General features: G+C 56.4%; 51 protein-coding genes and 1 pseudogene (1 of these 52 running past the window's edge). 25 read left to right on the top strand and 27 right to left on the bottom strand.

Annotation, left to right across the window (positions count from 1 at the left end; all coding sequences use genetic code 11):
* Both KR51_RS02060 and KR51_RS17165 read left to right on the top strand, forming a co-directional pair.
* A protein-coding gene (locus KR51_RS02060; RefSeq protein WP_022604317.1) for an STAS domain-containing protein crosses the window boundary here: on the top strand, nt 1–2,139 show its 3' portion. It extends 12 nt beyond the left edge of the window; 2,139 of the gene's 2,151 nt are visible here — the last part of the coding sequence; the start codon falls outside the window, past its left edge; its stop codon occupies nt 2,137–2,139.
* A gap of 262 nt (nt 2,140–2,401) precedes the next feature.
* Nucleotides 2,402–3,037 carry a TMEM175 family protein gene (locus KR51_RS17165; RefSeq protein WP_022604315.1) on the top strand — a complete coding sequence of 212 codons (636 nt, stop codon included), beginning with the start codon at nt 2,402–2,404 and terminating at the stop codon, nt 3,035–3,037.
* Between the two features lie 344 nt (nt 3,038–3,381).
* On the opposite strand, the gene KR51_RS02050 is transcribed toward KR51_RS17165, so the two are convergent.
* From KR51_RS02050 to KR51_RS02040, 3 genes are all read right to left on the bottom strand, one after another.
* Entirely contained in the window at nt 3,382–3,999 is a 618-nt protein-coding gene (locus KR51_RS02050; RefSeq protein WP_022604311.1) for an exopolysaccharide biosynthesis protein, read from the bottom strand.
* Between the two features lie 175 nt (nt 4,000–4,174).
* Nucleotides 4,175–5,452: an adenosylhomocysteinase gene (gene ahcY, locus KR51_RS02045; protein WP_022604310.1), complete on the bottom strand. Its 1,278-nt coding sequence runs from the start codon at nt 5,450–5,452 to the stop codon at nt 4,175–4,177.
* A 112-nt stretch (nt 5,453–5,564) separates the two neighbouring features.
* Nucleotides 5,565–7,088 (bottom strand): CPBP family intramembrane glutamic endopeptidase, encoded by a 1,524-nt coding sequence (locus KR51_RS02040; RefSeq protein ID WP_022604308.1) that lies wholly within the window; start codon nt 7,086–7,088, stop codon nt 5,565–5,567.
* A gap of 320 nt (nt 7,089–7,408) precedes the next feature.
* On the opposite strand from KR51_RS02040, the gene KR51_RS17160 reads away from it, so the two are divergent.
* A complete protein-coding gene (locus tag KR51_RS17160) occupies nt 7,409–8,791 on the top strand; it encodes a BamA/TamA family outer membrane protein (RefSeq protein ID WP_022604307.1) in 1,383 nt (460 codons plus the stop codon).
* Nucleotides 8,792–8,852: 61 nt separating this feature from the next.
* Here KR51_RS17160 and KR51_RS02030 read toward each other — a convergent pair whose 3' ends face one another.
* The 11 genes from KR51_RS02030 to KR51_RS01980 all read right to left on the bottom strand — a co-directional run bounded on the left by KR51_RS02030 (nt 8,853) and on the right by KR51_RS01980 (nt 19,413).
* Nucleotides 8,853–9,515 carry a Na(+)/H(+) antiporter subunit B gene (locus tag KR51_RS02030; RefSeq protein WP_022604305.1) on the bottom strand — a complete coding sequence of 221 codons (663 nt, stop codon included), beginning with the start codon at nt 9,513–9,515 and terminating at the stop codon, nt 8,853–8,855.
* Nucleotides 9,516–9,597: 82 nt separating this feature from the next.
* Nucleotides 9,598–10,203: a DUF4040 domain-containing protein gene (locus tag KR51_RS02025; protein ID WP_022604303.1), complete on the bottom strand. Its 606-nt coding sequence runs from the start codon at nt 10,201–10,203 to the stop codon at nt 9,598–9,600.
* Nucleotides 10,196–10,474 (bottom strand): monovalent cation/H(+) antiporter subunit G, encoded by a 279-nt coding sequence (locus tag KR51_RS02020; RefSeq protein ID WP_022604301.1) that lies wholly within the window; start codon nt 10,472–10,474, stop codon nt 10,196–10,198. The genes KR51_RS02025 and KR51_RS02020 overlap by 8 nt, the downstream gene beginning before the upstream one ends.
* Entirely contained in the window at nt 10,471–10,710 is a 240-nt protein-coding gene (locus KR51_RS02015) for a hypothetical protein (protein WP_022604300.1), read from the bottom strand. The genes KR51_RS02020 and KR51_RS02015 overlap by 4 nt, the downstream gene beginning before the upstream one ends.
* A gap of 8 nt (nt 10,711–10,718) precedes the next feature.
* Complete coding sequence (locus KR51_RS02010; protein ID WP_022604298.1) at nt 10,719–11,108, bottom strand: Na+/H+ antiporter subunit E; 390 nt, start codon at nt 11,106–11,108, stop codon at nt 10,719–10,721.
* Nucleotides 11,105–12,574 (bottom strand): cation:proton antiporter, encoded by a 1,470-nt coding sequence (locus KR51_RS02005; RefSeq protein WP_022604296.1) that lies wholly within the window; start codon nt 12,572–12,574, stop codon nt 11,105–11,107. Before KR51_RS02005 ends, KR51_RS02010 begins: the two co-directional genes overlap by 4 nt.
* On the bottom strand, nt 12,574–12,912 hold the full coding sequence (locus KR51_RS02000) for a cation:proton antiporter subunit C (RefSeq protein ID WP_022604294.1): 339 nt from the start codon (nt 12,910–12,912) through the stop codon (nt 12,574–12,576). Before KR51_RS02000 ends, KR51_RS02005 begins: the two co-directional genes overlap by 1 nt.
* A gap of 136 nt (nt 12,913–13,048) precedes the next feature.
* Nucleotides 13,049–13,309 (bottom strand): hypothetical protein, encoded by a 261-nt coding sequence (locus KR51_RS01995; RefSeq protein ID WP_022604292.1) that lies wholly within the window; start codon nt 13,307–13,309, stop codon nt 13,049–13,051.
* A 322-nt stretch (nt 13,310–13,631) separates the two neighbouring features.
* On the bottom strand, nt 13,632–15,320 hold the full coding sequence (gene bicA, locus KR51_RS01990) for a bicarbonate transporter BicA (protein WP_022604290.1): 1,689 nt from the start codon (nt 15,318–15,320) through the stop codon (nt 13,632–13,634).
* A gap of 520 nt (nt 15,321–15,840) precedes the next feature.
* Nucleotides 15,841–17,475, bottom strand: a complete 1,635-nt coding sequence (locus tag KR51_RS01985) for a YcjF family protein (RefSeq protein ID WP_040654787.1) — start codon at nt 17,473–17,475, stop codon at nt 15,841–15,843.
* 102 nt (nt 17,476–17,577) lie between these two features.
* Nucleotides 17,578–19,413: a cyclic nucleotide-binding domain-containing protein gene (locus tag KR51_RS01980; protein WP_022604285.1), complete on the bottom strand. Its 1,836-nt coding sequence runs from the start codon at nt 19,411–19,413 to the stop codon at nt 17,578–17,580.
* A 1,061-nt stretch (nt 19,414–20,474) separates the two neighbouring features.
* Here KR51_RS01980 and KR51_RS01975 point away from each other — a divergent pair.
* Nucleotides 20,475–21,008 carry a class I SAM-dependent methyltransferase gene (locus tag KR51_RS01975; RefSeq protein WP_156914918.1) on the top strand — a complete coding sequence of 178 codons (534 nt, stop codon included), beginning with the start codon at nt 20,475–20,477 and terminating at the stop codon, nt 21,006–21,008.
* Between the two features lie 76 nt (nt 21,009–21,084).
* Here KR51_RS01975 and KR51_RS01970 read toward each other — a convergent pair whose 3' ends face one another.
* Together KR51_RS01970 and cobS are read right to left on the bottom strand one after the other, a co-directional pair.
* Nucleotides 21,085–21,951: a TIGR03943 family putative permease subunit gene (locus tag KR51_RS01970; protein WP_022604281.1), complete on the bottom strand. Its 867-nt coding sequence runs from the start codon at nt 21,949–21,951 to the stop codon at nt 21,085–21,087.
* Nucleotides 21,952–22,588: 637 nt separating this feature from the next.
* Entirely contained in the window at nt 22,589–23,359 is a 771-nt protein-coding gene (gene cobS / locus KR51_RS01965; protein ID WP_022604279.1) for an adenosylcobinamide-GDP ribazoletransferase, read from the bottom strand.
* Between the two features lie 283 nt (nt 23,360–23,642).
* Between cobS and KR51_RS01960 the strand changes: the two genes are divergently transcribed.
* Together KR51_RS01960 and tgt are read left to right on the top strand one after the other, a co-directional pair.
* Complete coding sequence (locus KR51_RS01960; protein WP_022604278.1) at nt 23,643–24,095, top strand: hypothetical protein; 453 nt, start codon at nt 23,643–23,645, stop codon at nt 24,093–24,095.
* Nucleotides 24,096–24,251: 156 nt separating this feature from the next.
* Complete coding sequence (gene tgt / locus KR51_RS01955) at nt 24,252–25,370, top strand: tRNA guanosine(34) transglycosylase Tgt (RefSeq protein ID WP_022604277.1); 1,119 nt, start codon at nt 24,252–24,254, stop codon at nt 25,368–25,370.
* A gap of 109 nt (nt 25,371–25,479) precedes the next feature.
* Here the strand turns inward: tgt and KR51_RS20480 are convergent, their stop codons facing one another.
* From KR51_RS20480 to KR51_RS01940, 3 genes are all read right to left on the bottom strand, one after another.
* On the bottom strand, nt 25,480–25,890 hold the full coding sequence (locus KR51_RS20480; RefSeq protein WP_232214502.1) for a RuBisCO accumulation factor 1: 411 nt from the start codon (nt 25,888–25,890) through the stop codon (nt 25,480–25,482).
* A gap of 26 nt (nt 25,891–25,916) precedes the next feature.
* Nucleotides 25,917–26,558: a RuBisCO accumulation factor 1 gene (raf1, locus tag KR51_RS20475; protein WP_408638077.1), complete on the bottom strand. Its 642-nt coding sequence runs from the start codon at nt 26,556–26,558 to the stop codon at nt 25,917–25,919.
* Between the two features lie 287 nt (nt 26,559–26,845).
* Nucleotides 26,846–27,163 (bottom strand): TMEM14 family protein, encoded by a 318-nt coding sequence (locus tag KR51_RS01940; protein WP_022604276.1) that lies wholly within the window; start codon nt 27,161–27,163, stop codon nt 26,846–26,848.
* Between the two features lie 300 nt (nt 27,164–27,463).
* Here KR51_RS01940 and KR51_RS01935 point away from each other — a divergent pair, with 300 nt between their 5' ends.
* The 9 genes from KR51_RS01935 to ispF all read left to right on the top strand — a co-directional run bounded on the left by KR51_RS01935 (nt 27,464) and on the right by ispF (nt 38,096).
* Nucleotides 27,464–28,045 (top strand): DUF4129 domain-containing protein, encoded by a 582-nt coding sequence (locus KR51_RS01935; protein ID WP_022604275.1) that lies wholly within the window; start codon nt 27,464–27,466, stop codon nt 28,043–28,045.
* Nucleotides 28,042–29,175 (top strand): DUF4350 domain-containing protein, encoded by a 1,134-nt coding sequence (locus KR51_RS01930; RefSeq protein WP_022604274.1) that lies wholly within the window; start codon nt 28,042–28,044, stop codon nt 29,173–29,175. The genes KR51_RS01935 and KR51_RS01930 overlap by 4 nt, the downstream gene beginning before the upstream one ends.
* 74 nt (nt 29,176–29,249) lie before the next feature.
* Nucleotides 29,250–30,212 carry an AAA family ATPase gene (locus KR51_RS01925; protein WP_022604273.1) on the top strand — a complete coding sequence of 321 codons (963 nt, stop codon included), beginning with the start codon at nt 29,250–29,252 and terminating at the stop codon, nt 30,210–30,212.
* A 34-nt stretch (nt 30,213–30,246) separates the two neighbouring features.
* Nucleotides 30,247–31,623, top strand: coding sequence for a DUF58 domain-containing protein (locus KR51_RS01920; protein ID WP_022604271.1), 1,377 nt, complete (start codon nt 30,247–30,249; stop codon nt 31,621–31,623).
* 622 nt (nt 31,624–32,245) lie between these two features.
* Nucleotides 32,246–33,631, top strand: coding sequence for a nicotinate phosphoribosyltransferase (locus KR51_RS01915; protein WP_022604270.1), 1,386 nt, complete (start codon nt 32,246–32,248; stop codon nt 33,629–33,631).
* A 641-nt stretch (nt 33,632–34,272) separates the two neighbouring features.
* Nucleotides 34,273–34,857, top strand: coding sequence for a nicotinate-nucleotide adenylyltransferase (locus KR51_RS20470; RefSeq protein WP_022604268.1), 585 nt, complete (start codon nt 34,273–34,275; stop codon nt 34,855–34,857).
* Entirely contained in the window at nt 34,854–35,585 is a 732-nt protein-coding gene (locus tag KR51_RS01905) for an NUDIX hydrolase (RefSeq protein ID WP_022604266.1), read from the top strand. The genes KR51_RS20470 and KR51_RS01905 overlap by 4 nt, the downstream gene beginning before the upstream one ends.
* A gap of 150 nt (nt 35,586–35,735) precedes the next feature.
* The gene (locus KR51_RS01900) at nt 35,736–37,511 is read left to right on the top strand and encodes an NAD+ synthase (RefSeq protein ID WP_022604265.1); all 1,776 of its coding nucleotides are present in this window, start codon (nt 35,736–35,738) and stop codon (nt 37,509–37,511) included.
* Nucleotides 37,512–37,607: 96 nt separating this feature from the next.
* Nucleotides 37,608–38,096: a 2-C-methyl-D-erythritol 2,4-cyclodiphosphate synthase gene (gene ispF / locus KR51_RS01895; protein WP_022604264.1), complete on the top strand. Its 489-nt coding sequence runs from the start codon at nt 37,608–37,610 to the stop codon at nt 38,094–38,096.
* 124 nt (nt 38,097–38,220) lie between these two features.
* On the opposite strand, the gene miaE is transcribed toward ispF, so the two are convergent.
* The 3 genes from miaE to KR51_RS19085 form a co-directional block, all read right to left on the bottom strand.
* Nucleotides 38,221–38,811: a tRNA-(ms[2]io[6]A)-hydroxylase gene (miaE, locus tag KR51_RS01890; RefSeq protein WP_022604263.1), complete on the bottom strand. Its 591-nt coding sequence runs from the start codon at nt 38,809–38,811 to the stop codon at nt 38,221–38,223.
* A 236-nt stretch (nt 38,812–39,047) separates the two neighbouring features.
* A complete protein-coding gene (gene leuS, locus KR51_RS01885) occupies nt 39,048–41,618 on the bottom strand; it encodes a leucine--tRNA ligase (protein ID WP_040654799.1) in 2,571 nt (856 codons plus the stop codon).
* A 35-nt stretch (nt 41,619–41,653) separates the two neighbouring features.
* Complete coding sequence (locus KR51_RS19085) at nt 41,654–41,797, bottom strand: hypothetical protein (RefSeq protein ID WP_156914917.1); 144 nt, start codon at nt 41,795–41,797, stop codon at nt 41,654–41,656.
* A gap of 36 nt (nt 41,798–41,833) precedes the next feature.
* Between KR51_RS19085 and moaB the strand changes: the two genes are divergently transcribed.
* Nucleotides 41,834–42,364, top strand: coding sequence for a molybdenum cofactor biosynthesis protein B (moaB, locus tag KR51_RS01880; protein WP_022604261.1), 531 nt, complete (start codon nt 41,834–41,836; stop codon nt 42,362–42,364).
* A 57-nt stretch (nt 42,365–42,421) separates the two neighbouring features.
* Here moaB and rpaB read toward each other — a convergent pair whose 3' ends face one another.
* Nucleotides 42,422–43,156 (bottom strand): response regulator transcription factor RpaB, encoded by a 735-nt coding sequence (gene rpaB / locus KR51_RS01875; RefSeq protein ID WP_022604260.1) that lies wholly within the window; start codon nt 43,154–43,156, stop codon nt 42,422–42,424.
* Between the two features lie 587 nt (nt 43,157–43,743).
* Here rpaB and KR51_RS17920 point away from each other — a divergent pair.
* Both KR51_RS17920 and truB read left to right on the top strand, forming a co-directional pair.
* Nucleotides 43,744–44,025, top strand: a complete 282-nt coding sequence (locus KR51_RS17920; RefSeq protein WP_022604259.1) for a ribbon-helix-helix protein, CopG family — start codon at nt 43,744–43,746, stop codon at nt 44,023–44,025.
* A gap of 130 nt (nt 44,026–44,155) precedes the next feature.
* Nucleotides 44,156–45,058: a tRNA pseudouridine(55) synthase TruB gene (truB, locus tag KR51_RS01865; RefSeq protein WP_022604258.1), complete on the top strand. Its 903-nt coding sequence runs from the start codon at nt 44,156–44,158 to the stop codon at nt 45,056–45,058.
* 445 nt (nt 45,059–45,503) lie between these two features.
* Here the strand turns inward: truB and KR51_RS01860 are convergent, their stop codons facing one another.
* Nucleotides 45,504–46,370: a dienelactone hydrolase family protein gene (locus tag KR51_RS01860; RefSeq protein ID WP_051358024.1), complete on the bottom strand. Its 867-nt coding sequence runs from the start codon at nt 46,368–46,370 to the stop codon at nt 45,504–45,506.
* Nucleotides 46,371–46,715: 345 nt separating this feature from the next.
* Here KR51_RS01860 and KR51_RS20465 point away from each other — a divergent pair, with 345 nt between their 5' ends.
* Entirely contained in the window at nt 46,716–46,862 is a 147-nt protein-coding gene (locus KR51_RS20465) for a hypothetical protein (protein ID WP_232214500.1), read from the top strand.
* Between the two features lie 192 nt (nt 46,863–47,054).
* Entirely contained in the window at nt 47,055–47,321 is a 267-nt protein-coding gene (locus KR51_RS18600) for a hypothetical protein (protein WP_156914916.1), read from the top strand.
* A 208-nt stretch (nt 47,322–47,529) separates the two neighbouring features.
* On the opposite strand, the gene KR51_RS01845 is transcribed toward KR51_RS18600, so the two are convergent.
* Entirely contained in the window at nt 47,530–48,483 is a 954-nt protein-coding gene (locus KR51_RS01845) for a phosphoribulokinase (RefSeq protein WP_022604256.1), read from the bottom strand.
* A gap of 500 nt (nt 48,484–48,983) precedes the next feature.
* The gene (gene ctpC / locus KR51_RS01840) at nt 48,984–50,267 is read right to left on the bottom strand and encodes a carboxyl-terminal processing protease CtpC (protein ID WP_022604252.1); all 1,284 of its coding nucleotides are present in this window, start codon (nt 50,265–50,267) and stop codon (nt 48,984–48,986) included.
* Nucleotides 50,268–50,559: 292 nt separating this feature from the next.
* Here ctpC and KR51_RS01835 point away from each other — a divergent pair, with 292 nt between their 5' ends.
* The 4 genes and pseudogenes from KR51_RS01835 to thiD all read left to right on the top strand — a co-directional run bounded on the left by KR51_RS01835 (nt 50,560) and on the right by thiD (nt 54,675).
* Entirely contained in the window at nt 50,560–51,387 is an 828-nt protein-coding gene (locus tag KR51_RS01835) for a cell division protein FtsQ/DivIB (protein ID WP_022604250.1), read from the top strand.
* Nucleotides 51,388–51,848: 461 nt separating this feature from the next.
* Complete coding sequence (locus KR51_RS21405) at nt 51,849–52,250, top strand: hypothetical protein (RefSeq protein ID WP_232214499.1); 402 nt, start codon at nt 51,849–51,851, stop codon at nt 52,248–52,250.
* Nucleotides 52,251–52,740: 490 nt separating this feature from the next.
* Nucleotides 52,741–53,856, top strand: a pseudogene (gene ftsZ, locus KR51_RS01825) (cell division protein FtsZ); the annotation flags it as partial.
* Nucleotides 53,857–53,865: 9 nt separating this feature from the next.
* Nucleotides 53,866–54,675: a bifunctional hydroxymethylpyrimidine kinase/phosphomethylpyrimidine kinase gene (gene thiD / locus KR51_RS01820; RefSeq protein ID WP_022604247.1), complete on the top strand. Its 810-nt coding sequence runs from the start codon at nt 53,866–53,868 to the stop codon at nt 54,673–54,675.
* 12 nt (nt 54,676–54,687) lie between these two features.
* On the opposite strand, the gene KR51_RS01815 is transcribed toward thiD, so the two are convergent.
* Nucleotides 54,688–55,116, bottom strand: a complete 429-nt coding sequence (locus tag KR51_RS01815; protein WP_022604246.1) for a hypothetical protein — start codon at nt 55,114–55,116, stop codon at nt 54,688–54,690.
* 193 nt (nt 55,117–55,309) lie between these two features.
* Between KR51_RS01815 and KR51_RS01810 the strand changes: the two genes are divergently transcribed.
* Nucleotides 55,310–57,409, top strand: a complete 2,100-nt coding sequence (locus KR51_RS01810) for a cation:proton antiporter (RefSeq protein WP_022604244.1) — start codon at nt 55,310–55,312, stop codon at nt 57,407–57,409.
* Nucleotides 57,410–57,671 lie beyond the last annotated feature (262 nt).

Raw genomic sequence — 57,671 nt, 5'->3', positions numbered from 1 at the left:
AACTTCACCTTTTCCGATCTCATTGCCGGTTACATCACCAAAGTCGATTTCCCCGAGGAGTTTGACTGCCAAGGGATGATGACGCTGCAGACCTCCGATGAGCGCAAATACGAGGTCAAGGTTACCGAAGCCTGCTACGCCGAAATGGTGCGTAACCTGGGGGAGCCGTTTTTGATGGCACCCAGCATGCAAGATATTTTAGTTGAAGGTCGCTTTATCCATGCCTACGGTATTTTTTACCCTGAGGCGAGTGGCGTCAAGTTTGAGGCTAAACATCTAGTCCTGTTCGGACGGGATGCAACCACTCTGCGCTTTGAGAGCCAAAACTGGTGGGTCCGGCAAATTCAGCAACTCTTGAACTTTTATTTAGAGAGTCAATTCGGTCTGAGCAAAGGCAACGCCATCGATTTTCGCAACTTTCGCACCGATCTCAGCGCCGAGGGCACCAAGTTAGACAATCTCCAAAACTTGGATACTATCTCCCGGCTGATCTACGGATTCGCTACCGCTTACATGATGACCGGGGACGAGCGGGGCTTGGAAGCCGCCGTCAAGGGCTGTCATTATATGCAGGAGCACTTTAGTTTTCGCAACACCAGCGAGAGAACCTGTTTCTGGTATAGCGAAATTGCCCTCCAACCCGATGGCTCCGTGCGCAAGTATCTGGCTTCCACTGCCGGGGGCAATGAAGGCGGCAACGCCATCCCCTGTTACGAGCAAATCTACGCCCTAGCGGGTCTGACCCAAACCTACCGTCTCACTGGCGATCGCGATATTCTACGGGACATTGAAGCAACGATCGCGTTTTTGCACCGCTACTTTAAGGATCGCGGTCCCCAGGGCGGGTACTATTCGCACATCGATCCGGTGACCCTCTCGCCCCACGCCGAGTCCCTGGGCATCAACAAGGAGCGCAAAAACTGGAATTCCATCGGCGACCACGCCCCGGCTTACTTGATTAACCTCTGGCTCGCTACGGGCAAACCGGAATATGCCGACTTTTTAGAATACTGCTTCGATCTGATCTGTCAGTACTTCCCCGACTACGACTACAGCCCCTTCATGAACGAAAAATTCCATGGGGACTGGAGCCACGACCTGAACTGGGGCATCCACAAGGCCCGCTGCGTCGTCGGTCACAACCTCAAAGTCGCCTGGAATCTGACCCGGATGCAAAGTCTCAAGGCAAAAGACTCCTACCGAGACTTCGCCCATAAAATCGCCGACATCATCCCCGGTGTCGGTTGCGATCGCCTGAGGGGCGGTTGGTACGACATGATGGAGCGGACCCTCAAGAACGGCGAAGAGTTCTACCGACTGGTCTGGCACGATCGCAAAGCCTGGTGGCAGCAGGAGCAAGGGATTCTGGCTTACTACATCCTGGCTGGGGTCTACGGTGACAAACCCGAATATTTGCGCTATGCCCGGGAGGGAGCAGCCTTCTACAACGCCTGGTTTCTGGACTATGAAGAGGGGGGCATTTACTTCAACGTCCTCGCCAACGGTCAACCCTACGCCCTAGGTACGGAGCGTGACAAGGGGAGTCACTCCATGGCTGGTTACCACTCCTTCGAGCTTTGTTTCCTAGCAGCAACCTACACCAATCTGCTCAACAACCAGGAGCCCCTAGATCTGTATTTCAGTCCCCAACCCGGAGCGTTTGAGGACAACCTGTTGCGCGTGGCTCCGGATATCCTTCCAGCAGGCAGCGTCCAGCTGACAGAAGTCTGGATCGACGGGCAACTTTACGACAATTTCGATCGCGACGGGCTGACTGTTACCCTGCCTATCGACCGGGAAATGCGTGAGGTCCGCTGTCGTATTACCCCTGCCGGCAGCGATTTTGATGCCGATGTGTTGGCCTTCGAGGACGGCATCGCGACCCTCGCCTTAGCGGGCAATTTGGACAAACCCGGCTTACAGTCCCTCCGCGAGCAGATCGAAAAACTCCACGGCGTTAAGGGACTCGTGCTCGATTTAAGCAATTTACAGGCGATCGCCGTAGTGGGCTTGACCTATCTAACTGTAACCAAACAGCGCTACGGTTCGGACTTTGCCATTACCCTAACTAATCTCCAGCCCGCCGTGTTAGATGCTGTTACCAATAGCGGTCTGGCCGAGGAATTTACCCTTGCCTAATTCATGACTAGTTGCGAATAACGTTGCGAATAACTTATTAACCAAGGCTCTCTGCCAAGCAGTAAGAGGGTCTTGGTTGCAACAACATTGATGTAGTACTAATTCCAGGAGACTGGGTTAGCATGTTCACCAGAAAACTCGAGTAAAACCTGCTAGCAAGCATTCATATTAGAGTTCTTAAGGAAGTCCTATAAAAGCACTGACATTTGGAGTTGCTGATATTGGCGTCCTTTTCAGAAAGAATCGATCGTCTAGAAAAACCATGAACCGAGAGCGACTGGGTGCCCTAATCGATGCTGTTTACGCAATTGCCATGACTATTTTGGTTTTGGAATTGCCTTTGCCCGACACGGAAAAGCAGATTTACCAGGACGCCAAACAGATCGTTGCAACTATTATTGACTATGGACTGACGTTTCTTGTATTGTTCGGTTTCTGGTATAACCAACGTCGTATCAGTGCTCTGGTCGAGGTCCACAGCCGACTAACACTTTGGCTCAATGGTTTGGCGTTAATGGTTGTATGCTTGCTCCCGTTTTCAGCCCGTTTGCTCTTCAAAAGCGGCTATCAGGAGACCTCTCTACTGTCTCTGAATTACAGTACCGGCATCGATATCATCTTTATTGTCGTTTGTTTGTTAACCGATCTACTACTTCATCTCACTTTAATAGCATATAGAGAGCACCAGATTGTTTTGCCAAAGGATCGATGGGGTCTCCGGAAATTGAAGCGATCTCGTCGGATTGCAACCGTCATTACTGCTTCGGTAATGGTCGTCGTGGTCCTTGTTCCAGGACCAGATCGGCGAATGTTGGTGCTGATCCCTTTGCTGTTAATGTTTGAAGATGAGGTGATTCGTCTCGTTGAAAAAGGTTTGAATAACGTGCGCAAGTCTTAGAGGCTGTTTGAAAAGGGTCCAGCTGAGTATCAGACTACCTTGAGCTACCCGTAGAAAGGACTTGAAAGTTCTGTTCCCTCGTCGTGAGGCATGTGCCTATTCTCGCGAAACTCTACTTTTCAAATAACCTCTTAGTTCGGACATGACGAAGCTATACCCCTGGAAAAAACTTGAAAGCCTTATTTGTCGCGACACAAAGAAATTCAAAAAACCTCATAAAGGAGGTTTCGATGACTTCTCAAGCCTTCTCAAGAGTGATTATTCAAGAGGTCTACTCAGTGGATCGATGCGAACCCAATTTAATTGCCACAAACAAGCTCTCGGTTCGGGAATGACTCGATAGCCTAGCCTGCACCAAGCAGTAGCTTGATGCCCTGACGCACCGCTTCCGCCCCGAACAGCAGAACTGCCGTCGTCAGCATCGCCCCCAGCGCGCAGATAATCAGACCCCCCAGCGCGATCGCTCCGTCGTCTTCGACCAAACCGACGCCCGTGATAAAAATACCCATTGCCGGAACCGTATTCGTCAGCGGCACCGGAATCATCATCGAGACCGACATCAACGCGATCGCGCATCCCATCAATGCTTGACCGGCTCGGTTCGTACAAAGAAATGTCAGACGCGGTCGCGCGATCGCTTCAAAGCGCTTCAGCCAGGGCGTCCCGCTTTTAGCGAACTTGCGGGCAGTTTCGAGCGCGATCGCGCCCTTGGCGAGCCGCGGCGGCAGCCACGGCTTCTCCCGCCCGATCGCCAGCTGCATTGCCAACAGCAACAGCGCGATGCCAAATGGAACTGAATAGCCTGGTGCTGGCACCGGGAGTGCCGACGGCAAGGAAATTAATGCAAACAAAACGCCAAACGCTCGCTCTTGCGCCAGCTCTAGCAACTCGGCAAAGGTCACCCGCGACTGACGCGGCTCCTCAAATAAAAAGCGCTCTAACTCTACAGACAATCGAGCCATCATCGTTCTCCTTCCCAGAGATCGTGTCCGCGATCGCGCCACGAATACAAGAATTCGAATCCCGAAGCTACTGTGCCTCGGGATTCGAATGGTAATTGTTTCGGTCACCAACCCTAGCTAGCCGTTCGTTACCGCTCGCTCGCTACAACTAACTGATGGTTGGCAATCGTTTTCCCTAGGTGCCCTCTTTCCAGGAGCTCATGTAGTGCAACTGGTCTTCGGTTAGCGTATCGATGTCGATGCCCATGGCATTTAGCTTCAGGCGCGCGATCTCCGTGTCCACTTCGCGGGGAATCGAGTGCAGACCCGGCTCCAATTTGCCCTTATTGAGCGCCAGATACTCGCTAGCCATTGCTTGGTTGGCGAAGCTCATATCCATGACCGCGCTCGGGTGACCTTCGGCAGCAGCCAGGTTGACCAAGCGACCTTCACCCAGCACCACCACGGACTTACCGGTCGGCAGTACGTACTGCTCGACGAACGGGCGCACGTCCTTCACTTCCCTTGCCATCTCGCGCAAGGACTTCAAGTCAAGCTCGATGTCGAAGTGACCGGCGTTGGAGACGATCGCGCCGTCCTTCATGACCTCGAAGTGCTCCTTGCGGACCACGTGCTTGTTACCCGTCAGGGTCACGAAGATATCGCCGATCTGCGCTGCTTCCGACATCGGCATCACGCGGAAGCCGTCCATAGCAGCTTCCAGGGCGCGAATCGGATCGACCTCGGTGACAACCACATTGGCACCCAAGCCCGCCGCACGCATGGCCACGCCCTTCGAGCACCAGCCGTAGCCGGCGACCACGCAAACCTTACCGGCAATCAGGACGTTGGTCGCCCGCAGGATGCCGTCGAAGGTGGACTGACCGGTGCCGTAACGGTTGTCGAAGAAATGCTTGGTGTCGGCATCGTTGACATTCATCGCCGGGAAAGAAAGCACGCCATCGGCGAACATCGCGCGCAAGCGGGTGATGCCGGTGGTGGTTTCTTCCGTGGTGCCGATGATGTCGCTCATCTGGTCTTGTCGCTCTTGGATGAGCGTCGCCGTAACGTCGCTGCCGTCGTCAATGATGATGTGCGGACGGTGGTCGAGGGCGATACGGACGTGGCGGTTGTAGGTATCGTTGTCTTCACCTTTGATGGCGTAGACCGAGATTCCCTCATTCACAACCAAGCTTGCAGCCACGTCGTCCTGAGTGGACAGCGGGTTGCTTGCGATCAGCACGGCATCGGCACCCCCAGCTTTCAAGGCGATCGCCAGATTAGCCGTTTCGGTGGTGACGTGACAGCAGGCAACCAGACGAATGCCCTTCAGGGGCAGCTCGCGTGCGAAGCGCTCGCGAATCTGCCGTAATACGGGCATCTCGCGCCCAGCCCACTCGATGCGCTGCTTGCCGAGTTGTGCCAACGACAAGTCTTTGACCTCGTGCTTGACCGGTGCTTGAGTTGCAGTCATGGATGTTCTGTGGTTTACGTTTCGTTAAGCGCTTCTAGGTTACTCCAATTTCTCGGGTAATCAAAGGTTCGGTGTCGGTCCCTACAGATTTCCCATGCGCGATCGCATCCGATTAGTCAATGCCGCTGCCCAGCAAGTAGAGACCGAGCAGCGTGCCGCCGTTCCACAGACCGTGCAGCACCATCGGTGCGAGTAGGTTGCGCGATCGCGTGTAGACCACTCCCAGTACGAGGCCGAGTGTAGCCAGCGGCAGCATCTCCGCCAAGCTGAGATGGGCGATCGAGAAGATCGCGGCGCTGAGCGCGATCGCCGACCAGACGGACATGTAGCGCGTGAGCGAGGGGAGCAGGAAGCCCCGGAAGATCAGTTCTTCGAACAGCGGCGCGGCCGCGGAAGCCGTCAGTAGGTAAATTGCGAGTGCCAGTCGATCCTGCGTTTCGACGATCGCGAACAACAGTGGATTGCTGCCCCCCTGCCCTTGCCAGATCTGCTGGTTGATCAGCGACACGAACGTCACGAGCGGGATAGCGACCAAATAGCCGCCGATGCCCCATGCCAACCAGTTGCCGCCGCGCCAGACAAACCACTCTTCTGGCAGCGGTAGATATGCCCGTATCGATACCCAAAGGATGCCTAAACCGCCTGCGGCTAGAACTGCATAGGTTCCGAACGAGAACAGAGCGGTAGCGCGCGCGCTCCAGCCAACAATATTGATGCCGAGCAACTGAATCGCCAGCGGCAGCACGAGCAACCCGAACGTGAAGAACCCGCCGACGAGGACCTGCCAGGTGATTTCCCAATCCCAAGGCGTCTTCCAGACAACATCGCCTTTGGTTGCCAAAAGCGACTCTCTGCCGCGAACCAGGCGCTGTCCCAGCACGAAGAGCAGCAAGCCAAGCCCGAGCAAGCCGCCGAGTCCGGGCAGGGCGCTAATGGCAACAAGTCTCGCGGCAGCAGCGCGCGCAAGCGCGCGTTCGCGGGCTTGCAGGGTTTTAACGTCATCGACGCGCTCCTGGATCAGATACAGCCGCTGCAGGGCCCGGTAGCGAAACCAGCCGTCCAAAACGTCAGTCAGGGCCGTTTCGGCTGCAATCTCAACGTGCGGTGGTTCCTGCCAAAGTTGGGTGAGGGTCGCACCAGCAAAAGCTTGTGCTTCGCTGCTCCCATTGCTGCTGCCGATCGCCGCCCAGGCAAGGAGGGCATCGTCAGTTTTGCCTTGCTGTGCTCGGATCAACCCGAGGTTGAGGTCGATGCTGGCGATGAAGCGCTGAAGGTCGGCGATCGCCAGATCGAGCGGGGCAAGTGCCTCAGATTCCACGCCCAATTCGATCAGCTCCTGCCGGCGCGATCGCTTGCTGTCAAGGGTTTTGACGGTAACCGCACGCGCGGATTGATACTTCTCCAGCGCGGTTACGTAGGGTGCGTCTCCGACGAGCGACTCCCGTAGGGTAACGAGATCGGCCGTATCGCTACCGTCGTCGGCGCGGAGAGCTGCAACGTGCAAGGCTAGGTCGACTTGGTACAGTTCCAAGCGCGATTGAATCTGAGGTTGACCGAGGCTGCTGCCTAAGGAAAGAAAGACTCTGAGGACCGCAAAAGCAGTGAGTAAACTCAGGATCAGGCGTTTGTAGGTCATGCGTAATGAGTAGTCATGCGGCTCGGGGGAGCGGGGTGTTGCTCAAATCTTAAACTGCGAAACTGCGCGATCGCGTTAACTTCTCTCCAGGGAGGGCTCTTGCTTCGCGGAGCTGCAACGTGCGCTACGGGCCGGCCGGTTAAGCACGCAAAATAGGGCTGCCATTCTCGACCTGCAGGCGCGATCGCAGTTGTGGGCCATAAGATTTGTGGGCGATAAAGAGTGTGAGTCTGCTTAAAAGAATCGTCCGTGTAAGCGATCTTGATTTTCGCGCAATCTTGATTTCAGAGTCAGTGCTGTCAGTCCCTCGAGGTGCTGTAATGCGATTTCATCTTGTATGTCTCTCGACGTGCTTGTTGGTGCCCGCGGCGATCGCTCCCGCCGAAACCGCACGTGCGGAAGTAGTGACGGCTAGAGACGTGCCAATTGTTAGGAGTAGTCAACGCGCCAGCGACCTGCTGGCTCAGACCGACGCAGAGCCCGAAGTAACCCCTGACGACTCGGAAACCGCCGATTCATCAGCCGCCCATTCGGAAACAGATGCAGCCGGCGAACCGGGCCGCGATCGTCTCAGTCTGGGGATCCAGCGTGGGGGCTTTACGCTGGGATTGGGGTCGCGCTTGCGGGAGCCGACCGTACTCAACGGTCCGTCGCGGATAGAGGTGGTTGATGCTGCTTCAGTACGCGTGTCGATTGCCTCTATAACCGGGCATTTGAGCCAGCAGCTCTCCAGCAATGACTACTTACTTCTAGAAGGGCGTGGCGACCCAGCCCTCGTCGGCCTCGACTTAAGCTATGTCAACGAACTCGGGAGCAGCTCTGGCGAAATAGCTATCAACCTATTCAACCAACGTTCGCAGATTCCGGCGTTTCAGGCAGGCGATCGGGATGTGGACTTGGCAGGTAGCGATACCCCGTTTGTCCATCGATTAGGTGGCGGCGTCGAGTATTTCCACGCGTTCTCCCCGAAACTGGGCGTGGCGGTGGGTGCCCTCTATGAAGTGGTGTCAACGCGGCCCGATCTCTTTACCAGTGATATTGCCACCGAGGACGAGTTGGGCAATCCGCTAGCGTTTAGCGACGACGGACTCGACCAGCTACTCGCGCTGAAAGCAGCAATGTTCTTCGACAGCGTTGATGACTCGAGCTTTCCCACACGGGGGACGGCAATCCGGGCAGGTCTCGAACAGTCCATTCCAGTCGGCGATAGTGCTGTTGAATCGACTCGAATCAGCGGCAGCGTCACTCAGTTTGTCCCGCTGAAATTGTTTGGGTTTTCTCAGGGCCCGCGCGTACTAGTGGCAAATTTACAAGCAGGCACGATCTTCGGTGATGTCGCACCTTACAATGCGTTTACGCTAGGGGGTACCAGAACCGTGCGTGGTTACGAGATCGGCGAACTGGGAACCGGTTCGAGCTTTATTCAAGCAACCATTGAGTACCGCTTTCCTATTGCAAATCTGAAGCTATTCTCGAGAGACACCAACCTCGGAGGAACGCTCTTTTTTGACTATGGAAGCGACCTCGGCACTGACAACAAGGTACTTGGTAATCCAGCAGCAGCACGTGAGAAAGAAGGTAGCGGGTTTGGATATGGAATTGGGGTGTTTGCTCGCTTTGGATTCGGGCGCGTGCGGATCGAGTTCGGCTTTAATGGCGACGGCGGCTCGACCGTGCACTTTGCATTCGGCGATCGCTTCTGAGTAGCTTCAGGAGCTTGCGAACCGCCCGCGATACCGGTTGATAACAACCGGAAGACGGCGTTTAAAGCAACCCTCGGTAACGAATGAAGATCGAGATGATTGCCCACGAGCCCAACGCCACCTTGATAGCCACCAGAATATTGAGCACGGGAATCCACCCGCCGCCGATGAGTGCCCCCAGTTCCCCATGAGGTAGGGTGTACCCAACCAAAGAAAATACCGAGATTAGCACAAAGACCAAGACTGCTGCTTTCTCTAAAGTTGCCGCTCGCCAGCGCTGGTATATTGACTCCATCCAAACCGGCGATGAGGTGATCGCAATCAGGCCGATTGCCGTTCCCCCAGCAACACCCGCGGCAAATCCTCCACCGGGGCTCAGATGACCGCGAATTGCCAACTCGATGCTGATGAGGGCAGCGATCGTCGCTCCCAAACGAGCCAGGACTACTGACGGTGGATCGTCAAATTGGCGAACTGTGGCGTGCGGCTGCTCGTCAACGAGCAGGAACTTAGCTCCTAAGACAGCAAGGGTAAAGACAACGACCTCAAAAATCGTGTCGTAGAGTCGGTTGCGGAAAATAATCCCCGAAACAGCATTGGGAACGCCACTCTCTTCCACCACGATCTGAACAACTGCGAGATCGGCAGTTTCAGCTGCCATCCCAGGGGAAAAAAGCATTTTAAGGTACAGTGCAGCTCCGGCTACAACGTAAATCCATTTCACAAGTGGTTTCTCCTCGGAAGCAGATGCGTATAATTCGACAGGCCAATATCGAGCTAGCGGAAGAAAGGGAAACGGGTACACCTCAGATACAACTGAGACTAGCCAAGTGTTGCGGGACTTCAGGCTGAATCAAGTTGTAGAGTCGTGGCACTCGGGTTTTCACATGGTATTGCGGTTGGCACGCTTCGGATTTAGCAGGTGCCGGAAGGGCAGTTGCCAAGTTCGACATACAGGTCGAATGAATCTCTTTTGAGAGGAGAGCAGATTCCAGAGCACGAGCTGTTGGGTAGGGAACTAATTCGACGCGCATGTGGTGGCGGCTCAGCGCTTTACGCAGGATCCCGAGCAACTCGTCAAACGAACCAACAGATTCGATCGCAGTCTCAGTTACGGAAGTTGGAGAGTGATGGGTAGAAAGGCCGAGTTCGTCAGTTTCCAGCACGCCCAAGCGCATGCATAAAGACGACCGTACGGCGATCGCGTACAGGGTAATCGATAGCATCGTACCGACAAGCGCTTCCGTTAAAGCAACATCTGCTGCCCCTAAAAGGGCGTAGAACAGTGCGGCAATAGCTCCCAGAATACCGCGAATAACGAGGGCATGATAAGGGTTTTTCTGCGAGAGCAGCATGCATGCTGTCAAGGGCAAGAACAAGGCGATCGCGATAACGAAGTTGTCTTCAAGCATTGCCTTTCTCGCTACTCGAACAATACGCAAGGACGTAGCCAAGAACCGTATTCCAAATTGCTAGCGAGATGAGGGCCAGCAACAGTAAAGGCCACTCGCGGGGAATTTTCAAAAGCAACCCGACAATAATGCTCATGGAACCCAAGGTGTCCGAAACCGAGAGGCTGTGGAGCTTGAATAAGATGGAACGGTTTCCCACCAGAGGAAGAGTTCCCCAGATCCAAAACACGGCTCCAATTCCAAGCAGACAGTAGCTAACAATATCGATCATAGTTCATCGAGTCTCCGAATAACATGAGCTAACAGCATTAGGGCAGCATTGCCTACGCTGAGAATCAAGACTCCAACCAACCCAATCGTCCAATCATCTCGTACGACAGAGAAAACCAATATTACGACCGAGGTTTTAGTCGCAATGCTGGCAAAAGCGATCGTTTTCTCCCAAATGTCGCTAGATTGACCGGCCTTGAGAATCGGAATGGATAGAGCCAACATCATTACCGTCATCAGCCAGTTCAACGTCTCTTAGTCCTCCGTACGCGATGAACCTCATACCAACCGTCTTGGTGGTACTTCAAAACAATAGTTTTGGGTGTGAACGTGATTGAGAATATATCCAAAAAAATCAATCCTGGCGTCCGATTTGGTTTAACTTGTTCTAAGGCAATCTCTTCCCGTGTGTGCGGGCGAAAAATCATTTCCAAGGCCTCCCAGTAAGCAATAGGGATAGCCACAATGATTTCCCACAGCGTTCGCAGCCACTCTTTCAAGACGGGTGGCGGTGCAAACCTCGGAGGGAGAAGCAGGGCGACGCAAAATCCAATAGTAATATTGGCAAGACTGAAGTCAGCTGTAAGCAGAAACCAAATTGCGAGTCGTAAGAGAAGGCTTAGATAGGCAATCATACCGTCACCATCCCAAATAATAGAAGCATCATCACACTCACGATCCCGATCAAATGGTCGAGCCGCTCGAATGGTCCGAACATGCAGAAAACAAGTTTACGAAAATAAACCCAGTGTGCCAACCAGCCTATAGCAACGATCGCGAGCGATTTCAATACATTTGATGGCGTGTACGCTCCGAGATAAAATAAATTCGCCATCAACAGGCTTGCCAGCAGCAAACCAATGCTCGCCCAAAAACTGGGTTTGGTGATGGGTTCTTTTGACGCACTAGGATCTACCGTAACGGGCAGAAAAATCAGCTTCGAGAACGCGATCGCAGTGCCGACAGCAGCCACATTCATCGCTATTTTCTGCCAGGGGTACAGCAAACTGAGAGACTGCGTCTTAGATGCGAAACCTGCCAACAACGGAAACCCAGAAATTGAAAGGCTTGCAATGACTAAAACAACCCAAAACGACACGTGAATCGGTGTCTGGCGAAGCTCTTTAAAGTTACGACTGGGAAGGTTTCCAGCTGTTAGAAACAGAGAAGATTTTGCCAAGCCGTGAGTTAAGGCATAATACCCAGCAGCGCTGGGCGCAGCCAATACAAAGCCCATCTGGGAGATCGTGCTTGAGGCTAATAACCGTTTGGAGTCCTGCTCGAGGATCGCGTAGTACACGCCCAGTAAAGCAGTTGCAATGCTGAAGACGCCAAGTATTAACTGAATATCATCTACCAAGAGCGAGCAGCGCACGAGTGGAAATACACCTGTCTTAACCACTATTCCAGAAAGTAGCGCCGAGACCGGCGTTTCCGATTCGGAATGGGTCAAGGGTAACCACAGCCCCGAAACAAAGACACCCCCCTTAGTCAAAAGTCCGAGAATAATACAAACAGTTGCTGCTTGTGGTGCTCCCTTCAAACCTTCATAAGCAAAGGAATGATGAGTTTGATAAACCAGAACGGCACCTAGCAGATAGACAAGCATGGCTGTGTTGCTAACAAAAAGATAGCGCAAGCCAATCCAAATCGCGCGTTTAGCTCGGGAATGTGCGATCAGCAAGAATGCCGCAATACTAACTGCTTCAAGGGCTACGTAAGAACTAATGAAGTCCGCGCTAATCAGAACGGCGTTGATGCTGCCGTGTAAGAAGATTATCGATGCATAAAAGAAGGCATCTTTGCCTCGGTCTTGGCAGTAAAGAATGACCGCAGCAGTTACGATCGCGTTGGTTAAAACCAAGAAGCCACTTTGGGAGTCAAGAATCAACGTAACCCCAAAACTATCCATCAACTTTAGAGTTAATGAGGTCGGTCTAAATATTTGCAGGAAACTGTAGACTAATGAAGTCGAGCAAACTCCAAAGGCTAAAAGCCGATCCGATTTGGGCAGCAGAAAGCTGCCGAAACCCGCGATAAAGGGAAATGCAATCCAAAGAATTACGCTTGTTGTGGTGTTGAGAAGAGCAGTTTCGTTCATTATGCGTCGTCTTTCTCGATTTCGTTAATCTCCAAGGAGGGAGTATCTCGTGCCAGCTTCATTGCACCAACTAGCATAAGTGCCTGAACTGACAAGCCAATGACAATTGCAGTCAAAATCACGGCTTGGGGAACTGGGTCGGCGTAAGCCCCTCGGACCGAGTCTGAAGCAATCGGTGCGAAGACTCCATTGCGTGCTGCAACGAGAACGTAAAACGCGATCGCGCCAGTGCTCATGACATCCATCGAGACGATCTTCATCAGGAGGTTTTCCTTGAAGATAATGCCGAGGAAACCACAGAATACCGTTGCTAGGACACAGGCTTGTAGAACGTGCATTTGCGTAACTCGAAACTAATTCAGGTCTTTGCCAGCTCGGGGTTGTGAAAGCCAAAGACCCATGTGATTTCTCGGGGAGGGGATTTGAGGTTGGCTGCCGCGGCTCATTCTGCTCGAAAGCTTTGCCAGAACCGTTCTAGAACCGAGCAAAAGCGTCTTCTTCCGGCTTAGAGACTGTTTCCACCTCACTACCCTGCAAAGCTGTCAGCACATCAAGTACTGCAACCCCTCTTTTTAGCTTGATGGCAAGTAAGACTGTATTCACAACGAAGAAGATTTCAGCGAGAACAGTTAAGTTCTGATGCATGTATGGGGTTCGAGCAAGAAGCCAGTTTGCTGCAACCCAAGTCGGATCGATCTCTGAAAAGGAAAGATCGAAGTAATCGAGTATTAACATTGTGTACTCCTCCTTTTCAGGTGTTGCTGCACAATTATCGAAAGGTTTCCTCGCTCATCAATCCAGGATAAATGAGGTTAGGCGAATCTATCGCAGACACGAGCGGACAACAGAGTGCATCTGACGAACAGAGCGATTGCTTCCATAGAGAGTTGGCGGGAGATAGAGGCAGCGATAAATCCCCAGAGCGCACTCAAGCTTCCACATCAGTATCTCGCCATAGCATAAACACTATCCGTCAACTTCAAATCCATTTCCAGACTTACCAGTAGCAAAGCAATACCGAGACAGTTCGCCGAAACATGTCTGCTCTCACTTTGGGTTAACTCGTTGCCAGCGTTGAAGAATGAAGTTGCTCTTGCATTGACGGCAAGAGTATTTGAAATGCAGTCTCAAGCGCTTCTGCGCGGTTATCGAAAACTCGATCCAAAGGCACTGAGTTGAAGACATCGAGTTTCTCAAGACGGCGCTTAGTTTGCCCTGAGGTTACGGTGATGAAGACTTGGCGATCCTTCTCGACAGCTTCTTTAATTGCATTCTCCAGGGCTAAAGATGCTGTTACACCTAGATGAGGAACGTCGCTGAGGTCAAAAACGATCGCATCGCAACCGGCAAGAGCATTGTGTTCGCGAGAGATTGCCTTAGCCACTCCGAAAATCATCGGACCGCTCAACTGAAACAGCAAGATCCGTCCGTTAGCTCGCTCGAGCCATTTCTTTTCTTCGGTATCGAGCAGGATCGCGTCGTCAGAGTCGGTGATTGCCTTGACGGACTCGGATTGGAGCGCGCTCATCCGGTCGATCGTGAGGATGTTCGCAACGAAGACACCGACGCCAACCGCAGCAATCAGGTCTACGAAAACTGTCAAGAGAATCACCCCGTACATGATTGCAGCTCCTTTAAACGAGATATGATGTGCTCGCTTCAGGAAGCCCCAGTCAATGATGTCGATTCCAACCTTGAGTGCAATTCCAGCCAGAACGGCTAGAGGAATCATTGCTGCCAAGTTTGCCGCCCCCAAAATAACAACTAGCAAGATCCCAGCTCGAGTCAATCCCGATAAAGCAGTGCGTCCTCCAGACTGGATGTTGACAACCGTGCCCATCGTGGCCCCAGCGCCGGCAATACCGCCGAATAAACCAGAGATGAGGTTACCAAGCCCTTGTCCGATCAACTCTTTATTGGAGTCGTGCTCCGTGCGGGTCAAACTATCGGCAATCACTGACGTCAGCAGTGCATCAATGCAGCCCAGCATGCCCAAGACAGCCGCATCGACAAACATGAGCTGCAGCTGGTCGAAGGTGAAAGTGGGCATCTGAATAGCGGGGAAGCCAGCCGCAATTTCACCAATTCGCCGGATCTCAGCACCCTGGAACAGTACCAGTGAAAGCGCAGTGCCGACGACAAGCGCGACTAATTGAGGGGGCACAATCCGCTTGAGTTTCGAGGGCATGAACCAAATGATGGCAATAGCTAAAGCTGCCAGCACGGTTTCTGCAGGTTGAACGTTTGAAAGTAACTCTGGAATTGCTCGCACGGTGCCAATGACTCCTCCAGGAGGGTTGGCCTGTCCGAGAAAGGGTGCAATTTGTAGAACGATTAAGATTACGCCGATGCCGGACATGAAGCCCGATATTACCGTGTAGGGCATCATCGTGACGTACTTGCCCAACCGCAGTGCACCGAAGATCATCTGGAAAACTCCGGCCATCATGACGACGGTGAAAGCCATTGCCAAGCCATTTTCGGGGTTGGCAGCAGTCAGATTCGCGATGACAGCGGTCATCACCACCGTCATCGGACCGGTCGGTTCCGAGATCAACGTGGGTGTACCGCCAAACAGGGCAGCAAAAAACCCAACAAGAACCGCTCCCCATAAGCCGGCAGCGGCCCCGGCTCCGGAAGCAACACCGAAGGCAAGTGCCATCGGCAGGGCGACGATCGCGGCGGTTGCTCCGCCAAAGAGATCGCCGCGCAGGTTGCGAAAGTGGATATTGTTTGTAAGCCTCACGCTCGAACTACCTCATCAAAATTAAGAGCCAAAAGTTATCTACTGGTGCGTTGATGACACGAACTGGGACATCAATACCTCCGGTATCCGGCACCTCTGCGACCCCATCGCCTGAGAACCCTAGCGATCTTGCTGGTAACATGCGCTCGATTTGCGCGACTGTCCAGATCGCGTTCCAGAGCCAACAAATCCGGTTCATTGACTTAAGGTTATACAAGGGCTGATGTCCATTGGTAAATATCTAATCACAGATTTGCCTAGCCCGTCGGCCGGTCTCCACGATCGTTTGTAATAGGTTGGAAAAGGGAATCTTATCGATGAACGGCTGGCACGAGTTTGCGGTTGCGTGGCGCAACGGGCCGACTCGCCATAATTCCGCTTCCAATCTGCAGCGCGCTGGCAATAGTCCCGGCTTCGAAGCGATCGCGAACGGTTAAGACCGCACGCGGCGTCGATGTCCTGGCCTGTTTGGGTGCCCTGGAAAGTTATTAAGAGTTCGAACCGGGGGAGATCGATTTACTTACCAGTCGCGGTCGGACTGCGGCGATCGCTCCCAGTCATCATGGACTAGAAGCTCACTAATCAGTTCGGGACTAGGCGCGTCATTTTCGGCCGGCGACATTAGTTCCTCAGCGTCCTCAGGCGATCGCTTTGCAACGGTCAGAGGTTTGACAACGCGATCGATCGCCTCGCTCACGAAGGCTTTGACAAACTCGTCGCGCCGCTCCAAGCGAAACTGACGCTGTACGACTTCGCCCATCCCACCATCGCCCCAGTCTTGGTTTTGACGGAAGTACTCGATGAAGCTCTTCCCGGCAATGCGCGTCAGATAGGCTACCGTAACGCCTTGAATTGCTTTGCCTACAAGATAGCCGGCAACAGACAATTGCAGTGCCGTTGCAAGCAATTGCAGCGCACCTTTAACCACGCCCAAGCTGACCAGCATTTTGCCCAAAGACAGCGCCAGTTCGCGCCCGCGATCGAGATTGAGTTCGCATCCATAAATGCGTCCGAGTTCGACCACCATCTGAGCATTCACCGCAGCTGCTCCCAACATATCTGCCACCGGCAGAGGCGTTACGGCAAGGACCCCGGCGCTAATCCATTGATAGCGTTCGACGATTTGTTCGGCCTGCTGGCGGCGCTGACGATCGAGCGACTCGCGCACGTCTTGCCCGAGTCGCTGTGCCTGCAACAGAATATTATCGGCAACCAGTTCTTCTCCTTCCGATCGCAACACCTCGGCGAGGCGGCGGATCGTTGCCTCAATATCGGCATCCGGCTGCACGAACTGACCGTTGGCTAACTGCATCGGTTGCGGCGCGGCTGCGGCATCCACCACGTCTTGCGGGGCGATAAACCCGCGGACGCGCGCGCGCAAACTTGCCAACACGGCTTCTCGGTCTGGCTGGGCGTACAGATCCGTTTTATTGAGGACCAACAGCGAGCGCTTGCCGATTGCAGCCAGCACCTGGAGCGGCTCGAATTCTGACTGGCGCAGGTCGTTATCGACGACGAACACGAGTAAATCGGCTTCGGTCGCAAGTTGCTTGGCCAAACGTTCGCGCTCGGTACCGGCGACACCGGCTTCCAGGATACCCGGCGTGTCGGTGATGAAGATCTGGCGACGGAGGCGAGGTAATGGTAAAGCATAGGTCGCCCCCGCTTGGGTCGTCCCCATCGGAGCGCCGACCGTCCCGACGACGCGCCCGATCAAGGCATTGATCAGCGAGGTTTTGCCAGCCGAACCCGTTCCGAACACCACCACGTGCAGATCCTGCCGCTGCAGGTTGGCTTCGATCGCGCGCGATCGCTCCCACAAAGCCTGACGCGCCACTTCGTCCTGGATTTGCCCGACCTGTTGCCGTACTGCTTTCAACGTGACCCCCGCTGCTTCGGCTTTCTTCTCCGGCGCGCGTACTACAGGCCGGCGCGATCGCTGCGAAGGCTTAAAAATTTGATTGAAGTAGTAAACGAATGCCGCGACGAGCAGCCCCAGCAAGACCAGCACCACTAACAGCAGCAGATTTGCCAGCAGTAGGGAGCTGAACGATACCTCGACGTAAAGCTGGTAAATAGCGCCGATCAGCCAAATTGCCAGCCCGAGCACAAAGCAAAGACCGACGATGAAGGCGATCGCGCGAGGAGAAGACATCATGCGGGCAGTCCGGACGCGAGCGAGACCTGCTCTCTCAGCCTACACCGCTTGTTTCGGAGCCGCGATCGCACTGCTGCCAGCGTTTGGGCTGGCGGCGATTTAGTGGGGGGCTAAATGGACGATCGAGATAACGATCAAAAAACCCATCACTGTAGAGAGCCCGACTACCGAACCTCCCATCGCATAAGCCTCTGGCAACATTGTTTCCGAAATGACTGTCAGCATGGCACCAGCAGCGATCGACCCCAACAGCGAGACGAGCGCGTCTGGAACGTCAGTAAACACGACGGCGCCGACAGCAGCCAAAATGCCTGTTATTAACATAATTGACGACCACATCAAGAAGATTCGGAAAAGCGAGAATCCCTGCTGTCTCATTCCCCGGGAGCTGGAAAACGCTTCGGGATAGTTGGCAATAAATAACCCTGCAAGCAGGGATGAACTCAGCGGAGATGTCACCAGGTGCGCGCCAATGGTCAGGGCTTCGGGAATAGCATCGATTAACAAGCCCAACCAGATCGCCATGGGGGCATTTTTATGTTCCTCAACAGCATTTGTCATTGCGGCTACCGATGGAATGAGGTGACCGGCATTCATGGTTGCCATGGCACTCTGGATCCATTCCCCAGCTTTTGCCGGCTCGAAATTTTGTCTGGTTTGCAAGTAATTCTTAAGCTTTGTTTGTCCCAAAAACTCTCTGACATTGTCTTCCAATATTCGGGACTGAAGCAGTATCTCGTCGAAAAACTGTTTTCTCAGCACCCAAACGCTGACATCAGTTTTAGCAATCGCCGTTACCGTATGCGTCGCGCTCGTAACAAAGGACAGTTCTCCGAACACATCACCTGCAATTAGGACCTTGGGTGGTTTTTGGTAGTGCGTGGGGTAGACAATTTCCACTTCCCCCATATGGATGATGTAGAGGCGATCGGATGCCTCTTGGGGCTGGAAGAAAATATGACCGTCATCTCGCTGTAAGTAGATGAGGCGATCGGCAATTTTTTGTAAGTCTTCCGCGGGAAGATGCTTGAAAATCGGCAGCCGGCGCACTCGGTGAGCCATGTCAATAAACTCATCGGGTTTGTGAGTGACTTCCACTGCTGGGGGGATAGCACTTTCACGAACCAAGCTCTGCACGCTAGATCCGACCCATTCCCTAACTCGAGCTAGACCCAGTCCGTGACGTTTCTGGAGATATTCTGCAACGGCTTCGCTTTGTAGAAATGACGCCGTATTTCGTACTAAGCTTGGCGAGCTTTGGAGCAGGGATTCGAAATCCGATCGCGGTAGGATGTTTAGCTTAAGAGCCGTTGTCGCGATCGCCACTGTCTGGTGAGGGCAACCCGTCAGAAACGCCATCATACCGAAGGTATCGTTCGCACTCAAACGAGTGGGCAGTTGTGCTTTGGAACCTGGAGCATGCAGGGTAACACTACCTTTTTCAATGATGTACAGACTTTCGCTAGGATCGCCTTGCTGATAAATGACCGTCCCCAAAGGATGGTAGTCGACGAGCAAATACTGTGCGAGTTTCTGTCGATCGGACTGTTCTAAGTCCCGAAACAGATCGATACGCTTGACTCGCGATCGGTGTTCTGCAAATTGACGCGACTCCTTCTGAGTTAAGTGAACGAGGGTTGTGGAAGGTTTGCGTAAGAAGCCTCCAGAATGGTTGATCGCTCGATTGGCAGCAGTAAACAATAAACTCCCCGCAATCGCGCCGACTATCAACTCTAGTAAATGTCCCTTCTCCGTAGCACTTCCAACGAGATCGATCACCAGCGCCGCCAGCAATGCTCCTCCTCCAAAGGCCATCAAAAAGGAAACGATTTGGTTGTTCGGACGCCAGTAGAGTGCGGTCAAAGAACCCAAAGGCATCGAGCAAGCACTCACTATCCCAGCTAAAAAAGCCTTAACAAGAAGCGGTTCAAACATCCCGATTCTCCTCCTGAGCTCCTAATCTCTAATCGATCCATACTCGATCCCTGCTCGATCCCTACTTGACGTTGCTCGTGCCCAATGTAATGTACAGATAATAGTAGTTTTGGCGTGCAGATGATTATGCCAGATTTCAATCTCAGCATATACTACCTACCTCGATGCCAAGATCGCGAGGCCGGCCGAGAACTACAGATGCTGATAACATTTGATTCGCTCGCTCGATAACCACTCCTATAACAACGACTCCGACAGAAGCCGAACGTAGTTGTGCCCTCACCAGCCCCTGACTGCCAAGCAACCGAGTAAGAGCTTGCACAAGCTATACCTCGGACCGGTTCTGGTGGCGATGACAAGCAATGGACAGACCACTGTCGATACTGGCAAGCAGGTTTCGGAGCGCAGCCAATTGCGAGGTCCAATTACGCGATCGCCCGCTGTCTAGACATGCAATTTGCGGCTTCAGAAGACCTCCGACCCAGCTTTTGTAACAGTAAATTGCATCGCCCACCTCAGGCTCCACATTCGTGATAAACAACTGGAGTCATTCTGTAGGGCACATCGATTAATTCGCTCAAGACCGAACGTAGGCACAGCAGCATGGGTATTTCAGTAGCCAAAGCACTAAAAATCGCGCATTTTATCGAGGTGCCCTGTATTCAGTGCTATATTTTTGCAATCTAGAACGCGATAGAGTAACAAATAAGCTGTTTTCAGAAGGGTAAGAGCTCGTTCGTGTGGACGGAGATCTCCTTAATTGCATGTGATTATAGCGGAGCTCGAATCAGTGGTGGACACGCCAAGCAACCCAAATTTAAATTTCGATTTTTTTCCTAGTGAACCTTATTTCACCGAGCGAGGCTATACCTCAACCAACGAGCTGTTTCAGTCATCTATTCTTCAATAGCGATCGCCCGATATCAAAGTAGAAATAGCCCATGTACGAATCCGTGGAAACGCTCGTAAGAACTGCCTTGTCGCGCAGCAAGAAGGGTAAAAGGCTGCTTCTTTGTAAGAGTCTTGAGCCCGCATTAGAGGAGATCGGTTGGTTCAGGAGTATGGAGGAAGCGATGCCGGTCGATCGCTGTGGCAATTGTTTGCCGTGGCTTACCTATCCGGCAATTGCCTTCTTGAGCAAGAGGATACAACGGGATATGGCTGTATTTGAATACGGGAGTGGCAACTCAACGTTTTGGTGGAGCCAACGAGTCGCTCGTGTTGTTGCCTGCGAGCACGATGCCAAGTGGTATACCTCGATGAAGGAGCGCGTCCCATCAAACGTGGACTATCGCCATTACGAGCGTGAAGATGGGAAGTACAGTCGGGCTATCCTCGAATATCATCGCGAGTTCGATGTCGTGGTTATTGACGGCAGAGACCGTGTCGCCTGTGCCAAGAATTCACTCGGAGCGTTGCGCGAAGATGGCGCAATTGTCTGGGATAACAGCGATCGCGAACGTTATCGAGAGGGGTACTCTTACCTCCTCGAGCATGGTTTCAAAAGGCTGGACTTTGAAGGACACGGACCAAACGAGACTCGCCGATGGTGTACTTCGATCTTCTATCGCAGTAATAACTGCTTTTGTATATAAGCGGCCTCCGTGCTAGCCGGAATTTACAATCGAAGCTGCTTTGTGAATGCAATATGCTTGTCAGGGTTCGGAACCATTAACGCTCGAAGTTGTAAGGATCGTCTGGCGTCGGGATGGTTTCTAAGGAATGGGCTGCAACAATCGCTTGACGGCGATCGCGTTGCGCTCTGGAGCCGACAGCGAGGGAGGGCAGGGTGTCCACGGACATTTCGCCGATGACTTCAAGCCAGGTGTCGGGCGGGTAAGCTTGACGCGATCCGTCTATCTTCACGGGTAGGGCAACCGGATAAGCATCCACGGCGCAGCAGGTTACCAAAAAGCGCGCGAGCAAGAGGTAGTCCTCTGGTAACTCAGGCACGTGGATGACAAAACCTTCGATGCGGACGGGCTGGCCGAGGTAGGCATCAGGCTCGGGATAGGCATCGAACGTGCGAACCCAATCGACGAGCGAGCGCTCCTCGGGCTGGATGCTGGCGCGGAAGGACTGAGGCTGCGTTCGCGTCAGCGGTAGCGATTCACTGACTCCCCGCTGCAGCGCCATCCGACTGGCGAGCACGGTTGGGGGTAGGACCAACCCGAGTGCCGCTGTCACGAGCAAAATGCCAACGCTCCAATTCTGCGGGATCGAGCTCAGAGGGGACATCTCGGCGGCGCTGTTGCCGTTCTCAACTCGCGCAAGAGACTTCCGAGCGATGAACTGCGATAGTTTGAGCCAAGCAACGAGTAACAGCAGAATGCCTGTCAGGACTACCAGCCAGATGTAATTCGGATGGATAAGCAAGCGCAACTGACCGCTCAGCCAATACTTGAGAAATAGAGAGCCCCACGCCCATAGTGCTGCAATTTCCAGGCACGGCAAAAGGTCGAACCATCCGTAGCGATGGCGGCGCGCCCGCTTACTCCGCGGTTGTCGATTGGGTTTTCGGCCGGCCGAACGCGTCATGTTGATACTCCGCTTGGCGTGCTTTCTATCTGAGCTTGCCCGATCGCCCGGTCGCCCGCTCCTAGTTTCCCTCAATGGCGGTACTCAATCGACGAACGATCCGATCCAGAGCCAATAGATACTCGGAAACTCAGCTCGATTTGCGCAATATACGCGGCTCGATCCGTGTTTGTTGAGAACGGAAAGCCGAGTTCTGTCGCGCCAGCTCGCTGACACTCCTATCCTGTCGTGAAGTCGAGATTAGCGTGCGTTTGCCCTCCGCTTAGAGCTGCAAACGCTGAAACGTCTGCCAGGCTATGGCTAAGACGAGCTGAAGAAAGCACTGGGTTCCCAGCTCGCGGCTGGTTTGGCAGCGAAAGATCGGGATTCTACCGTTAACAGCGGCGACAAGAGATGCCTCAGGTGGTGCCCAATTTCCCGGGTATTGGCACACTTATTGGCAATACTGCTGTCACCTTCCGCAAGCAGCTTCATCGCGTTCGCCGCAGGGTGACAAGGTTGGCTCCTTTTTGGTAATTTAGCCTGCAAGCGGAATTGCCGACCGCGTCAATGCTCAATCCTCAAGAACTGCAGGTTTCTCGACCGCCGTTGGGAGCATGACGAGGCAAAACCTGCAGCTTTAAGCTGCGTTCGACACTCATCCAAACCAACAGGTCAACCAACATAGCACCATCACCTCGGTCCACTCCACAACGGCACCATAGGTATCGCCCGTGTGACCGCCCAGGCACCGGTACAGCCATGCGCCGCTGATTAATGCAGTCGCCGCGCCACCCGAGGCAATTGCGAAGCCAAGCCAGCCAGCTGCGCCGCTTACGGCCAGGGCGACTGCCAGACCGAGAAGCAGATCTTGCGGCAACTGCAGCCCGTCCTTATGGAAGCGGCCGGTCCCTTCTCGGTGCAGATAGGGATAGAAGGCGATCGCCGCCACTTGACCCCAACGGGACCAGCTGGCCGCAGCCATCAGACACAGCCATCGCGACGTGGAAATTTCGCTGAGAGCGGCGGTTTTGAGCACGAGAATCGCCGCACCAGCGATCGCGCCAAACGCCCCAACGACGCTATCGCGCATGACCGTCAAGCGTCGCTGCGGGTCGAGAACGGCCAGACCGTCCGCCGTATCGATCGCGCCGTCGAGGTGCAGTCCGCCGGTCATCCAGACCCAGAGCACCACCACCAGTGCACTGCGGGTCAGCGCCGGCATTCCGCTCCAAGCCAACAGCAAGTCGATTGCTCCGAGTATTCCCCCGATCGCGACCCCCACGAGCGCCGCCCATCGCGCCACGCGCTGGAAGTCCAGCCCCCAGCAAGCGGGTAGCGGGATCGCCGTATAAAATGCAACGGCGCCCAGGAGGGACTGAGTTATAGATTGTGCTCGCCTAAATACGGATTGGGTTATCGACCTCATTCCCGCGATCCCCTTTGCGATCGATGTGTCTGTCGGCGGAAAGAACGCGCATCAATGTGCAACGTACTTTTGTGCAGACTTTTGCAATCGCAGTGCATATCTTGGGCTAACATTGACGTTGTGTCGTAACTTACTGAATAAGTCTGACGACGATTACTTCGTTCTCGGCGGCTTGCATGTACCGGCACCATGTGACCCCCCTGCAATCGCATGTAAAGATTGCGACTCGGAGCGTCGGCGTCTAATGCTGCTGTGACTTGCCCACTGCTAGGGTTGGCTCCCCATGACTTACTCCGAGATTCCCGAATCACTCCCGGCACCTTGCATTATTGGAACGGGGACGGTTGTCAACAAACACGATATGCGCCGCCTGCTTGGCGACCTCGGCCGCGTGCACTACCGGCACGTGCTCGAGGGCTCGCTTGAGGAAGAAGGTGATGGCTACGTGGTTGAAGTGTTTGCCGACGCGCTGCAGGCAACACTGGTTGTCAACCGCGCCCTTTATATCAACGTTCAATGTTTTGACTATCTCGAAATCTCCCAGACGCCGGACGGCGCTACCGTTTTCGACCTCGTTCAGGATAACCGGCAGCTGAGCCTGACGCCTCAATCGACCGTGCTCCACGAGCGCGCCCTCGAACACAGCCTCGACACAGCGGCAATCGAAGTCATGGTTGCTCAGGTCCTGTCGGCACGGCGCGACGCACAGCTTGACGAAGACGGTTATGCATTTTAGTCAGGCGGGCGCTAGGGCATCGATGTAGCCGGAGCCTTTCACGGTCGATCTTCGACCCCTACCGGCTGCGGGCAGACACTCCAATCTGGATACTTCCACAGGGTCGGCTTTGACCGCGCACTACCATTATGCGTAGAGCTGGCAGGGTAGAGTGGATTGGGAGAACAAACGCGATCGCAATTCGAGTTCGAGTGTCTGGCAACGTGCAGCGTCACGGGAGCGCGGGCGGGACGCTTCTTCACTCCCCACGGCATCGTCGATACGCCGCGTTTCATGCCGGTAGGCACCTTAGCCGACGTCAAGGGCGTGACACCGGCGCAGCTAGCGGACTGCCAGGCGCAGATGGTGCTGGCAAACACCTATCACCTTCACTTGCAGCCGGGCGAGGCGATCGTCGAGCAGGCAGGTGGATTGCACGCGTTCATGGGCTGGTCGGGCCCGATGCTGACAGATTCCGGTGGCTTCCAGGTGTTCAGCCTCAGCGAACTGCGTCAGGTATCCGAGCGGGGCGTGGTTTTTCGATCGCCGCGCGACGGCGACATCATCGACCTGACGCCAGAACGGGCGATAGCGATTCAGAATATTCTGGGTGCTGATGTCATCATGGCCTTCGACGAATGCCCGCCGTATCCTGCCGAGCGCGCAGCCGTGGAAGCGGCAACGGCACGCACCTATCGCTGGCTGGAGCGTTGCATGACGGCGCACGAGCGCACGGACCAAGCGCTATTCGGCATCGTGCAAGGTGGAGTGCATCTCGATCTGCGCACGCAAGCGGCGCGGGAGTTGGTGGCGTTGGATCTCCCCGGCTACGCAATCGGCGGGGTCAGCGTGGGCGAGCCGGTGGAGGCAATGCACGCGATCGTGCGGGCGACAGCACCGCTACTCCCGGCAGATCGGCCGCGCTATCTGATGGGTGTTGGCACTTATCGCGAGATGGCTATTGCGATCGCGGCCGGCGTAGACTTGTTCGATTGCGTGATCCCAACAAGATTGGGGCGACACGGCACGGCATTGGTGCGGAGCGGAGAGCGCTTGAACCTCAAGAACGCTCAGTTCCGTGAGGACTTCACACCACTGGACCCGCTGTGCGAGTGCTACACCTGCCAAACGTTCAGCCGCGGATATCTCCATCATCTCGTGCGATCGCGCGAGATCCTGGCCGCCACGCTACTGTCGATCCATAACATTACCGAGCTAATCCGCTTCACGCGCAGCATCCGGGCGGCAATTTTCGGCGATCGGTTTGCCAGGGACTTTTCACGCTTCCTAAACTAGACGACCGGGCTCGGTTGGTTGTTTAAGAGTGCCGGTCGAGGGTCTGAATAACCTTTGCTGACATCTGCTTTGCTGACATCGGCCAGCCTCCTGCGCGGGGAAGCCATCGCTACTCGTCGAGATCCCAAGTAGTGGCGATCGCGTCCTCGTCGATGATGCGCTTCGGACGCAACACGAATAGTACGCGACCGAGGAGTGCGATTTCTGGAGCGACCTCAAACCACTGCAGGTCCAGAGCCCCCTCGCGTTCGCAGAGGAAGTAACCGTCCGGCGACCAGTTGGTCCCGGCCCGATCGACGACGACAAGAACCGGTTCGGACCGACCCGGTGGCGGTTCGGGTAACTCCTCGCTGGTGCAGGCAACGGCCAGCGGCGCCACGGCGTTTAGGAGGGATTTCCACCCCGGTAGCGCTACCCACCGACCGCCCGCGATCGCTGCAATGCCGAACGGTCCGGTTGGCTCCAGGCGCGGACAGGCTTCTACACCGGCAGGATCGTCACCGAGATTCACCACCGGCATCAAGCAGGGGAGTTCTTCCTCGCTTTCTATGCGGTAAAGCGGCAGGATCGGCGCGCGGCGACTCGGGACGACGGTGAAGTCGCTGAGAAGTTTTTCGATCTGCTCGCGCGCGCCAATGGATTCGGCAAACTGAAGCCCCCGCGCGATCGCTCGCGATCGGTCCTGCAGGTTTTTTTGCCGCGCGCCGACTGCCAGTACTGGAAGGCCACCGCATCGCCGGGGGTATCGGTGAAGCCCGTCGGCAGGTGCGATCGCCGCGAGAAATCTTTGACGGCTTTGACGACTTCGCGCGCGCCCAGAATATCGAGCTGCTTGGTAACGATCGCCTCGGCAGCACCCGCGCGACGTTCGCGATCCAGCTGGCGCAGTTCGTAGACAATTTCGCTCCCGTCTCGGAGCAACCGCGATCGCGTGGCGTCGCTCAGGGGGTCGAGGGTGGAGAAGACTTGGGCGGCAACAGCCAGTTGGTTTTGGTGGATCGGTTCGAAGCCAGTTTCTTCAAAAATGGTTTGGGGTGCGCGACCGCCTTTGTGCAATTGCTGGAGCAATCGTCCCCAGTCGAGCCAGCCGCCTTGCTTGTGTCGTAAAGCTTGCAGCAATTCTTGCGCGGTGTCCTCCGATAGCGGTGCGCCGGACTCTGGGGCAATCGGATTCGGGTTCGGCTCCATGGGTGGCAATCTCGAGCGGGGGCGGGGTAATGGTTTCAGGGTTAGCAGGTGCGCGGCGTTCGCGCGGCCACGAAAAGCAGTCACTTGATGAGCAGTCACTCAATCGATGAGCAGTCACGCGAGGCGGGCGATCGCGCGGTAGCAATCGCAAGTTGGCAAACCAAAACTATTACTCTGTCAGCTTTAGCAATAGAGGTAGTCAAACGCGCAAGCTTCTACCAGCAATGATTTTCGAAGTTGCCAAACCGGACGTCTTCGGTTGACGCAGCAATCAAGTTGCCGCAGCACTAGGAGTTGGAAATCTGATTGACGAGGACGGCAAGTGACACCGCTCCGAGAACGATCATCGGTGCAGCGGGCATGAGCTTGCGCGTTTTCGCGAGGCGCGCGACGAAAACGACGATCAACAAGCCTGCAACGATCGCGGCTAGCAGCAGTCCCCACGCCTGCCCTAGCAATGTCAAAACACCGCCGAGGACGAGGAGCGCCCCGCTGATAATGCCGGAGATCAGCGATGCTTTACTACCAGCTTGTTTGTAGCCCATGACACCGCCCGCAAGTGCGAGCGCGCCATAAACCAGTGCCGCTATGCTCCCTACGATCATGATGAGTCCTCTTAGTGTGCTCTCCAGAAAAGTTTGCTCTTCAGACCGACCTGTTACCGGTAAATCTGTAAGGGAAACTTGCGCAACAGAACCTACCGCCAAGTCTATTGGCGCGATATCAATACGTTCTTTGCAGCATTCTCTCTCAGGTTAAGCGCCCCGTTCGCTGTCGCTTGCACCGTGCAACGTTTTGTAATCGCCGCGGGACTCGGCGGTGACGCCCTGAGCCCATTTTTGGTTTCTGGATGCGATCGCGAGCGATCGCCCGTAGGATAGAAATGCACTTTGCGGGCAGGGAACGTGGCAGCAGAGGAGTTTGCCAGAGACGGACTTGGTTGGCGAGCGCGGCTGCTGAGCCAAAAACTCTCCGAATGGTTGGAGCTTCAGTCTACCGACATCCCCGTACCCCCGGTTCCCAAATGGAGAGGGAGCGAGTGGTTCGACAACCTGGGCCGCGTCATTTTTTGGATCCTGTTCGTCGCGCTGATTGCCTGGGGACTCTGGCAGCTCTGGAAACTGTTGCGCCCATACCTTCGCGACCACGGTCGAGTGTCCGTTAGCGATCGCCCCCCGACCGACATTGTCGACCTGCCCGCCTCTTTGTGGATGCAGCGTGCGGGGTCGGCAGCTCTACGCGGTAATTACCGACAAGGTATCTTCTGTCTGTATCGCGCCACCCTACAGCAGCTCGACAGCAACGGCATCATTTACCAAGAGAGCAGCCGCACCGACGGCGAGTACCTGCAACTCTTGCGGGGCTTGCCGCACGCGCGGGCCTATCGAACGCTGTTCGTGGCACATCAGCAGCTATGCTTTAGTCGTGCCGAAGCCGACTCGGAACTGTACAACCGCTGCTTGCAAGCATTCCAGGAGCTGTCATGAGCCAATCCCGACAGCGACTATGGACCATTGGCGCGATCCTGCTCGGAGCCATGCTCTTGGGGGTTCTCTTATTTGCTCCGGCCAGCCGCCCCAACAGCGGCTCGACTTACAACAGCAACCCCGACGGCTACGCTGCCTGGTATGCCTTCATGCAAGAGCGAGGCTACCCGATCCAACGCTGGCAGCGCCCCCCTCACGATATCGAGGCGCTGAATGCGCCGGCAACGTTTGTGCGCGTGCACCCAGAACTTCCCCCAGACATGCGCGTCCCCGCAGACATGCAATCGGAGTGCGGTCCGGGCTCTTTCCAGAGCTGGGTAGAAGACGGCAACACCCTGGTCGTCCTCGGCATGCGACAACCACCGACGACTGCCCCCTTCGATACGCTTCAGGACAGCCCGGTTGGTGAAGTCAGAATCCAGACTACGCGACGCCTCGATCCCGCTGCCCAAGGGACGGAGGTCGAGCCAATCGTCAGCGATCGCTACGGCATGACGGTCTGGGAACGCGCGCTCGGCGACGGGCGCGCCATTTGTGTCATCACGCCCCACCTTGCTGCCAACGCCTACCAAGATTACCCCAACAATTTCGCCCTGCTCGCTCGCCTCGCCGGGGCCGATGCAGGCCGGCCGATCTGGGTTGACGAATATATCCACGGTTACAAAGATGCCGTCACCGCTACCGTCGAGCGCCAGGAGAACGTCTTTGACTATCTGAGCAGCACGCCGCTGTTCGTTGCCTTCCTCCAAATCGTTATCGTCCTTATTATTTTCCTGAGCGCGGCTAACCGTCGTTTCGGACCCGCGATCGCGCTGCGCCCGCCCGAAACGAACAACAGCCAGGCCTATATCAGCGCTCTAGCTGGGGCTATCTACAAGGCCGAGCGTTACGAATTTGCGACGGATCTTATTGGAAAAGCCGAACGCCTGAAGTTACAGCAGGCACTCGGTCTCGGGACCGTTCCTCTCAGCGATCGCGAGTTGCGCGCTGCCTGGGTGCAGTGCGGCGGCAGCGAAGAGGAACTCAAGCTCGCGCTCAGAGGCGAGCGTCGCCGTCGCCCGAGCGAAACCGAGCTGCTCGACTGGCTCCAGCACTGGCAGGCAATCCACCGAGCTGAAGATTCGCGGTAAACTCGGACCCGATTGCACTTGCAATTCACGTCTGCCGCTGGTTTCCCCCGATCTTCAATCTGTCTCGCGATCCCATGATTCTTAGCACGACTCCCAACGCGTTATTTCAAGACCTTGCCGCTGCCCTCAACTGCGTTGTCGTTGGGCAAAGCAAACTGGTGCGCCAACTCCTCGTCGCCTTGCTCGGCGGCGGTCATATCATCATCGAAGGCGTTCCCGGCACGGGAAAAACGCTGCTGGTAAAAGTGCTCGCGCGTTTGGTTCGGGCACAGTTCAGGCGGGTACAGCTCACTCCAGACGTGTTGCCCTCGGATATTCTGGGCACCAATGTGTTCGACTTAAACAGCCGCAGCTTTACCCTCAAGCGCGGTCCGGTCTTTACTGAGATTCTGTTAGCCGACGAGATCAACCGCACGCCCCCGAAAACCCAGTCGGCGCTTTTGGAAGCGATGGAGGAGCAGCAGGTGACGCTTGACGGCGAGACCCTGCCGCTACCGGAGTTATTTTTGACGATCGCGACCCAAAATCCGCTGGAATTTGAAGGCACCTATCCGCTGCCGGAAGCGCAGCTAGACCGCTTTTTGTTCGAGCTCCGCGTCGACTATCCCGACCTCGATGCCGAAAAGCAGATGTTATTAAACGTCCAGTCCGGGTTTCGCAGCAAGCGCCCGGATCTCGCAAACATCGAGCCGATAGCGACCGTCGAGCACATCCTAGAAGCACGCCAGCACGCCAGCGCTGTCCTAGTTGCCGATAACATCCTCGATTATTTGCTCGCGCTCGTACGCAAAACCCGCCAGCAGTCCGATTTAGCGCTGGGTGCGTCGCCGCGGGCTGCGGTTGCCTGGTTGCAGGCCAGCAAGGCGCATGCGTGGCTGGACGGACGCGAGTTCGTCACGCCCGATGACATCAAGGCGATCGCCCCGCCACTCTTGCGCCACCGGCTGATCCTGCGCCCCGATGCCCAACTCGACGGCGCAAACGTCGAAGGCGCGATCGCGGCCATCCTCAAGCAAGTGCCCGTCCCGCGAGAGTAATTGACGATTGGATCTGGATCGCTTCCGTACTGCCATGAACCAAATTGGAGCTCACGAAATTCAAGCGGCAATCGATGCCCGCAAGGAGAAACGCAAACCGCCTGTCGCAATTCCGGCACGGCGCTTCTACTTTCTCACTGCAAGCTGGATTGCGATCGGACCGTTGGTGGCACTTCTCTTCGGGCTGCAAACCGGTATTGTCATGACGCTGGTCTTCAACACGATCGTTTGCGGCTTGGCATATTGGGACGCGTGGCAAGCCCAGAGCCATGCCGTCCGCATTGCTCGCACGCCATTAGAGCACCTGTCGGTCGGTCGCGACAACTTGGTGGAGCTGACTGTAGAAGCCGGCGATCGCTTCGCGCCCGTTCGCATCCGCGACGGCTACCCGCACGAATTTGCCGTTTCGACGCCGGAGTTTCAGCTCCGCATCGAGGCACACCGGATGCAAACCCTGGTCTATTCGGTAAAACCACACCGTCGCGGCGAATTCACCTGGACCGACATCCGCATGCGCCAGCTCGGACCCTTGGGCTTGGCCTGGCGCGACTGGAGCATACCCGCCCAGCAAACTGTCTCCGTTTATCCCGATTTACTAGCACTGCGATCGCTCTCGATTCGCCTCGCCTTAGATAGCACGGGAACCCTGCGCCGCCGCCGGTTGGGCACCGGAACCGAGTTCGCCGAGCTGCGCGAATATCGACGCGGCGACGACACGCGCGCGATCGACTGGAAAGCCACAGCCCGCCGCAGCCGCCCGATCGTCCGCGTGCTGGAGCCGGAAAAAGAGCAAACGCTGATCGTGTTGATCGACAGCGGCCGCTTGATGACCGCGCGCGTTGAAGGGTTGCAGCGCTTTGACTGGGCGGTCAACTCGGCCCTAGCCCTAGCAATGGCGGCAATTCACCGAGGCGATCGCGTTGGCATCGGGGCATTTGCTCGCGACGTTACTACCTGGATCCCGCCCGAACGCGGTCAGCCGCATCTCAACCAGCTCATCGAGAAGATCGCACCTCTCCAGCCAGTCCGTCACGAACCCGACTATTTCAGCGCGATCTCGCGTTTGGTTACCCAGCAGCACCGCCGTGCCCTCGTTGTCTTGCTCACTGACATTGTCGATCGCATTGCTTCGGCTGAGTTGCTGACAGCGATGTTGTGCTTGGTGCCCCGCTACCTGCCGTTCTGCGTTGCCCTGCGCGACCCGCAAATCGACGCGATCGCTGCCCAGCCCACGCTCGATACTACGGCTGCCTGCGAGCGCGCCGTTGCCCTCGACCTTATCGCCCAACGGCAAACGGCGTTCGCACCGCTGCGTCAAAAAGGAGTCTCGATCTTGGATGAGCCAGCCAGCCGCATCAGCGATCGCCTCGTAGAAAGCTACCTACAACTAAAAGCGAAGAGTCTGTTGTAGAAAAGCTGCTGCTCTGCCCACGCCACTTGAACTTTTCCAGTGTTTGGGGATGCCAACTTGCTCCCTGAGCCCTGCCTATTGTTTCAAGCTGCTCGTTCTGCATGGTTGTTTGCTATGGCAACTGCAGTAAAGCTTAGACGCTATGGAAAGGTGGGCTTGACACGCAGCAGTAGCAAGCCTAAGCGCGGCGCTGTCCATAGCTCAATGCTCCTTTTTATCAAGATACCTTCTCTATACAGATACCCTTTAACAAAAAACCGAACCGAGAGAGCCGCGATCGGCTTGAGGTCATTTTGATGCGGGCAATTTCGGAATCGCCACGAGCGCTCAGTTCGGAGGGTTATCGTCACTTCAAACTGGTATAACCCGGGCGCGCAGCCCCAAAAATGGGCAATTACCGGGCAGGCGATCGCGGTACTTACTTGGTTGCAGAATTCACTCGAAATAAGCAACTTGCCGGCGTGCTTTCCGATCGTTCCCTTTCACCATGATGCTTTTGCTAGGGGCATCCCATATTCTTTTCACAATTTGGCAAGGACGAGTTTGTCCGACCGCTGGCAGTTTTGGTGAAACTCACTATAATTGGGGCAGCCCGCCGAACCATTGCAGAGGTAAGAAACCGATGGGTACGCGATCGCTAACGCTGGAGACGGACGACTACGGGCTGCTGACCGACCTGTATCAACTAACGATGAGTGCGTGCTACGTCGGCGAAGGGATTGCCGAAACACCAGCCAGCTTCGAGTTGTTCTTGCGGCAATTGCCCGATAGTTGCGGCTACCTAGTCGCCGCCGGTTTGGAGCAAGCGCTGGACTATCTCAAGCATTTGAAATTTACTGGCGAGCAGGTCTCGGCTTTAGAGGCGACGGGGTTGTTTGCCGGAGCACCGCCGCAGTTCTGGTCGTTGCTTCAGGCCGGTGGATTCACGGGCGACGTGTGGGCGATACCAGAAGGAACGGTTGCGTTCGCGCACGAACCCCTATTGCGCATTGAGGCTCCATTATGGCAGGCACAACTGGTCGAAACCTATTTGCTGAATACGCTGAACTACCAAACCGGGATTGCCACCCGGGCGGCGCGGATGCGCGACGCCGCCGGCTCCAAGACGCGCTTACTGGAGTTTGGAACGCGCCGAGCGAGCAGCCCGCAAGGAGCCCTATGGGCGGCGCGTGCGGCATTGATTGCCGGGTTTGACGCCACATCGAACGTGTTAGCAGCGCTAGAACTCGGGCAGCAGCCGAGCGGGACAATGGCGCACTCGCTAGTGATGGCGATCGCGGCGTTGCAGGGCAGCGAAGACGAAGCTTTTGCCGCCTTCCAGCGCTATTTCCCCTCGGCACCGCTGTTAATCGACACTTACGATCCCGTGGCGGCTGCCGATCGACTGGCTGCGCGGGTGCGCGCGGGTACCCTTCACGTTGCAGGCGTGCGCATCGATTCGGGCGATCTCGTCAAGCTGTCGCAATCCGTCCGCGAGCGCCTGCCTGAGGCAGTCGTTATTGCGAGCGGCAATATCGACGAATACGAAATCGCGCGCTTGCGGGCGGCAGGGGCGTGCATCGATGGCTATGGCGTCGGCACGAGTCTGGTGACCGGCCAGCTCTGCGATGGGGTATACAAGCTCGTCGAAATTAACAGTATCTCGACTATGAAGACCTCCAACCGCAAGGAAACCTACCCCGGACGCAAGCAGATTTTCCGCCATTACGAAGGCGATCGCGCTACTGGCGATCGCTTGGCCTTGATGGAGGAGGTGCCACAACCGGGAGAACGCGCCTTACTGCAGCGGGTGATGCGTAGGGGCCAGTTATTGCAGCCGGTGGAGGCGATCGCGGCGATTCGCGCGCGGTCGGTTACCGGGATCGCGAGCCTGCCGCCATCCGCCCGTAAGCTTGATGCTCCGGAAGCATATCCGGTGGCGATTAGCACTGCCCTGGAGGCGCTTACGCACGAGGTGCGATCGCGTCCGGTCGCTGCCGGTCCGCAACCGGCAACCTCGCGACTCTAGTAACGCAGTATGGGCTTGGACTACCTGCACTGCGTTCGTGAGGCAAAGATGGCAGCAGAAACTGCAGCAATAACTTCATAAATGGCGGCACAATTGGCGGTGACGCCATCACCGTCTGCGCAGTGTCACCTGCAAAGTCAATCAAACAGTAGTCCGCCCTGTTGCCGATGGACGTCCCGCGCCCTCTCCTTTAATCTAGTCGCAATGGCGGGGCGGACTGACGTTCTAACGGCAGTCCGCCTTTGCAATCGGGTCGGCGATCGTTTCGCTAGAGGCAGGTCCCGCACATGAAACCGCATCTTGCCAAGCAAAAGACTGGAAGGTTATCCGTGCGCGCAACGGAACTGTGCGATCCCGTTCCGCACGAGCTTGACGTCCGTGACGCGATCGCTTACGTCCGCACTTGCGGTTGGCGACAACAACCGCATCCGAACCCGCGCGTGCGGGCGTTCGAGTCCGCACCCTCACCGCCTGCAGATCGCGAGCGCCCGGCGCTGCTCTTCCCGAGCGGCAGCCATGCAGACGTCGGCAGTCCGGACAGCAGCTATGCAAGCAACCCGGCGATCGCCGAACGCACGCTGGACGCTCTGCGCGCGCTGGCCGCTGCTGAAGGTCGCTCGCTTGCAGCAGCGATCGCGGACGTGCGGGCAGCCGCGCCAACCACATGGGTAGCCCTGTTCGGCACGAGCGCCGACCCGCCCACCGAGGGACATAAAGCGATCTTGGCGTGGCTGAGCGATCGCTTTGACTGCGTGGCGGTGTGGGCATCGGACAACCCGTTCAAGTCGCATCAGACTGCCCTCGCCCATCGCATGGAAATGCTGCGCCTGACGATCGCCGACTTGAACTGTCCTGCTGCCAACATGAGGCTGTGTAAGGAGTTGAGTAGCTCGCGCAGCTGGGTGACGGTATGCGCGGCCCGCAAAATTTGGGGCGCAGGGGCGCATTTGACCTTTGTTGTCGGTTCGGACTTAGTGCCGCAGATGCCACGATGGTATGCCGCGCGCGACTTGTTGCAAGCTGTCGAGCTGGCGATCGTGCCGCGTCCGGGCTATCCCCTACAAGTAGAAGATTTAAAACGTTTGAGCCAACTCGGAGCGGTTTGGGACATTGCCGATCTCACCGCGCCGGCTGTGTCTTCAACCGCCTACCGGGAGCAACGCGCTGCAGATGCAATCCCGCTGCCGGTGCAAAAATACATCGATCGCTATCAGTTATACGCATGACAGGACGCGACGCGACCGCAATGACCCCCGCACTTGCCGACTTTAAGGTTGGAGTAGACAACGTTATTTTCTCAGTGGATACGCAACGGCACCGCTTGCTGGTGCTGTTGGTCAGACGCCCCCACGACCCCTACACCAATTGGTGGAGTTTACCGGGCACGTTGGTGCGGCAAGGTGAATCCCTCGAAGCTGCTGCTCGACGCATCCTGGCGTCACAGATTCGCGTCGACAATCTCTACCTCGAACAGTTGTACACCTTCGGCAACCCCGGCCGCGACCCGCGCGAGGCACCGGGGCAATTCGGGGTGCGCTACTTATCGGTCAGCTACTTTGCCCTCGTTCGGTACGAAGCAGCCGAGTTGGTCGCCAACGGGACGAGTTCGGCAACCTGGCACGCGATCGCCAGCCTGCCCAAACTAGCCTTCGACCACCAACAAATCCTCGACTACGGCTGCAACCGCTTGCGCAACAAGCTTGAATACAGCCCGATCGCGTTTGAGGTGCTGCCCCGGACTTTTACACTCGGCGAACTCTATCAGTTCTATACCACCGTGCTCGGCGACCAGTTTTCCGACTACTCCAACTTCCGAGCAAGGCTGCTCAAACTGGGTTTCCTCAGCGATACGGGGGTAAAAGTTTCGCGCGGTGCCGGTCGCCCTGCTAGTTTGTATCAATTCGATGCGCAAGCATTTGCACCGCTGAGAAATAAACCACTGGTTTTTGTTTGAACGAATTTGTGTCGATCGTGTTTGTCCGATCGAACGCTTCTCGCCAGCTAAATTTCCACGCAATCGATTTCCCTACATCGGCACTTTCGGGGTCGATTCGATGCTCGCTATCGGCTTATCCAACCACTCACAGCTTCCTACTCAAGGCTTATGAGAATCGCGATCGCGCAACTGAACCCGACTATCGGCGACCTTGCAGGTAATAGCGAACGGATTCTAGCTGCCGCCGCAGCGGCCGATCGGGAAGGCGCGAACTTGCTCCTGACTCCCGAGCTATCACTCTGCGGCTACCCACCGCGCGATTTACTGCTCGATCCGGGGCTCGCACCGGCGATGGCAGCACAACTGGCAACCCTGGCGCGATCGCTCCCACCCGCGCTCGCCGTTTTAGTCGGCACGGCAACGCCCAATCCCCAGGCGGATAATGCCGGCGAAAAGCCTCTGTTCAATAGCATTGCACTGCTCGGGAACGGTTGCGTACAGCAGATCTTTCACAAACGCTTGCTACCGACGTACGACGTGTTCGACGAACATCGCTACTTTGCTGCCGGACAGCACAGCAACTACTTCGAACTGAGCGACGACGATCGCGGCTCGCTCCGGATTGGCGTGACGGTTTGCGAGGATTTGTGGAACGACGAAGAGTTCTGGGGCAAGCGCAGCTATCGCACCAATCCGATCGCCGAACTAAGCGAACTCGGCGTCGATCTGGTCGTGAATCTATCGGCTTCGCCCTACAGCGTCGGCAAGCAACCGTTACGCGAGTCGATGCTCGCCCACAGCGCGCGTCGGTTTCAACAACCGATCGTTTACGTCAACCAAGTCGGCGGTAATGACGATTTGATCTTCGACGGCGGGAGTTTCGCCTGCGATCGGTCGGGCACGACCGTCCTCCGCGCGCGGGCGTTCGATACCGATTTGTTGACGGTCGATTACGACCGCGCCTGCTGCGATTTAACTCCCGGAACGGTTGCGGCGCTGCCAGACTGTCGCGAAGCCGAGTTCTGGCAAGCATTGGTGTTGGGGACGCGAGATTACGCACGCAAGTGCGGGTTTAACCAAGCCACAATCGGACTCAGCGGCGGCATCGACTCGTCGTTGGTAGCGGCGATCGCGACGGCCGCGCTCGGACCGGAGAACGTGCTCGGCGTCCTGATGCCTTCGCCGTATAGTTCGGAAGGTTCGATTGCCGACGCGCAAGCGCTGGTGGCGAATCTGGGCATCGACTGCACGACACTGCCGATCGCGGACGCCATGGACGCCTACGATCGCGTCCTCGAACCGCTGTTTGCCGGCACCGAGTTTGGCGTTGCGGAAGAGAACATTCAGTCGCGGATTCGCGGCAATCTGCTGATGGCGATCGCGAATAAGTTCAACCGGCTGTTGCTTTCAACGGGCAACAAATCGGAAATGGCTGTCGGGTACTGCACCCTCTACGGCGACATGAATGGCGGTTTGGCGGTTATTGCCGACCTACCGAAAACCCAAGTGTATGCGCTCTGTTGCTGGCTCAATCGCGATCGCGAGCTTATCCCCGCCGAGGTCATTCGCAAGCCGCCGAGTGCCGAACTGCGACCCGGTCAGCTCGACTCCGATTCGCTGCCTTCATATGACGTGTTGGACGACATTCTCCACCGCCTCATTCACCTGCACGAATCGGCCGGGCAAATCGTTGCGGCCGGTTACGATCCAGAGGTCGTGCGCAAAGTCGTGAAGTTGGTCTTGCGCTCCGAATTCAAGCGCCGGCAAGCACCGCCCGGCCTGAAAGTGACCGATCGCGCCTTCGGGACGGGCTGGCGGATGCCAATTGCCAGTCGCCGGACAGCAGCCTTCGCGGAACTCGACACACCCGCGACGACCGGGCCCATTGCTATCGGTAACGCGAGCGATCCGAGCAATCCAACCGAACTGGCGATCGGCACGTAAGTTCGTTCTCCGGTTGGTCCGAGCCGATGCGGCCGGGTCGAAATCCCGGCCGCGGCGGATGTTAGCGTGTAGAGCAGCACTCTTTCCCCAACGGCCATGAACGTCCGCATCGGTAACGGCTACGATATCCACCGCCTCGCAGTCGACCGGCGCTTGGTTCTCGGCGGCGTCGAGATTCCGCACGATCGCGGTTTGCTCGGTCACAGCGATGCCGACTCCCTGACCCACGCCATCATGGATGCTATGCTCGGTGCCCTCGCCCTCGGCGACATCGGTCACTACTTCCCGCCCAGCGATCCCAAATGGGCCGGAGCCGACAGCATCGAATTACTCAAAGAAGTCAATACGCTTGTCGGAGCCCAAGGCTGGCAAGTGGGCAACCTCGATTCCACTGTTGTGGCCGAACGCCCCAAGCTCAAGCCGCACCTCAAAGCCATGCGCGATCGCCTGGCGGCCGCGCTCGATATCGGACCCGATCGCGTCAGCATCAAAGCCACTACCAACGAACGCCTCGGTCCCGTCGGTCTGGAAGAAGGCATTGCCGCCTACGCCGTCGTGTTGCTGGTTGCTACTTCTGTGGAGTAGTCGAGCCAGGCAAGATGGCGACCGATCGCCTTGCGATATCGCTGAATAGCTCCTGGATCGGTCGGGGTCCGACCGGTTGCAAGCGAATTTCAAACACACTTTAACTACGGACTAAAACTGCGGATCAACTGTGGACGCGCGGTTCGGGGTGCAGCGTGTCTAGGATGTCGGCCTCAACTGCAGCCAGTTCGTCCAGGCGGTGCCACAGGGCCAGGCGATCGCACTCGCGATCGGCAAGCAACCAGTAAATGCCGTAGTGACGAGCTTCAGAGGCACGCAAGCTGCGGAAGAAAGCCGCTAGCTCCGGTTCGGGGCAATGGTCGCCGAGCAAACCTAGGCGTTCGTGCGATCGCGCTTCGATCAACGCTGCGACGAGTAGAGAATCCAGCAAGCGCTCGGGTTCGTGGCGGCGAATTTGTCCTGAAAGCCGCGCGCCGTACGGTGCAGCTTTCAAGGGTGCGAGCGGAATCCCCCGGCGGTCCAACCACTGATTGACTTGCTCGAAGTGCGCTAGTTCTTCTTGGGCGATCGCCGTCAGTTGGCGGACAAGCGGCGCGTTGGACGGGTAGCGGAACATCAAATTGACTGCAACCCCCGCTGCCTTGCGCTCGCAATGGGAATGGTCGAGCAGAACGGTGTCGAGGTTGGCCAGCGCCTGTTCCACCCAAGCAGCTTGGGTTGGTGTCTTCAGAAGTTTGATAGTTGTTGCAGACATTTCGAACGGGCGATCGCGTCGGGCAACGCAGGCACTTACTCGTTCACGATAGTACGTTTGCGCTTGGAGAAGGGCAACCCTATGCAACGCGCAAGCGCTAACACTGTCTGGCTTAACGGCGATCGCCGAGTACTTGCCGCGATCGCCTAGCGGCAGCTGAGCCGTACCTCAGTCAGTATCTACGCCTCAGGCTCTGCTAGCAGTTGGGGTCGGATGGTAGTTGGGGTTGGAGCCGCTCAGCCTACAACGAAGTTAACGAGTTTGCCGGGGACGACGATGGTTTTGCGGATCTGCTTGCCTGCGATGTAGCGTTGAGCAGCATCGCAGGCAAGGGCGCGGGCTTCGATGTCGGCCTTGCTCGCACTGGCCGGGACTAAAATCGTGCCGCGTTTCTTGCCCATGATTTGGATGACGATTTCGATTTCGTCGGCAACGAGTGCTTCGGGGTCGTGTTGCGGCCAGGACTGTTCGTGGACCGAGCCAGAGCGACCGAGTTGTTGCCACAATTCGTCGGCAACGTGGGGCGCAAAGGGGGCGAGTAACCGCAACAAAACGTCAATGCCTTCTGCATAGACGGGCGAGGTGGTGCAGTCGGCATCGGATAGCGCATTGCAGAGCTTCATCAGCTCCGCAATCGCCGTGTTGAACTGATATTCGCCGGAGAGATCGTCCGTGACGGCCGCGATCGCCGTATGGACCGCGCGCCGTAACTCTTTCTCGGGCTTGGCAAGCTGACGGCTGTCGGTCGGTGGTTCGAAGGCGCCTTTGCCTGCGGTGGAAGCATGTGCCGTCACCAAGCGCCAGACGCGATTGAGGAAGCGGTGTTGCCCTTCAACGTCGGCATCGTCCCATTCGAGATCTTTTTCTGGCGGCGCTTTGAACAGTACGAACAGCCGCGCCGTATCCGCACCATGAGTCGCGATCACCGCCAGCGGATCGACGCCGTTAAGCTTCGACTTGGACATCTTCTCGTAGAACACCGACAGCGGCTCGCCCGTGTTCGGGTCCTTCGGGTCATTGGGGTCCACTCGCGGGGACGGTATGTACTCGTTGGTTTTCGGGTTGCGATAGGTCAACCCCTGGACCATGCCCTGTGTCAGCAAACGCAGGAAAGGCTCGCCCGCTTTCAACAGAGCGCGATCGCGCAGCACCTTCGTCAGGAAACGCGAGTAGAGCAGGTGCAAAATTGCATGCTCGACACCGCCAACGTATTGATCCACCGGCATCCAGTCGTCGATTTTCTCCGGGTCGAAGATGCGATCGTCGTTATGGGCGTCGACGTAGCGCAGGTAGTACCAAGACGAATCCAAAAAGGTGTCCATCGTGTCGGTTTCGCGACGGGCGGGTTCCCCGCAGGACGGGCACGGTACATCAACCCAATCGGTATTCTTAACCAAGGGCGACGGTCCGCGACCGCTGAATTCCACGTCTTCGGGCAGGGTGACGGGTAAGTCGGCTTCAGGGACGGGGACGCACCCGCAGCTCGGGCAGTGGATAACCGGAATCGGAACGCCCCAGTAGCGCTGGCGCGAGATCAACCAATCCCGCAAGCGATACTGTACGCGCACTTTCCCGCAGCCCTTTTCCGCAGCGTAGTCGACGATCGCGCGTTTAGCCTCAGCTGTGGGCAACCCGTCGAACTGCCCGGAGTTGACGAGTTTGCCCGGTGCAGTGTAGGCGAATTCTAGGGGCTGGATACCTTCGGCGTCGGGCGGTACGACGACGATACAAATCGGTAAGGCGTTCTGCTGCGCGAACTGGAAGTCGCGTTCGTCGTGGGCGGGAACGCCCATAACCGCGCCGGTTCCGTATTCGTAAAGGACGTAGTCGGCAATCCAGATCGGAATCGCTTCACCGGTGAACGGATTGATGGCTTCGCCGCCGGTGGGAATGCCGCGCTTGGGTCTATCTTCAGCCATCCGATCGATCTCGCTTTCCTCGGAGACCTCTTTGATGAATGCCTCTACGGCGGCACGGCGATCGCTCGTCGTCACCTGCAGCGTCAGTGGGTGTTCCGGGGCGAGTACGACGTAGCTGACACCATAGACCGTGTCGGGGCGGGTGGTGAATACGCCAATCGTGTCATCGCGACCGACGATCGGAAACTCCAGGTACGCACCGATGGAGCGGCCGATCCAGTTTGCCTGCATGGTCTTGACGCGATCGGGCCAGCCGGGGAGCTGCTCCAGGTCGTCGAGAAGTTGGTCGGCGTAGTCGGTGATTTTAAGGAACCACTGTCGTAAGTTCTTACGCTCGACCTTCGCGCCGCTGCGCCACGATCGCCCATCGCTATCGACTTGTTCGTTGGCGAGGACGGTTCGATCGATCGGGTCCCAGTTCACGGCGGCTTCTTTCTGGTAAGCCAAGCCTTCCTGGAAAAACTGCAGGAAGATCCACTGTGTCCAGCGATAGTACTCGGGCGAGCAGGTGGCAACTTCGCGCTCCCAATCGAAGGAGATGCCGAGCTGCTGCAATTGCTGCTTCATCTGCGCGATGTTGGCATAAGTCCACTGAGCCGGGTGGACGCCGCGCGCGATCGCGGCATTTTCAGCCGGCAGACCGAAGGCATCCCAGCCCATCGGGTTGAGCACGCGGTAGCCTTGCATGCGCTTGGAGCGGGCGATCGCGTCGACGAACGTGTAAACGCGCACGTGACCCATGTGCAAGTTCCCAGACGGGTAGGGGAACATAGAGAGGGCGTAGAACTTGGGCTTGGCGGTATCTTCGCTGGTACGGTTCAACCCGCGGGCGTCCCACTCCTGCTGCCACTTAGGCTCAATTTCGGCCGGATTGTATCGCGACTCCACCACGGCTGCTCCTCTCGATCTGCGCGTCATCTGCTTCATTTAGTATTGTTCACATTCTGCCCGAAGCAGTTGCCAGCTTGCCCGATTGCCAGCTTGCCCGAGAGCACCAACTCGCACGCAATCGCCACCCCCAAGGCGGCGCGCGTGCCAACGTCGAGGGCAACTGCACTAAGACTCACCCACCCCGAGAATCACCGCATCCCATCGCGAAGCACATGACCGCAACCCCGCCTTCACCATCCCCCGTCTCGGTTCGCATTGCCGTGTTAACGGTATCGGACACGCGCACGGACGCTACCGATAAATCCGGGCGCTTGCTCGTAGAGTTACTGCAGGCTGCCGGTCACCATCTGAGCGCCAAAGCGATCGCCCCTGACGACATCTACCAAATCCGTGCCATTGTCTCGGCCTGGATCGCCGATGAAACCGTGCAGGTCATCCTGACCGCGGGCGGCACGGGCGTCACCGGCCGCGACTGCACCCCCGAGGCGATCGCGCCGCTTCTCGACAAAACTATTCCGGGCTTCGGGGAAGTGTTCCGGTTGTTGTCCTTCCAGGAAATCGGCACCTCAACCGTACAATCGCGCGCGATCGCGGGAGTTGCCAACGGCACCTACGTGTTCTGCTTGCCGGGCTCGTCGGGTGCCTGTCGCACCGGATGGGAAAAGATCGTCAAAGACCAGCTCGACTCCAACCACCGACCCTGTAACTTCGTCGAACTCGCGCCGCGTCTGCGGGAGCGCTAGCGATAGTGTTGACAGCACAGACGCTTAGGGAGCCGGCTGAAAGTGCTGCTTGCACCTTTACGCACGGGCAGGCTCTGGAACCGATGCAATGCGTTGAAACAAATAACCCGTGCCGCGATCGGTGATGATCAGCTCGGGATGCTTGGGGTCTTCTTCAATTTTTCCGCGCAGGCGCGATACGTGAACGTCTACCACGCGCAAATCGCTATGACGCCGTGGCTCGTAGCCCCAGACGGACTGTAAAATCTCCGCTCGCGACAGCGATCGCCCGGAATTAGACACTAGCAGCCGCAGCAAATTGTACTCGCGGCCCGTAAGGCGTACCGGCTGGTCGTCGAGCAATGCACTGCGCTTGTTGGTATCGAGCACCAACCGTCCGACGTGGACCGTGCCGGTGGGAACCGCGCGTGGCACATCCTCGCGCTTGAATCGCCGCAGCACCGTGCGGATGCGGGCTTCAAGTTCTTTGGGGGAAAAAGGCTTGACGAGATAATCGTCTGCCCCAAGCTGCAATCCGCTGATGCGATCGGCAACGTCACCGAGTGCAGTCAGCATGATGATCGGCACGTCCGAAGACTTCCGCAGCTCTTGACAAGTGAAGTACCCATCGCGACGAGGCATCATGACATCCAACACGATCAAGTCCGGCTGCTCGGAAGCAAACACCTCCAAGGCTTCCTCGCCATCGGCAGCTGTCACGACCTCGTAGCCAACCATCGTCAAGCGTGTCTTCAGGATGCGGCGTACGGCAACTTCGTCATCCACCACGAGGATCTTTTTTTTGATATCCACGTTTCCCGCTGCTCCTACTTCTGTCGGTCTGAATCTGGGTCGGACTGAAGCCGAATCGGTTTCAAGCAATCTGTCGTTTCTCAAGAGGTCTTTCAATTTCGGCTAGAGTGCCGTTCTAATCGCTACATTGAATTGCTTCTTTGCTATCAATCGAGCAAAATCTACGCTCGCAACATATCGATACAAACAGACAGCCAGAGGAACTCACGCCCCTAAAAAAACTAGAGCGATCGCAATCAATACCCCCCGATCCAGCATCGAAAACAGTCAAAAAAAAGCCGCAAACCGTATCCACATGCAGCCAAGACACATGGTTGTAAAAATGTTATCAGTATGATAACATACCGCTCTTGCCTCGCGATCCCCGCACCCTCCTCGGTTTTTTGGGGGGTGGCAACCGCACTTCAAATGCAGAAAATGGCGCCTACGACTACGGGTTCGTAATGTTTTTTAATGCAGAAGCGAGCAAGTATTTTTTTATAGTTTAGTTTCAAGTCATTCCCGTTACAAGCTCGATTTGAGTTGTGAGTGACTGATATCATCGACTCTAATCTTTGGAAGCCGCGCTGCTGTCAGCGTTCAGCGGTATGCCCAATCCCTTTCTCGGCGTGCGAATTCCACCCGAACTCGAAGCAGCACTTGCCGCGCGCGCGCGCGCTTCCGGGCAATCGAAATCGGATATTGCGATCGCGGCCTTAGAAACCTACCTAGGGTTGCCGTTGTGTCACGAGCGGCTTACAGGTATCGAACAGCGATTGACAGCACTGGAGACGATGGCACGAGAAGCATGCCGGATGCAGCGCGATCGACACCATCGAGCCGTCGACCGAGAAAATTCGCTGGGGCACAGCCATCATACGGAACAATAGGTCGTCCGCCCTCGAGCTCGATCGCTGGTGGCTTCTTTAGACGCTTGCAGCGCTTGTCGGATACGGACAGGTTTGTTATTGATGGTGGGTGTTTGTTGACATCGGGCGCGTGCGTGCCGGGTTTCTTTAAGTGCTGGGTTTCTTGAATTTGCATAAGCCGGAAGGGCTCACCTCACACGATTGCGTGGCGAAAGTGCGACGTATTTTGCAGGTTAAACGTGTCGGGCATGGAGGCACGCTCGACCCAGCGGCAACGGGCGTGTTGCCGATCGCAGCGGGTCGGGCAACACGACTGCTGCAGTTTTTGCCCGACGCTAAGGTTTACCGCGCGCGCGTAAGGTTTGGCATCCAGACGAACACGGACGACCTTGAGGGCGAAGTCCTCGCGATGCAACCCCTACCGGAATTGAGCTTGCAGCAGGTCCTCCCGCTCCTGGAGCGCTTCAGCGGCGCGATCGAGCAGGTGCCCCCACAGTTCAGTGCCATCCAGTGCGGCGGCAAGCGCCTTTACGAGCTGGCGCGCGCGGGTGAGGTGGCAGACGTGCCGAGCCGGACGGTGGTTGTCAGCCGTATCGACGTGCTTAAATGGCATCCCGGCGACTTCCCGGAACTCGAGCTCGAGATTGCCTGCGGACCGGGCACTTACATTCGCGCGATCGCGCGCGATCTGGGGGCGGCTTTGGGCATTGGCGGCACGCTCGCGCAGTTGGTACGTACTCAAAGCTGCGGACTTTGCTTGCAGGATAGCCTGACACTCGATGAGCTGGCCGCGCGGGTCGAGCGGCAAACACTGGGGCTGCTCGCGCCCGATGCCGCGATCGGGCACTTACCGGCCGTTACCTTCCCCGCGGGAACGTCAAAACGTTGGTGTCAGGGACAGCATATACCCCTAGAGGTCGCGATCTCACCACCCAACATTGCAGCGGAAACACCCGTACGCGTATACAACATGTCCGGTATGTTTCTCGGCGTAGCTATCGTGCAGATACCGGGCGATCGCGCGATCGTCTCGCCCAAAGTGGTACTGGTCTGAATGGAAGCGTAGGGCAAAACGCATACTGGGAATCTCAGCTCCAATTTTCCAATATGCGAGGCTCGACTTGGCTTGTTGATACCAACTCTAGAAGGTGCTGCAACAGATGGCAGATCGGGACCCTTTCCTTCCCGGGATTGTTTACCTTATCTGTCGTAGGCATTGTGCATATTTGCTATGAGAACGGCGAGCTAGTTTCAAGCACTTCATTCAGTTCGCTGAACCCCTGGTACGGTTTTGGCACAAAAAAGGGTACGGGCACCTCGAATAATTGCGGGATTGTGGCGTACAGGCGCCTGTAATAGCCTTGATGCAGTGGCGACCTGCGGTTTTGGGCAAATTCATCGAGATGTCCGTATCCGTTTGCCCAAAGCGAAACCGCGAAGCGCTTGCCTGCGGCAAACCTTGCAGTTATCGGAACCGAACTTGGTCGAACGAGCTGAGTCTACTTTAGATGCTCGGCAAAGAAGGTCGTGGTGCGCTCCCACGCATCTTCAGCAGCCTCGCGTTGGTAGCGCGTGCCCGACGGGTTGGCAAAGGCGTGACCGGCATTCTCGTAAATGACGATCTGGGCGTCTTTGCCGGCTGCCTGCAAGGCTGCTTCAAATTCGCGAACGGTGCTGGGTGGAATGCCCTGGTCGAGTTCGCCGAACAAACCGAGAATCGGCATCTGCAGCGGTACAAGCGCGTCAGCATCGGTCACCAAGCGACCATAATAAATAACCGTTGCATCAACACGGTCCGGAAACATAAGTGCCGTTTGTAAGGACCAAGCGCCGCCGAAACACCAACCGACCGTTCCGACCGTCAGCGAGCCGCTGCCCTCGAGATAAGCGTAAGCCTGCCGCAAGTTGTCGCGAGCGGAGTCTGGGTTATCTTGCACGCTACTACTGAGAGCGCGAGCTCCATCTGGTGTCTCGGCGCTCTCGCCGTTGTAGAGGTCCACCGCCAGCACGGCGTAACCTTCTCCAGCCAAGCGGCTGGCGATCGCGCGGATGTTATCGTTCAACCCCCACCACTCGTGGATGGCAATAATCCCAGGCAGTGGTCCGGTAACCGCTTCAGGACGGGCAAGGAAGCCAGAAACTGATTTACCGTTAACGGTGGCATATTGGACGGTTTCGGTGCGGACGGGGACCGCCGGGGGGACCTGGGCGATTGCGGTGGCAATGGGGCGATCGTCGGCATGGACATAAGCCATGGAGAGAGCTGTCGAGCCTTTGCTATCAAAGTTGCTGGAAAACAGAACAAGGCACCAGGCGATCGCAAAGCAAAACGGCAGGATGGTTCTCCGGATAAATCTCGGTTTCATGGGCTGAGTGGGGAGGTCTGATGAAACGGACAATATAGCGGGGTTTGAATAGGCGGGGAACATTGCAAGCCCCAAAATATAGGGCTCTGTCTTTTCTGCGATCGCTCATTTCACCGAGCAGGGCTTTAGTGCTGGCGGCATTTATGTGGGGTTCTATCCACTATCCCTATCTTCAGCAACCTGCGCTTTCGATAACGGGTAGAACCAGGCAGTAATGATGGATTTGCTAGGGTGTCCCGAAAATCATCCCTTTCTCTCCATGCCTTAGTATCCTACCTGTCAAGCTCAAAACACGGTCAAGAAGGGTCGTATTCACTCGGGCAAACAACGCTTTCTCTGCGAGCATTGTGGCTACCAGTTGTCGAGAACCCAACTTACAATATCATTGATGCCGATACCCGCTCACTCGTCGATCGCCTGCTACTGGAGCGAATTTCCACGCCTGGCATTGCCCACGCCGTGAAGGTTACCGAGCAATGGCCTCAGGATTAGATCGATGTTAAAGCGGCTCTGACCGAGCGCGCAGCCCGAGTCAAGTCCAAACAAAAGGGCTCTGAAAGAGCAATGTGACGATTCGTCGTCGTTTGTTGACCGCAAAGCCAACAAGTCGTGGGTCTGGCTGGCGCTTGATGTCCAAACCCGAGAAATTACTAGCTGCCCGCGTGGGTTTGCGAGGTGGCGAGCGTGCTGAAGCCCTCTGAGCGCATCCACCCCGGTCTATCGACAGTTGCCGTCTTCTCCACCGATGGCTGTGAAGCCGATCGGGGCATACTGCATTTAAATTTAAAACGCCTCCAGGTTGTCACCAAGGAGAAAGGCAAGACCAACGACATTGAGCGTCTCAACTGTACCCTGCGTCGCAGCAGCTTGCGGTTTATGCGGCGAAGTTTCGCTTTTCAAAAGTATCTGTTCGGTCGCATTGGCGTGTTATGGAATTTCAATTACCAGTGAACCTCGAAAAATTGCCGGATTGTGGCGTACCGGCGGCTGAAATGCCCATATGCCGTAACGACCTTCGGTTCTTAAGCGAATTCATCGAAGTACCCTCCACCACGACGCATCATTACCTTTTTTGTGTACTGCCACAAACTCGATGGCGATCGGTAGTTTCGGGGCACATCTTGAAGGGTGGTTTGAGATCGGAGTGTGACTGCAAGCGCTACTGAAAAAGCGATGACGCTTTCAGCATGTGGTAGGTAATCAGCAGCTGCGTCAGAGCGAGCGGATAGCTTTGCAAGGTTTCCCCCGTCGTCCCGACCACTTGCCCGATGTCGACTTCACTACTATCGATACTGCAAACGCTAGCTAAATCTGGAACCTCCGAGCACAAGGTGTGCTCCATACGCAACACCTCTTCCCGGGTCGCATCGCCGTCGATCTCCAACACATCCACAGGCTTGCCCATGTCGCGGTCTAAGCCCAGTCGCATAGAGGAGTCCGGGGCGGCATGGCTGCTGCTCTCGATGTCGAAGAGGCTCACAAGGTCGGGGTGCTGGATCGTCGGGCGCAATACTAAACGGACGTTCAGGTGACCGCCGGTTTCTTCCGAACGCGCTTGCGGTGGATAGAACGAGACGACCAAATCCGCCCACTGACGCTGCGGGCGAATAAACTGCTCGGAGTCGGGCTCGCGCTTATCCAAGGCAGCGACGACTTGATCTTCTGTGTATCCGCGCTTGCGCATGTCGCGCTTGATCTTCCACTTGCGACGCAGCTCTTCCGGCGGTGCGAGGTATACCTTCACGTCGTAAGCATCGCGAGCCCCGCGCGTAGAGTAACCGAGTAAACCCTCGACGATCACGAATTGGCAGGGCTTAATGTACTCGGGCGGGTCGAAATCCCCGGTGTTGTGGTTGTAAATCGGCTTGAGAATTGGCTGCCCCGTGCGCAACTGGGTCAGGTGCTGCTGCATGATGTCGAGGTAGTTGCAACCGGGATCGAGGGCGGTGATCCCTAATTCTGCCCGCTGCTTGCGGTTGTATCGATGGTAGTCGTCCGTGCAAATGACCGTGACGCGATCTTCACCAAGAATCTGTGCAATCCCGCGGGTGAGTGTGGTCTTGCCAGCTGCGCTGTCGCCGACAATGCCGAGGATGATTCGACGCTGAACCATGATGTAGTTGCTCCTGGATGCACGCTTGAGCCCCTATCGTCGCTCTACCCGCGCGAATTGTCATCATTGTAAAGTGTTGAGGCGCGCCGACATTTTGTCGCAGGCGTGCCGCATCGCCGCAACGAGCGAAGCAGCAACATCAAGCTGTTTCAAGCGATGAATGGGTAAATCAACAGCCACTCAGACTAGGACAGCATGCGAAGAGCGCGATCCTTTGCCTCCCGTAACGTCCCAAACTCCTGCCAGCATTTCCATAAGTGACTATTAACTACAACCAAGAACGCTCGATTTTGTTCGCGTCCGGCGATTCGGGCGGCTGATACCACACCTGACATCCGGCCTCCCTCACTAATTCCTCGACCCGACCTACTAGGCACGATCCTCACGATCGAACCCGATCGCGAGTCCGCCCTAAAGCTTGCCGGAAGCGATCGCCCGTCATATGTGAATAATTTGCGCGGCGGAAAGCAAGACATAGAAATCGCCTCGGCGTCAATGCTTTACGCATCACCGGGAGCGCTATCCGCACTGGCAATGGTCTCGAGCAGAATGTCCAGTGCTTCAACGAACTGAGGGTCTTTCAGAGTACCAATTTGCGAGCGGTCCTGCTGCAGGGCTTCGCGCTGGCTATCTTCGAGCTCGACGATCGAATCTGGTTCGATGCCCTCTTCGTTAATGTCGCGACCGGAAGGCGTGAGGTACTTGGCGATCGTTACGGTCAAGCCCGAGCCGTCGCCAAGGCTGCGCACCGACTGCACCAGACCTTTCCCAAAGGTTTGAGTGCCAACCAACGAAGCGCGATCGTTATCCTGTAGTGCACCTGAAAGGATCTCGCTGGCACTGGCCGAGCCGCCATCGATCAGAATGACCAATGGCGCGTCGGTTAACGAGCGGTAATTTGCTCGCTGGCGATCGACCTCACCTCGGCGATCGACCGTCGAGACGATCGTGCCCTCTTCAAGCCACATGCGCGCGATCTCGATGCTGGAGTAGAGCAAGCCACCGGGGTTAGAGCGCAAATCGAGCACGTAACCCGCAACATCTTGCTTTTCGAAGTCTTGGATCGCCTCGCGCATTTCATCGACGGCATTGGCACTGAATTGCGTCAGGCGAATGTACCCGATGTTGCCACTTTCCGTCGGCTCGATCCGGGCGCGGACGGGGTGAATCTCGATGCGGGCGCGCTCGATTTCAAACTCTAGCTCGCGCGTGCCACGGCGGATAACAATCCCGACCGATGTTCCTGGTTTTCCGCGAATCAGGCTGACAGCATCGTTGATTTCCATGCCTTCAGTGCTTTGACCGTCGATCTCCACGATCGTGTCTTTAGCCAGCAATCCAGCCTCAAATGCCGGGGTATCCTCAATTGGAGCGACAACCGTGATGTCCCCTGTTTCTTCATCAAGAGCAATCTGAATACCTATTCCTAGTAGCTCTCCTGAGGTGTCAATTTGCAGGGTTTCAAATTCCTCGGGCTTAAGAAAACGCGTATAAGGATCCTCGAGCTTATCCAGCATTTCTTGGATAGCATCGTAGGCATCTTCTTTACTGTCGTAAGACATATCTAAATATTCGTTACGCACCGCGCGCCAGTCGACCTGATTAAAGGTGGCATCAAGGTACTGTCGGTTGATAATTTGCCACACTTCATCGACCAATTCTTTAGGACTTTCGCTAAAGAAGGCTTGGCTTTGGGAAAGCTGCAACCCGGCACCAGTGATCGCTACGGTCGTCAGCATTGCTGCAGTTGCGCCGAGAACTAATCCGCGTTTAGGGAGCACCATAAGTTCGGGAAGTGTAACAAAAAAGTTTTGAGGGAGGCGTTCGACAGGCACGGAACGTTTATGCCACCAACGTTAGCACAGACAAACTGGAAATCGCGCGTCCGCAAGCACCGCAGGCGCTTGCGACGGTGAAGGTTCTAGCCAATACTGCTGGTTCTCGAGCAAAACCTGGAGTTTGCTTTTCTCAATCGTCTTTTGTATCTTCGGTTTTGTTTAGGCTTAGTTGACGCTGGCGGCAACTGTCGCACCGTGAGATCGGTCACATAAATTGAACTCGCGCACCCCTCGGTCTATGAACGTTTATGTTTCTTTACCAGCAGTTCGCGATCGCCGGCAGCAGCGTCGGCGACAGCGACAGCAGCTCGTGCTCCAAAATTTTTGGCGATTGGCACTAGGCTGTGGGCTTGTCTGGGGGCTGTGCTGGGGGCTAACGCTCCCGCGCTGGCGCTTCGACCGGGTCGAGGTTGTCGTGGAGGGCAACCGCAGGTTGACTGCCGATACCATTCGCGAACGCCTTGCTGCTGCTGCCGAACAGTCGCTGTGGCAGGTCGAGCCGCAAAATCTCGAGCGGGCTCTCGCCACCACCGCTCCCGTTGCCGAAGCCACAGTGGAACGCCGGTTGCTCCCCCCCCGCGTGACCGTGACCGTCCGCGAGCGCCCACCTGTTGCCATGACGCAACCCGTCTCTCCCGAGCAAGCTGATACCACTCAAACACCAGCTGCCGTTCCGGGATTTCTGGATGCAACGGGCATTTGGATGCCCCAAAGCAGTTATACCGATCCCGACCGCGAGCGCGACGCGATGGCCTTGAGCGCGATCGGCTACGGCGAACACTACCGTCAAGAGTGGAAAAAGCTATACCACCAACTTCAGGAATCCCCGATTGCCGTTCGCTCGATCGACTGGCGCGACCCAAGCAATTTGATCGTTCATACCGAACTAGGCATCGCTCATTGTGGACCCTACGGCCGCCGCTTCCCTGCCCAACTAATTGCCCTCTCCCGGCTGCGAAATTTGCCCGAGCGCGTCGATGTCTCCCAAATTTCATACATCGACCTGCGCGATCCGGACACTCCAGCAATTGCCTTTGAACCCACAGCAGCTGAGGCGACCGAGTAGCCCTTTGCGGCTCGACACGGTTGAATCTCAAGGTTTTCTTAAGGATTCTTAATATCCTGCCGGAAGGGAGAATCCGGACATTTGTTGTGGTGGTATTCGCGATACACGGTTAGGTGGTACTAAAAAGGTAATGATGTGTGGCAGCAGTGAGTGACATTTCACAACAAGTGAATGTGATTTAACGGGCACGTCGTAAAGGCTTAACTCCATCGCACAAACCTTGAGAGCGACTGATGCAAGGGTTCAGTTGTCGCGTTCGATGTCGCTGTTCTTTCCACTCTGCTTGGTAGCAATCGATGGCATTTCGAGGGCAGTACGCCTCGGTCGGCCTCCCAGTCCTCGGTGTATAAGTCGGCACACTGTGGAGAGACTGGGGGGCAATGAATCCAGGAGTGCTTCAATGCTCTAGCGACCTCGCGAACAGGCGTAGTCGGCGATGATGTCTGGGGTTTGGACATCGAGTGACTGCTAGCCCCGCCGGTTTGTTGCCTTTGCCGTCAACAAACTACCGCGGTTCATTACATTGGCTTTTCTGGGCGCTTTTGTTTGGGCTGGACTTCTGCCATGTGCTTGGTCTGAGCCGCTTTGACATTAACGTAATCCTGAAGCCATTGCTCGGAAACCTGCACGGCGCGGGCAATTCCAGCTCTGGGAATGCGCTCCAGCAGCAGGCGATCGATGAGTGCGCGGGTATCGGCATCAATGATCTTATGGGTTGGGTTCTCGACAAACTGGTAGCCACACTGCTTACAGAGAAAGCGTTGTTTGCCTGTGTGAATACGACCATTCTTGACCGTGTGTTGAGCTTGGCAGGAAGGACATTGAGGCATTTAGAGGAAAGGATGATTTTAATTCTATCCTAGCAAATTCATCATTACTGCCTGGGTTCTGCCCACAGTCTTCTCATGATTGAGTGCCCGAACCAGTTCCTCAGCCGCTATAATTCGGAATCTAGATCGATATTACATATTATGGTTCTGACAGTTATCATGAATTGACTGCATTTAGCCCGTCGGAAAACTTGGTGCTGTTTGCGCTCGTTCCCAGCGGGATAGCAAACGTTCTGACTCGACTGGTTCGAGGTTCGGTCCGGCAAGTACTAGGTTATGACTCCGACGTTTCCATTCCTCGGGGGAGTTCCGAATATATTGCACCGCCTAGAAAATACTCCTTCCTCAAACCATGAATACTGATGACAGCAAATCCGGGCGAATTGAGACGTGCCTGAATCAGATCGGGTATAGTGCAGAATCGGTTTCCGATCTCGACGCTCAGTCGGATAGCCTATTCTCGGGAATGGGTGGACTTGTAAGTGTCGGGGACCGGGTTACACAATTGCACGGAAGCAATGGGAGCAGCGCGATCGTGCCGGGAAACATGGCTAGAATCAAGGTGATCGGCGTCGGGGGCGGGGGATGTAACGCCGTCAACCGCATGGTTGCCAGTCAAGTTGGAGGCATTGAATATTGGACGATAAATACCGACGCGCAGGCGTTGAGTAACACCCTTGCAACGAATAGATTGCAGGTTGGGCAGAAGCTTACACGCGGATTGGGAGCGGGTGGCAATCCGTCTATCGGCCACAAGGCTGCAGAGGAGTCGCGTGATGAGATTGCAGCAGCCCTCCAGGATACCGACTTGGCGTTTATTACAGCAGGAATGGGTGGGGGGACCGGTACGGGCGGTGCGTCCGTGGTAGCCGAAATTGCCAAAGAATTGGGCTGCCTGACGGTTGGCGTGGTAACGCGCCCGTTTTCATTCGAGGGCCGGCGTCGCGCCCGGCAAGCTGAAGACGGCGTTCGCGAGTTACAGACGCGAGTCGATACCCTCATCGCCATCCCGAACGACAAGCTGTTAGTCGTAGCCTCGGAGCCCACTCCGTTGCAGGAGGCTTTCCGACTGGCAGATGACGTACTGCGTCAGGGCGTTCAAGGTATTTCTGACATTATCACGATTCCGGGTTTGATCAATGTCGATTTTGCTGACGTGCGCTCGATAATGGCTGATGCCGGGTCGGCGTTGATGGGCATCGGTATCGGTTCCGGGAAGTCGCGTGCTGTGGATGCTGCTCAAGCAGCAATTGCATCCCCCTTGCTGGAGTCGTCGATCTCGGGAGCTCAAGGTGTTGTATTCAACATCACAGGCGGCAGTGACTTGACTTTGCACGAAGTCAATGCGGCGGCAGAAATTGTCTACGATGCAGTCGATCCGGAGGCGAATATCATCTTCGGCGCGGTGCTCGACGACAAACTGCAGGGAGAGGTTCGGATCACGGCGATCGCGACGGGGTTTGCCGGTGCTGCAGGAGACGGTGATGCTGCTCGGCAGACCGCACGATCAACCTCCGAAACGCAAAGGTCTCAGTCAGCTGCCGCGCCAACTCCTAGACCAAGCGTTCGGGACGCTCCGTCAAAAGGGGAATTGGACATTCCAGATTTCTTGCGCCGGCGTCGGCCCGGCCGGCAATAGGAAGCACGAGTGGTTGAAGTAGCTCTCACAATCGCAGGATCCGACAGTGGCGGTGGTGCGGGCATTCAAGCAGACCTGCGAACATTCGCATTCCACTGCGTTCACGGAACGAGTGTGTTGACTTGCACGACCGCGCAAAATACTCTGGGCGTCACGCGGGTGGACGCGCTCCCACCTGCAGCAGTAGCAGCGCAGGTTGTGGCAATTGTCGAAGATATTGGCGTGCAAGCAGCGAAAACCGGCATGTTGCTGAATCGCGACATCATCGCAACCGTTGTTACCCAGGTGGAGCAATGGGCGATCGCACCGCTGGTGGTCGATCCGGTCATGGTTTCACGGGCGGGCCATCAGCTGCTGGCCGATGATGCGATCGCCTGTCTGCGCGATCTCCTTGTGCCGCTGGCCGCGGTGGTGACGCCCAATCGGTACGAAGCACAATTGCTGTGTGGTATGGAGTTGAAAACCCTGGGTGACATGCAGCAAGCGGCCAAGCTCATCCACGCTTTCGGTCCGCGGGCGGTGCTGGTCAAAGGCGGAGGTATGCCTGGCGCGCTCCGGGGCACCGACGTATGGTTCGATGGCGATCGCTTTGAGGTCTTGCAAGCTCCAGTCGTACCGACGCGCAACAACCACGGTACTGGCTGTACGCTGTCGGCTGCGATCGCGGCCAACTTCGCGCGCGGTTATGAGCCCCTGACAGCAGTCCGGGCGGCAAAATCTTATGTTACGACAGCCCTAAAACACGCCCTCGACATCGGCAGGGGTAACGGTCCGGTCGGGCATTTCTTTCCGCTACTGCCAAATGCAGGGGCCGGGTAAGCGAGAGCTGTTTCAAGAAGCGTCGTCGCGGATGGGCCCGTTGTAGAGCATGTCCGTTTCGCCCGAGGGCAAATCCACGCGCACGACACTCTCAAAAACGTACTTAATTGCCCCGTCTTGGCGCGGGCGGTAACCGCGGAACGTAAAGGTAACCGCTTGGCGATCGTCGCCGACAAGGAAGGACGCTGTTAGGGGATCGCCGTGCATGACGGGTTCGGCGCGGTAATTGCTTAAGCCCCCATTGAATCGCTCTGCAGCTTGCCGCGCAAGGTTTTTCGCCCGGTTGAGTTCGATGCTGTGGATGCCAATTGCGTTGCTATCAAGCTTGCGGCTCTGAGCGACTTGCTGCGCGTCGGGAACAGCGTTTGCCTCTGCCAACGCAGAGGTCGCCACCAGTCCTGCGATCGTCAAGAAGAGCCCGATTAGACTGCTTGTCTGCATGACCTTAACTGTTGCGCGACTTAACCGTAACGCGTCTGCGATGAGTGTAAGGGTATGGCTACCTTGAAGGTTCCGACATCACCAGGAGCGAATTTGTGCCGCAATCGCTCCGAACGCGGCAATTACAACAACTGGATGTCGTTGCTACTGTACGCTGGAAGCCGACCCTAGACATAACCTGGCGCGGACGCCCATGACTCTCGACCGACTGCTCAGTGCCGTTCCGGACAGTCCGCTGATTGCCTTCACGATCCTGCTGCTGGTCAGCTTGACCATTCCGCCTTTGTTCGAGCGCCTGCGCCTTCCGGGGTTGGTCGGGTTATTGGTTGCAGGGGTCATCTTAGGTCCTGGCGGATTGCGCCTGCTCGACCCCCAAGCCGAGACGATCGCGCTGTTATCGGACATTGGAAAGATCTATCTGATGTTCGTGGCGGGTTTGGAAATCGACTTATCAGAGTTTCGCAAAAAGAAGTGGCGCTCCTTCGGGTTCGGCTTGACCACATTTTTGGTCCCGATGTTGGTTGGCATTGCCGTCGGGCGCGGCTTTGGGTTTGGGTGGACTGCGTCAGTGCTCATCGGCTCGTTGATAGCTTCCCACACGCTACTGGCTTATCCGATCGTCACGCGTTTGGGTGTCACGCGGAATGAAGCCATTACGGTAACGATCGGAGCAACCATTTTTACCGATATCGCCGCATTACTAGTATTGGCGATTTGCGTAACCGTTCATGCCGGCGAGTTTTCCGCCGTGAGCCTAAGCGGTCAGCTAAGCGGTCTAGCCCTCTACGTGATTGCCGTCCTATTTGGCATCGATTGGGCGGGAAAGGAGTTTTTTCGGCGAACGGGCGACGAGCAGGGCAATCAGTTTTTGTTTGTTTTGCTAGCGGTATTCCTGTCAGCAGTCGGCGCGCAGTTACTGGACGTGGACAAGATCGTCGGCGCGTTCCTTGCCGGTTTGGCGGTGAATGACGTCGTCGATCGCAGTCCGGTCGAGGAAAAAATCGAGTTTGTAGGCAGTACGCTATTCATCCCGTTCTTTTTCGTTGGTATGGGTTTGTTGCTTGATGTCGATGTGTTTATCGAGACGCTAGACTCTGCTCTCTGGCTGACGCTGGCGATTGTTGGCGGTGTCTTTGGAGCCAAGCTGGTGGCAGCGGCGATCGCGAAGCTGCTCTATCGCTACAGCTGGGTGGAAACGCTAACAATGTGGTCGCTATCGCTCCCTCAGGTGGCGGCAACACTCGCAGCCGCGCTCGCAGGACTGCAGGCAGGATTGATCGACTCGCAGGTGTTTAACGCGATCCTCGTACTGATGTTGGTCACGTCCCTGGTCGGACCGCTGCTGACCGAACGTTTCGCCAGACAGCTACCGTTAGTTGACCCCGAAGATGAGATTGATACTGACGATTCCATCCCCTGGTGGGAGCGGGTAGAGCGGGAACTCAATCGCAGCGACGAGCAGCTGGCAACCCCTACGTTCTCCGTGGTCGTCCCGGTCAGCAATCCACTGACGGAGCGGTATTTGATCGAAATGGCATCGCTCCTCGCCCGCCACGAAAGCGGGCGGGTCGTTGCCCTCACGATCGCGCAAGCCCACGTGCATATGGACGAACCGCAGTTAAATGACACCCTCATCCGCGGCGATCGCCTCTTGGCAAGGGCGGAGGATTTGGGACAGGAGTTCGGAGTCGAGGTTACATCGGTGTTGCGTATTGACGACGACATTGCTGAGGGCATCAGCCGTGCGGCGCGCGAACAACAGGCTAGCTTGGTCGTAATGGGATGGAGCGACACGGCTGTCGGGCTGCGGGCGCGGTTGTTCGGCAATCTGATCGATAACGTGTTTTGGGCGTCGCATTGTCCGGTGGCAGTTACGCGCTTGCTAGACGAGCCAGTTCGCCTGCAGCGGATTCTGGTACCGATCAAAAACTTCACGGTGCAAGCACGGCTCGTAGTGCGGTTCGCACAGTTATTTGCCGATACACATCAGTCCTCAGTGACCTTCCTCCACGTGGCCGATCGACGCATGCTGCCGGCGCAAATGGCTGGCTTCGAGCGCGATCTCAAAGGCTTGTTGGCCGCAGGCGGACCGCAGGTTGCAGCGGAAATCGTGACGCTCGCCCACGACAACATTGCCGAGGCAATCATTGCGGCGGCGCGGTCGTTCGACTTGGTAATTTTGCGCTCTCTGAGACGGCGGACGGCAGGGGGTTTGGCCGTCAGCGACGTCACCGCGCGCTTGCTCGAGGAGCTGACCTGTTCGCTGGTTCTCTTTGGCGAGTCCCACTCGTGAAGCCGGAGCACTCGCACTCGGCAAGCAGCTGGGCGATCGGACGTCACGGGATATTATCTCGGTCAGGCAGGGTCGGATGGGTAAAAAATTGGACGGTGGTACCAATCCACCACCTGCCGTTCCCGCTCTGCTTCGATCGCGTTCGCACTCAAGTGGTCTTCACGCAACAGCGAGTCGACCAGATTGTGGCAACAAAAGAGGCAATCGCGCGCGCCCATGCAACGCTGCAGGTTGAGAGATCGATACGCGATCTATGTCCAAA

Source organism: Rubidibacter lacunae KORDI 51-2, assembly GCF_000473895.1.
Classification (GTDB): Bacteria; Cyanobacteriota; Cyanobacteriia; order Cyanobacteriales; family Rubidibacteraceae; genus Rubidibacter; species Rubidibacter lacunae.
The sequence above is the reverse complement of the archived record's forward strand: the minus strand, read 5'-3'. Positions and strand labels throughout refer to the sequence as shown.

Excerpts from the sequence above, each read along its gene's own strand:
- KR51_RS17165 (WP_022604315.1), top strand. The coding sequence starts at position 2,402 with ATGAACCGAGAGCGACTGGGTGCCCTAATCGATGCTGTTTACGCAATT.
- KR51_RS02050 (WP_022604311.1), bottom strand. The coding sequence starts at position 3,999 with ATGGCTCGATTGTCTGTAGAGTTAGAGCGCTTTTTATTTGAGGAGCCG.
- ahcY (WP_022604310.1), bottom strand. The coding sequence starts at position 5,452 with ATGACTGCAACTCAAGCACCGGTCAAGCACGAGGTCAAAGACTTGTCG.
- KR51_RS02040 (WP_022604308.1), bottom strand. The coding sequence starts at position 7,088 with ATGACCTACAAACGCCTGATCCTGAGTTTACTCACTGCTTTTGCGGTC.
- KR51_RS17160 (WP_022604307.1), top strand. The coding sequence starts at position 7,409 with ATGCGATTTCATCTTGTATGTCTCTCGACGTGCTTGTTGGTGCCCGCG.
- KR51_RS02025 (WP_022604303.1), bottom strand. The coding sequence starts at position 10,203 with ATGCTTGAAGACAACTTCGTTATCGCGATCGCCTTGTTCTTGCCCTTG.
- KR51_RS02020 (WP_022604301.1), bottom strand. The coding sequence starts at position 10,474 with ATGATCGATATTGTTAGCTACTGTCTGCTTGGAATTGGAGCCGTGTTT.
- KR51_RS02015 (WP_022604300.1), bottom strand. The coding sequence starts at position 10,710 with ATGACGGTAATGATGTTGGCTCTATCCATTCCGATTCTCAAGGCCGGT.
- KR51_RS02010 (WP_022604298.1), bottom strand. The coding sequence starts at position 11,108 with ATGATTGCCTATCTAAGCCTTCTCTTACGACTCGCAATTTGGTTTCTG.
- KR51_RS02005 (WP_022604296.1), bottom strand. The coding sequence starts at position 12,574 with ATGAACGAAACTGCTCTTCTCAACACCACAACAAGCGTAATTCTTTGG.
- KR51_RS02000 (WP_022604294.1), bottom strand. The coding sequence starts at position 12,912 with ATGCACGTTCTACAAGCCTGTGTCCTAGCAACGGTATTCTGTGGTTTC.
- KR51_RS01995 (WP_022604292.1), bottom strand. The coding sequence starts at position 13,309 with ATGTTAATACTCGATTACTTCGATCTTTCCTTTTCAGAGATCGATCCG.
- KR51_RS01985 (WP_040654787.1), bottom strand. The coding sequence starts at position 17,475 with ATGTCTTCTCCTCGCGCGATCGCCTTCATCGTCGGTCTTTGCTTTGTG.
- KR51_RS01980 (WP_022604285.1), bottom strand. The coding sequence starts at position 19,413 with ATGTTTGAACCGCTTCTTGTTAAGGCTTTTTTAGCTGGGATAGTGAGT.
- KR51_RS01975 (WP_156914918.1), top strand. The coding sequence starts at position 20,475 with ATGGAGGAAGCGATGCCGGTCGATCGCTGTGGCAATTGTTTGCCGTGG.
- KR51_RS01970 (WP_022604281.1), bottom strand. The coding sequence starts at position 21,951 with ATGACGCGTTCGGCCGGCCGAAAACCCAATCGACAACCGCGGAGTAAG.
- cobS (WP_022604279.1), bottom strand. The coding sequence starts at position 23,359 with ATGAGGTCGATAACCCAATCCGTATTTAGGCGAGCACAATCTATAACT.
- KR51_RS01960 (WP_022604278.1), top strand. The coding sequence starts at position 23,643 with ATGACTTACTCCGAGATTCCCGAATCACTCCCGGCACCTTGCATTATT.
- KR51_RS20480 (WP_232214502.1), bottom strand. The coding sequence starts at position 25,890 with ATGCCGGTGGTGAATCTCGGTGACGATCCTGCCGGTGTAGAAGCCTGT.
- raf1 (WP_408638077.1), bottom strand. The coding sequence starts at position 26,558 with ATGGAGCCGAACCCGAATCCGATTGCCCCAGAGTCCGGCGCACCGCTA.
- KR51_RS01940 (WP_022604276.1), bottom strand. The coding sequence starts at position 27,163 with ATGATCGTAGGGAGCATAGCGGCACTGGTTTATGGCGCGCTCGCACTT.
- KR51_RS01930 (WP_022604274.1), top strand. The coding sequence starts at position 28,042 with ATGAGCCAATCCCGACAGCGACTATGGACCATTGGCGCGATCCTGCTC.
- KR51_RS01925 (WP_022604273.1), top strand. The coding sequence starts at position 29,250 with ATGATTCTTAGCACGACTCCCAACGCGTTATTTCAAGACCTTGCCGCT.
- KR51_RS01920 (WP_022604271.1), top strand. The coding sequence starts at position 30,247 with ATGAACCAAATTGGAGCTCACGAAATTCAAGCGGCAATCGATGCCCGC.
- KR51_RS01915 (WP_022604270.1), top strand. The coding sequence starts at position 32,246 with ATGGGTACGCGATCGCTAACGCTGGAGACGGACGACTACGGGCTGCTG.
- KR51_RS01905 (WP_022604266.1), top strand. The coding sequence starts at position 34,854 with ATGACAGGACGCGACGCGACCGCAATGACCCCCGCACTTGCCGACTTT.
- KR51_RS01900 (WP_022604265.1), top strand. The coding sequence starts at position 35,736 with ATGAGAATCGCGATCGCGCAACTGAACCCGACTATCGGCGACCTTGCA.
- ispF (WP_022604264.1), top strand. The coding sequence starts at position 37,608 with ATGAACGTCCGCATCGGTAACGGCTACGATATCCACCGCCTCGCAGTC.
- miaE (WP_022604263.1), bottom strand. The coding sequence starts at position 38,811 with ATGTCTGCAACAACTATCAAACTTCTGAAGACACCAACCCAAGCTGCT.
- moaB (WP_022604261.1), top strand. The coding sequence starts at position 41,834 with ATGACCGCAACCCCGCCTTCACCATCCCCCGTCTCGGTTCGCATTGCC.
- KR51_RS17920 (WP_022604259.1), top strand. The coding sequence starts at position 43,744 with ATGCCCAATCCCTTTCTCGGCGTGCGAATTCCACCCGAACTCGAAGCA.
- KR51_RS01860 (WP_051358024.1), bottom strand. The coding sequence starts at position 46,370 with ATGAAACCGAGATTTATCCGGAGAACCATCCTGCCGTTTTGCTTTGCG.
- KR51_RS01845 (WP_022604256.1), bottom strand. The coding sequence starts at position 48,483 with ATGGTTCAGCGTCGAATCATCCTCGGCATTGTCGGCGACAGCGCAGCT.
- ctpC (WP_022604252.1), bottom strand. The coding sequence starts at position 50,267 with ATGGTGCTCCCTAAACGCGGATTAGTTCTCGGCGCAACTGCAGCAATG.
- KR51_RS01835 (WP_022604250.1), top strand. The coding sequence starts at position 50,560 with ATGAACGTTTATGTTTCTTTACCAGCAGTTCGCGATCGCCGGCAGCAG.
- KR51_RS01815 (WP_022604246.1), bottom strand. The coding sequence starts at position 55,116 with ATGCAGACAAGCAGTCTAATCGGGCTCTTCTTGACGATCGCAGGACTG.
- KR51_RS01810 (WP_022604244.1), top strand. The coding sequence starts at position 55,310 with ATGACTCTCGACCGACTGCTCAGTGCCGTTCCGGACAGTCCGCTGATT.